The sequence below is a fragment of the Amycolatopsis roodepoortensis genome (assembly GCF_024628825.1).
GTDB classification, from domain to species: domain Bacteria; phylum Actinomycetota; class Actinomycetes; order Mycobacteriales; family Pseudonocardiaceae; genus Amycolatopsis; species Amycolatopsis roodepoortensis.
Genome location: NZ_CP102415.1, coordinates 7,570,299 through 7,624,731, shown reverse-complemented (window position 1 = coordinate 7,624,731; position 54,433 = coordinate 7,570,299). Strand labels below are relative to the sequence as shown.

Sequence of the window (54,433 nt, the reverse complement as noted above, 5' to 3'; positions counted from 1 at the left end):
GGTGTCCGTATGCTCGCTGTGCACGATGATCGGGTGCAGCCGGTGCCGCCGCATGGCCTGCTGATAGCCCCTGCGCCGGGCCGCCGCACCGGCCGCGAGCCCGCCGTCCAGATGGGCGATCCTCCGGTGTCCCAACGAGACCAGATGATCGACGGCGAGCGCGGACCCGGCCTCGCCGTCGTCGTTCACCGTGTCGACGCCCGCGGCGCGCGAAGTGCGCGACACCAGGACGACGGGACATTGCGCGGCCGCTTCCTCGATCGCCGAAGCAGGGACCACCGGCGACAGCAGGATCACCCCGGCGGGCCGGAAGGACAGCAGGCTCTTCAGCGCGGCACGCTCGCGCGCGGGACTGCGGCCGCCGGTGTTGAGGATCAGGTGGAACCCGGCCGCTTCCGCCGCCGCGTCCAGCCCCTCGACGACGTCGGCGAAGAACGCGTTGCGAAGGTCGGAGACCATCACGCCGAGGACGGTCGACGTCCGGCTCGCCAGCGACCTGGCCATCGCGTGCGGCTCGTACCCCAGTTCGTGCGCCGCGCACAGCACGCGCGTGCGCCGTTCGTCGGAGACGTTCGGCGCGTTCCGCATCACCAGCGACACGAGCGCACGGGACACTCCCGCCTTCGCGGCGACGTCCTCCATCGTCGGTCGCGCCATTTCCACCGTCCCCCTGCCCTTGACTTTACTGTGACGGACGCTACATGATTAGAGCGCTCTAATCAATAGAGCGCTCTAATCCGATCCCCGTCCCCACCGCTCCCACCGCAGGAGGCCGCCGATGACAGCGCCGACATCCCGGATCCGGATCGCCGCCGCCCCGATCTCCTGGGGCGTCTGCGAAGTCCCCGGCTGGGGCCGCGTGCTCGACGCGGAGACCGTGCTGGGCGAAATGGCGGAGCTGGGGGTGCGCGCCACCGAGCTCGGCCCGCCCGGCTATCTGCCGCGTGACCCGGCCGCGCTGCGTGAGCTGCTCGGCGGATACGAGCTGGAACTGGTCGGCGGTTTCCTCGCCGTGGTGCTGCATGAGGATCCCGAAGCCGCGTTGGCCGCGGCCGAGGAGTCCGCCGCGCTGTTCGCGGCCTGCGGTGGCGATGTGCTCGTGCTCGCCGCCGCCACCGGCCTCGACGGCTACGACGACCGGCCGAAGCTGAGCGAAACCGAATGGACGACCCTCGTCGAAACCTCAGGCGAGATCGAGAAGATCGCCGCGCGCCACGGCCTTCGCACCGTGCTGCACCCGCACGTCGGGACGCACGCGGAAACCGAGGAAGAGGTCGAGCGCTTCCTCGCCGATTCCGCGCTCCCGCTGTGCCTGGACACCGGGCATCTCCTGATCGGCGGGACCGACCCGGTCGCGCTGGCGAAGCGGCACCCCGGACGGGTCGGGCATCTGCATCTCAAGGACGTGCGCGGCGAACTCGCCGAAGACGTCCGCGCCGGCAGGCTTCCCTATGCCGAGGCCGTGGGTAAAGGTCTCTATGTCCCCCTCGGTGACGGGGACGTCGACATCGAAACGATGGTCAGGTCCGTCCACGAGGCGGGCTACGACGGGTGGTACGTGCTCGAACAGGACACCGCGCTGAGCGAGGGGAGCCCGGAGGATCTGCCGAAGCGGGACGTGGCCAGGAGCCTGGCGCATCTCGACGGAATCGTCAGCCGGCTCCCGGCTGCCAGGTAACGGAAGAAGCGAGGAGAGACGACGATGTCCCATCGCTTGAAAGCGGCTTCGGTGCTCGTGGCGGGGCTGTTGCTCCTGTCCGCGTGCACCGGGCCGAAGGCCGAGGTGAAACCGGCCGCGGGCGCGGGCCCGGAGACGGCGGAGCCCAGCGGGCCGCTGCGGGTCGCGGTCATCTCGCACGGCACGGCGGGCGACGCGTTCTGGAACGTGGTCAAGAACGGCGCCGAGGAGGCGGGCAGGCAACTCGACGTCCAGGTCGAGTACAACTCCGACGGAGACCCCGGCAACCAGGCCAAGCTGATCGACAACGCGGTCGCCCAGCGGGTCGGCGGGCTGGTGGTGTCGATGGCGAACCCGGAGGCGCTCAAGACCTCGATCGAGAACGCGGTCCGCGCCGGGATCCCGGTCATCACCATCAACTCCGGCGAGGACAAGAGCGCGGGCTACGGCGCGCTCACCCACGTCGGGCAGAACGAGACCATCGCCGGCGAGGAAGCCGGGAAGAAGTTCCGTGAGCTGGGCAAGAAGAAGCTGCTCTGCGTGGTCCACGAAGCGGGCAACGTCGGGCAGGCACAGCGGTGCGATGGCGCCAAGACCGGCTTCGCGGGCGACGTGCAGACCCTTCAGGTCGACATCAGCAACCCCACCGACGCCGAATCCCGGATCAGGGGCGCGGTGCAGACCGACTCCACCCTCGACGCCGTTCTGACGTTGAACTCCCAGGTCGCGGCGCGGGCGGTGAGCGCGATCAAGGCGGTCGGCTCGGCGGCCCAGGTCGGCACGTTCGACCTCAACACCGACGTGGTCGGCGCGATCAAGGCGGGCGACGTGGTGTTCGCGGTCGACCAGCAGCAGTACGAGCAGGGCTATCTCCCGGTGCAGTTCCTCAAGCTCTACCGGGACAACGCGAACGTCGTCGGCGGCGGGAAGCCGGTGCTCACCGGGCCCGACCTGGTCGACAAATCCACTGTGGACACCGTCGGCAAGTACGTGCAAAGGGGCACGCGATGACCACCACCATGCTCGACGAACGGATCGCGAAACCCCGCCTGCTCGACAGGCTGGTCGTCCGCCCCGAGATCGGCGCGCTCCTCGGCGCCGTCGTCGTCTTCCTGTTCTTCACCCTCGTCACCGACCAGTTCTTCAGCGGTAGCGGCGTGGCGACCTGGCTCGACGACGCCTCGACGCTCGGCATCATGGCGGTCGCGGTGTCCCTGCTGATGATCGGCGGCGAGTTCGATCTGTCGGCGGGCGTGATGACGGCGTCCACGGCGCTCGTCACCGCGACGCTGGCGACTCAGGCCGGTTGGAACGTCTGGCTCGCGCTGTTCGCGTCGCTGGTCTTCGCCCTCGCGGTGGGCGCGTTCAACGGCTGGCTGGTGATGCGCACCGGTCTGCCCAGCTTCATCGTCACCCTGGGCACCTTCCTGGCACTGCAGGGGCTCAACCTCGGCGTGACCCGTCTGGTCACCGGCACCGTCCAGGTGTCCGGGATGCGGTCGGCCGACGGCTACGAATCCGCCGGCTTCGTCTTCGCGTCCACAGTGGACATGGGCGGGACCGCGTTCCAGATCTCCATCGTCTGGTGGATCGGGTTCGCCGTGCTGGCGGCCTGGCTGCTGGTGCGGACCCGCTTCGGCAACTGGATCTTCGCCGTCGGCGGCTCCGCGCAGAGTTCGCGCGCGGTCGGGGTCCCGGTGGTGCGCACCAAGATCCTGCTGTTCATGACCACCGCGCTCGCCGCGTGGCTGGTCGGCTCGATCAACATCCTGCGGTTCGCGAGCGTCCAGGCGAACCAGGGCATCGGGCTGGAGTTCCAGTACATCATCGCGGCCGTCATCGGCGGCTGCCTGCTCACCGGCGGGTTCGGTTCGGCGATCGGCGCCGCGATCGGCGCGCTGATCTTCGGGATGGCGCGGCAGGGCATTGTGTTCGCCCGCTGGGACAGCGACTGGTTCATGCTGTTCCTCGGCGTCATGCTGCTGTCCGCGGTCCTGGTCAACAACGCCTTCCGGCGGCGCGCGGAAAGGGTGCGGCGATGAGTCGTCTTCTCGAGGTCAAGGACGTCGGCAAGACCTACGGCAGCGTGATCGCGCTGCGCGACGTCTCCACCGTGGTCGACGCGGGTGAGGTCACCTGCGTCCTCGGCGACAACGGCGCGGGCAAATCCACCCTGATCAAGATCCTCGCCGGGGTCCACCAGCACGACAAGGGCGAGTTCCTGGTCGAAGGCGAGCCGGTGAAGTTCGCTTCGCCGCGTGAGGCGCTCGATCGCGGAATCGCGACGGTGTACCAGGATCTCGCGGTCGTCCCGCTGATGAGCGTCTGGCGGAACTTCTTCCTCGGCTCCGAACCGACGGTCGGCTTCGGCCCGTTCCGCGCGCTCGACCGGAAGAAAGGCCGCGAGACGACCAAGAAGGCGTTGTCCGACATGGGTATCGACCTGCGTGACGTCGAGCAGCCGGTCGGCACGCTGTCCGGTGGCGAGCGGCAGTGCGTCGCCATCGCACGGGCCGTGTACTTCGGGGCGAAGGTCCTGATCCTCGACGAGCCGACGGCGGCGCTGGGGGTCAAGCAGGCGGGCGTCGTGCTCAAGTACGTCGCACAGGCCCGTGACCGCGGGCTCGGGGTCGTGCTGATCACGCACAACCCGCATCACGCGTACCCGGTGGCCGATCGCTTCCTGTTGCTCAAACGGGGCGCGTCGCTCGGCGCGTACGAGAAGTCCGAGATCGATCTGGCCGAGCTGACCCGGCAGATGGCGGGCGGCGCGGAACTGGAAGCCCTCGAACACGAATTGCGAGCCGCGGAGTCCCCTTCATGACCGCTCTCGAAGCACTGACCGTCGGCCGGGTCGGGGTGGACCTCTACCCTGAACAGAGCGGCGTGCCGCTGGCCGGGGTCAGCACCTTCGCCAAGTCGCTCGGCGGCACCGCGACCAACGTCGCGGTCGCCGCCGCGCGGCTCGGCCGCTCGACGTCGGTGCTGACGAAGGTCGGCCCCGACGGCTTCGGCGAGTACGTGCGGCAGGCGCTGCGGGAGTTCGGCGTCTCCCCCGAGCACGTCGGGACGTCGGCCGGATTGCAGACGCCGGTGGTGTTCTGCGCGCTGGACCCGCCCGCGGATCCACCGCTGCTGTTCTACCGGTCCCCCATCGCCCCGGACCTGACCATCACCGAGAACGACGTGCCGTGGGACGTCGTGGAATCCGTTCCGCTGCTGTGGGTCACGGGCACCGGCGTCTCCGTCGAGCCGGCGCGCGGCACCCAGCGCAAGATGCTCGAACGGCGCGGACGCCGGTCGCACACCGTGCTGGACCTCGACTTCCGGCCGATGTTCTGGCCGGACACCGAGACGGCGCAGGAAGAGATCGGCTGGATGCTCGACCACGTCACGGTCGCCGTCGGCAACCGCACCGAGGCCGAGGTCGCCGTCGGCACGGCGGACCCCGACGAGGCCGCGTCCCGGATGCTGGCCAGGGGTGTCGAGCTGGCGGTGATCAAGAAAGGCGCGGACGGGGTGCTGGTGGCCACCGCCGAAGGCCGCTGGACCGTGCCGCCCCAGCGGGTCGAGGTCGTGTGCGGGCTCGGCGCCGGGGACGGTTTCGGTGGGGCGCTGATCCACGGTCTGCTGTCCGGCTGGGATCCGGTGCGCATCGCCACCTACGCCAACGCGGCGGGCGCGCTCGTCGCTTCCCGGCTCGCCTGCGCCGACGCCATGCCCACCGCCGACGAGATCGAGGAGTTGCTGTGAGCAAGCTGCACCGTCCACTCGGGACGCTTTCGGACGAGCGGGACCCGGTCCGGCTCACCCCGGATTCGGCGGGCTGGGACTACAGCGGCCTGCGGGTCCTGTCGCTGGCCGCCGGGGAGTCCAGGGTGGTGCGCACGGGCGAGTACGAAGCGTTCGTCCTGCCCCTGTCCGGCGCGTGCACCGTCCGGGTCGACGGGCAGGTCTTCGCCCTCGCCGGGCGGGATTCCGTGTTCACCCGCGTCACGGATTTCGCCTATGTGCCACGGGACGCCGAAGTCGAGTTGTCGACAGTCGCGGGGATCGAGGTCGCCCTGCCGATGGCCCGCTGCACCCGCCGTCTCGAACCGCGCTACGGGCCGGCCGAGAACGTGCCGGTGGAGGTGCGCGGCGCGGGACAGGCGACCAGGCAGGTCACCAACTTCGGCGTGCCCGGTGTCTGGGACCACGCGGACAAGCTGAACGCCTGCGAGCTGATCACCCCGGGCGGCAACTGGTCGTCGTATCCGCCGCACAAACACGACGAGGCGTCCGACTGCGAGGTCGTCAACGAGGAGATCTACTACTTCCGTATCGCGGGCCGCGACGGCGTGACTCCTTCGCGCGAAGGGTTCGGCCTGCACCGGACGTACACCGCCGACGGTGGACTGGACGAGGACGTCGCGGTCCGGGACGGCGACGTCTTCCTGATCCCGCGCGGCTACCACGGTCCTTGCGTCGCCGCGCCCGGCTATCCGATGTACTACCTGAACGTCCTGGCCGGGCCCGCCGGCGAACGGTCGATGGCCTTCTGCGACGACCCCGCGCACGGCTGGGTCCGCGAGACGTGGAACGACCAGGAGCTCGATCCGCGCTGCCCGGTCACGAGCCACGAAGGGCGGGTCTCATGAAGCTGACCACGGCACAGGCCCTCGTGCGCTGGCTGCTGGCGCAGCGGTCGGAAACCCTGGACGGCCGGGAGGTCCCGTTGTTCCCCGGGGTGTTCGCGATCTTCGGGCACGGCAACGTCCTGGGTCTCGGCACCGCGCTGGAAGAGCACCGGGACGAGCTCCCTGTGTGGCGAGGGCAGACCGAGCAGGGCATGGCGCTCGCGGCGGTCGGCTACGCCAAGGCCACGCACCGGCGGCAGGTCGGCGTGGTGACGTCGTCGATCGGTCCCGGCGCGCTGAACATGGTCACCGCGGCCGGGGTCGCGCACGCGAACCGGTTGCCGGTACTGCTGCTCCCCGGCGACACCTTCACCAGCCGCGCCCCCGATCCGGTGTTGCAGCAGGTGGAGCATTTCGGTGATCCGACGGCCACGGTCAACGACGCCTTCCGCGCGGTGAGCCGGTACTTCGACCGGATCACCCGGCCGGAGCAGTTGCTTTCGACGCTGCCGCAGGTCGCCAGGGTGCTGACCGATCCGGCGGACGCGGGGCCGGTGACGCTGGCGCTCCCCCAGGACGTGCAGGCGGAGACCTACGATTTCCCGGACGCGTTGTTCGCGCCGGTGACCCATCGCCCGCAGCGCCCGCGGCCCGATCGCCGGGCGCTCACCGAAGCGGCGGGCCTGCTCCGGGCGGCGCGGAAACCGTTGCTGGTACTCGGCGGCGGCGTCCGGTATTCCGGCGCGGGCGCGCGGGCGCTGGCCTTCGCCGAACGGCACGGCATCCCGGTCACCGAAACCACGGCGGGGCGCACCCTGGTCCCGCACGGCCATCCGCTGCACGCCGGCCCGCTCGGGGTCACCGGCTCGACCTCGGCGAACGTGCTGGCCGCCGAGTCCGACGTCGTGCTGGCCGTCGGCACGCGCTTACAAGACTTCACCACGGCGTCCTGGACGGTGTTCTCCCCGGACGTCCGGCTGATCACGCTGAACGCCGCCCGGTTCGACGCGGTCAAGCACGGTGCGCTGGCCGTCGTGGGCGACGCCGACGCGGGGCTCGTGGATCTGTCCGCCCAGCTCGAAAACTGGCAGGTCGATCCACTGTGGACGGAGCGTACCTCGGCGGAGCGCGCCCGCTGGGACGCGCATATCGACACCCTGCGCGCCGCTTCCGGCGAGGTGCCGACATACGCCCAGGTCGTCGGCGCGGTCAACGACCTCTCCGAACCGCACGACTACGTGATGACCGCGTCCGGCGGGATGCCGGGCGAGCTGATCGGCGGCTGGCGAGGTTCGGGCTCGATCGGTATGGACGTCGAGTACGGGTTCTCGTGCATGGGTTACGAACTGGCGGGTGCCTGGGGTGCGGCGATGGCGCATACCGAGGGCCTGGTCACCACGATGCTGGGCGACGGTTCGTACCTGATGCTGAACTCCGAACTGTTCTCGGCCGCCTTCGCCGGCCATCCCTTCGTGGCGGTGGTCTGCGACAACGACGGCTACGCGGTCATCGCCCGGCTGCAGGAGGGGCAGGGCGGCAAGCCGTTCAACAACCTCCTCGGTGACTGCCGGAGCGCGCACACCGCTCCGCCTCGGGTCGACTTCGCGCGGCACGCGGAGTCGCTGGGGTGCGCGGTGTTCACAGCGTCCACTGTGGACGACGTGCGGGCGGCGTACGCGAAGGCACGGGAAGCCGCGGTGGCCGAGCACCGGCCGGCGGTGGTCGTGGTGCGCACCCTGCCGGACGCGTGGACCGAAGCCGGTGCCTGGTGGGAAGTCGGCGTTCCGGAACACCTTTCCGGACGTGCGGACTTCGAGGAGAGCAAAGCCGGACAGGTCAGGTACTTGAAGAGCTGACGAGACGCACCGCCCGCACGAACGCTCCCACCAGCGGGCCGGTGCTCTCCTTCGGCCAGGCCAGCGCGATCCGCAGTGGCTCGATGTCGACGATCGGCCGCCACACCAGATCCGGATGCGCGTAGAACCTCGCCATCGACTCGGGCGAGATGCAGACCGCGTCGGTGGTGGCGACGAGTTCGAGCATCTCCTCCACGTTGCCGTTCTCCGGTCCCCAGTTCGGCGCCGAGCCGTCGGGACGCGGGTTGACCGCCCACCAGTCGACCCACTCGGGCGGAGCGTTGCGGGTCCAGAGCAAAGGCGCGTCGCGGAGATCGTGGATGACGACTTCTTCCTTGGCCGACAAGGGATGTGACGCGTTCATGGCGACCCATCGCCGTTCGGTCGCGACGACTTCGGCGTGCAAACCGGTCAGATCGGCGGGTAGCCAGACGAACGCGATGTCCGCGAGTCCGTCACGTAACGCCTGCGCCTCACCACCCCAGTCGAACCGCTTCGGTTCGATGGTCGCGTCGGCGTGGCGTTCGGTGAACAGGGTCCGCGCCCGCCGGGCGAGCGGGCCGCCGCCGGTCGCGACGAAGCCGACCCGCAGCACGTTGCCCGCGGCCGCGGCGGCCGTGCGCACGAGACGGCCGGTGAGCTGCCACTCGGCGAGAAGGCGGCGCGCGGCGGGCAGGAGGACCTCACCGGCGGCGGTCAGCCGGATCTCCGAGTTCCCCCGGGTGAACAGGTCCGTGCCGAGCCGGGACTCCAGTTGGCGGATCTGGCGGCTCAGCGACGGCTGCGTGACGAACAGGGCTTCGGCGGCCCTGGTGAAGCTCAGCTGTTCCGCGACGGCGACGAAATAGCGCAGCACCCTCGTGTCGACGTCCATGTCCCGATCCTCCCGATGCCCAGAACGTATGGGTACGGGCATTGGACCGCCGTGAGGTCCCGGTGATTGCGTGGACGGCATCCACTTCTGGAGGGAAAAGACCGTGGAAGACCGAAGGACACCGATCGACCGGGCGACGTTCCTGCGGGCAGGCGGCACGGGCGCCGCCGCGCTGCTGGCCACGTCCCTGACCGGCGGGACCGCCTCCGCCGTGCCGGAGCGGACCCGGGAGCACCCCAACGTCGCGCTGATCCGCCGTTACTACGAGGCGTACGGGTCCGGCGATCTCAATGCCCTCAAGCAGTTCTTCACACCGGACATCCGGTGGACGATCCCGGGACACCATCCGCTCGCCGGGACCAAGACCGGTGCGGACGAGGTGATCGCCTTCTTCGGCGAGCTCGCCCGTGCTGGATTCCGCGCGGAGGTGCTGTACCTCGCCGCGGACGGCGACCGGGTGGTCGATCTGCACCGCGGCTGGAGCACCACGCCCGCCGGGCTGGACATCACCTGGGTGCTCGCCTATCGCATCCAGGGCAGGCGGATCGCCGAGGCGATCAACTTCGCGTCCGACCAGCACGCCGCCGACGCGTTCTTCTGGCGGCGATATCCGCTGGCACGGATTCCCGACCGTCTCGCCAAGGGCTGAGCGATGGACACCTCACGCAGACGAGTGCTGACCGCGGGTGCCCTGGGGCTCGCGGCGACGGCCATGGCGCCGACCGGCGCGGCCGCCGCCGCGGAACGGTCACGAGGCCGGTTCGACGGCAAAGTCGTGCTGATCACCGGCGCGACCTCGGGTATCGGTGCCGCCACGGCGCGGGCGATGGCGGACGAGGGTGCGAAGGTGTTCTTCTGTGGCCGCCGCGAAAAGCTCGGCCAGGAGGTGGCGGCCGGAATCCGGGCGCGGGGCGGCGAGGCGACCTTCCGCCGCGCGGACGTCCGGGTGGAGGCCGACGTGCGCGGTCTGGTCGACCAGTGCGTGCGCCGTTACGGCCGCTTGGACATCGCCGTCAACAACGCGGGGATCGAAAGCCCGCGCGCGGTACCGCTCGCCGAGCAGACCCTGGCCGACCTGGAGGACGTCTGGCGCACCAACACGGCCGGGGTCTTCCTCGGGATGAAGTACGAGATTCCGCGGATGCTCGCGCAGGGTGGTGGCGTCATCGTCAACACCGCCTCGATCTCCGCGGAGGTCGGGTTCGCCACCATCGCGCCCTACAACGCGAGCAAGCACGGTGTCACGTCGCTGACCAAGGTCGCGGCGCTCGAGTACGCGGACAAGAACATCCGGGTCAACGCCTTCGCTCCGGGCGCCGTGGACACCCCGATGCTCCGCCGCGCCGCGGAGGCCTTCGGCCTGACCTACGAACAGATCGCGCAGGACTATCCGATCAAGCGCATCGTGCGGCCGGAGGAGATGGCGACCGTGGTGATGTGGCTCAGCTCCCCGGATTCGAGCGCGGTGACCGGGACCGACGTCGACGCGAGCGGCGGTTACCTGACGGGCTGACTCACTTCACGAAGCTGGCGAAGTAGCCGGCCGCCATGTCCTCGTCGCCGTGTCCGGCCGCGGACGCGCGGGCGAAGCGGGCTCGACCGGCCTCGACGGCGTCCAGCCGGACACCCGCGCGGGTCGCGGCTTCCAGCACCAGCCGGGAGTCCTTCTCGGCGTTGTCGACCGAGAAGGCGGTGGTGTAGTCGTTCTCGAGGATCGCGGTGGATTTCGCCTGGAAGTAGCCGTTGTCCATCGGGCCTCCGGTGACGACGTCGACGAAATGCCGCGGGTCGACACCGAGCCCTTCGGCCAGCGAGAGTGCTTCGCCGACGCCGTGGGTCAGCGCGATCACCCAGGTGTTCAGCACCAGTTTGAGCCTGCTCGCCGCGCCGGTGCGGCCGTCTTCGCCGACCCACAGCGTGCGCTTGCCGATGGCGTCGAACAGCGGCTGGACGGTCTCGCGGGCCTCGGCGGCGCCCGCCGCCAGGACGATCAGCTGGCCCAGCTCGGCGGGCTGGCGGGTGCCCTGCACCGGCGCGTCGACGAAGACGAGGCCGTGCTCGTCCGCGTACGCGACCAGTTCGTCGACCGCGTCGCCGACGGTGCTGAGCTGGACCCAGATCGTTCTGGCGGCGGGGCCTGCCGCACGGATCGCCTCCAGTACCGCCGGGCCGTCGGTGAGGACCGTGATCACGACCGGCGCGCCCTCCACGGCCTCCGCGGCGCTCGCCGCGACCCGGACACCGTCCCCGGACAGGGCTTCGGCCTTGGCCGGGGTGCGGTTCCAGGCACGGACCTCGAACCCGGCCTTGCTCAGGTTGCGGGCGACCGGGGCACCGATGATTCCGGTGCCGAGCACCGCGACGGTCTTCGTCATGACTTGGCTTGCTCCCTGTCAGTAGTGGAATGGTCGTTAAAAATCCGGCGCGAAACCCGGAAGTCTCACAACGCCTGGACGGTGGTTTCGACGATCTGGGTGAGCGCCCGCCGGTCCGCGGTCTTTCCCAGCACCCGCATGCCGTACATCGCGGCGAGCGTGAACCGCGCCAGCGCCCGCGGGTCCCGGTCCGGGCCGATCTCGCCCGCCTCCCTCGCGGCGGCGAAGGCGGCGTGGAAGGCGTTCTCCACCCGTTCGAAGTCGTGGCGGACACGGGCGGTGACCTCGTCGTCGATCCCGCCGAGCTCGATGGCGGCGTTGACGGCGAGGCAGCCGCGATGCGCGGCCGAGGGGTCCAGCTCGTCGTCGGCGACGTCCATCAGGACCCGCCTGATCCGCGCCCGGATGGACTCCGGCCCGGCCAGCATCTCCTCGATGCGGACGGCCGTCGTCTCCTCGTACCGGCGCAGCGCCTCGCTGAACAGCTGCCGCTTGCCCGAGAACGTGTTGTACAGGCTCCCCCGGCCCAGCCCGGTGCCGTCGACCAGATCCTGGGCCGACGTGGCCGCGTATCCCTTGCGCCAGAACGTACTGACGGCGGCATCGAGCACTTCGGTGGGATCGAATCCCTTGGGGCGGGGCATGGCCGCAGCATGCCACGTTTTGTAACGATCGGTCAAATACGGGCCGGGACCTCAGTGTCCGAGCAGGCGCCGGATCTCGGTGACGGCCGCGCGGCCGGCCCGGTTCGCGCCGACCGTGCTCGCGGAAGGGCCGTAGCCGACGAGGTGCAGCCTCGGTTCGGCGACGACGCGGGTGCCGTCCATCCGGATGCCCCCGCCGGCCGCCCGCAGGCGCAGCGGCGCGAGATGGTCGATCGCGGCGCGGAACCCGGTGGCCCACAGGATGACGTCGGCGGGCTCGAAGGTGCCGTCCGCCCACTCCACGCCGTCCGGCGTGATCCGCTGGAACATCGGGTGCCGGTCGAGGATCCCCGCGTCGAGGCCGGCGCGCACCTCGGGCGTCACCGCCAGGTCGGTCACGCTGACGACGCTCTTCGGCGGCAGGCCCTCGCGGACACGCCGATCGACCTTCGCGACGGCCTCGCGGCCCCAGTTCTCGTTGAACGGCTCGTCCCGCCACACCGGCGGGCGCCGGGTCACCCAGCGCGTCGAGCGCGCGAACGGCGCGATCTCCAGCAACAGCTGGACGGCCGACGAGCCACCGCCGACCACGACGACGCGTTTCCCGCGGAAGTCCTCGACGCCGGTGTAGTCGGCGGTGTGCAGCTGACGGCCGCGGAAGGTCTCCTGCCCCGGATAGTGCGGCCAGAACGGCCGGTCCCAGGTGCCGGTCGCGCTGATCACCGCGCGCGCGGCCCAGGTTTCCGCCGCGCTCGCCACGACCAGCCGGTCGCCCTCGGCGCTGACCGACAGGACGTCGACGGGCCGGTGGACCGGGAGGTCGTAGGTGCGTTCGAAGCGGCCGAAGTAGTCGGAAACGACGTCGGCCGCGGGCAGCTTCGGATCCGGGGTGCCGAAGGCCATCCCGGGGAGGTCGTGGATGCCGTGGACCTTCTCGACGATCAGCGAAGGCCAGCGGTACTGCCACGCGCCGCCGGGCCGTTTGCCGTGGTCGAGCACGACGAAACCCGTCTCGTTGGCGAATCCCGCGCGGCGCAGGTGGTACGCCGCCGACAGACCGGCCTGCCCCGCCCCGATCACCGCCACGTCGACTTCGTGATCCGCCTTCATACCGGGTTCAACGGCTCCCGGAAGCAGCTATTTCCTTCTACGTCACTGTGTCCGCTGCGTCACAGCCCTCACGATGGCGACGATCAGGAGCACCCCGGCGAGCACCACCAGCACCGGCGCCGCCCGTTTGACGACGGATTCGCCCGCGTACTCCATCAGATCGATGGCTTCGCCCTCCGGCACCGGCTTCACCGCTTTCAACGGCGGGCGTTCTTCGGCCTTCTCAGGCTCAGGGGTACCGAGCTTGCCGGACAGGCAGTCCGCGAACGAGTCGAGGATCTTGCCGCCGACCTCGGAGATCATCCCGCGTCCGAACTGCGCCGGTTTCCCGGTGACCGCAAGCTCCGTGGCGACGGCGCCATGGGTGACGCCGTCCTTCTCGGTCAGGGTGAGCGTCACCGTCGCCGACGCCGTGCCCGCGCCGCGGGCGTCCTTCCCGGCGGCCTTGATGACCACCTTCTTCCCGTCGGCGTCCTTCTCGATGAACTGGCCGGTTCCCTTGTAGAGCAGGGAGATCGGCCCGAGCTTGACCTTCACCGTGCCTTTGAAGGCGTCCCCGTCGACTTCGGTGACGGTGGCACCCGGCATGCACGGCGCCACCCGTTCCGGATCGATGACGGCCTTCCAGACCTCGCCGACCGGGGCGGGAACGGTGAATTCGTGGTCGAGCCGCACGGGCCGACCTCCCTTCTGTGTCTCAGCTACCTGCCGCGGCGAGGACCGCCCGGCCGGTCAGCACCCGCGCGAGGTGCTGCCGGTATTCGACGTCGGAGTTGCCGTCGGCCGTGGGATTCGTGCCCTCGGCTGCGCGTTCGGCCGCGGCGCGGATCGCCTCGGCGGTGGCCGCGCAGCCGACCAGCGCCTCCTCGACCCCGGCCGCCCGCACCGGCGTCGAACCCATGTTGGTCAGCGCGACCCGCGCCTCCTCGATGGTGCCCGCCTCGGTGCGGACACAGGCCGCGACCGCGACCATCGACCACGCCTGCGCGACCCGGTTGAACTTCTCGTAGTGCGCGTGCCAGCCGGTGTGCTTCGGCACCCGGACCTCGACCAGGAGTTCGTCCGCGGCGAGCGCGGTGGTGAACATGTCCTGGAAGAAGTCCGCGGCGGCGACCGTCCGCCGCCCGCCCGGCCCGGCGACGACGAGTTCGCAGCCGAGCGCGAGAACGGGGGCGAGCAGGTCACCGGCGGGATCGGCGTGCGCGATGGCGCCGCCGAACGTGCCGCGGTGGCGGATCTGCGGATCGGCCACCGTGTCGGTGGCGGCCTTGAGCAACGCGGCGTGCTCGGCGACCAGCGTGTCCCGCTGGACGTCGTAATGCGTGGTCATCGAGCCGATGACCAGCGCGTCGCCGTCCTCGCGGACGCCGCGCAGCTCGGCGACCTTCCCGAGGTCGACCAGCGTGGTCGGGGTGGCGAGCCGCATCCGCAGCACCGGCAGCAGGCTCTGCCCGCCCGCCAGCACCTTGGCGTCCTCGCCCGCCTCGGCGAGCGCGCTGATCGCTTCGTCCACTGTGGACGGAGCGACGTACTCGAACGGGGCCGGGATCACTGGGCACCTCCGGTGGCGTCGATCGAACCGAGACCGCCACCGGCTTCGGAGCCGAGCCCGCCCGCGGCGGCCGACCCGTGCTGGATGGCGTGCCAGACCCGCATCGGGGTCAACGGCATTTCGATGTCGTTCACCCCGAAGTGCCGGACGGCGTCGACAACGGCGTTGACCACCGCCGGGGTCGAGGCGATCGTGCCCGCCTCCCCGACTCCCTTGGCGCCCAACGGGTTCGTCGTCGACGGGGTCTCGGTGCGGTCGGTGGTGAAGCTGGGCAGATCCGCCGCCGACGGGAGCAGGTAGTCGGCGAAGGTCCCGGTGGTCAGCGTGCCGCCTTCGTCGTGGACGGCCTCCTCGAACAACGCCTGGGCGATGCCCTGCGCGAGCCCGCCGTGCACCTGGCCTTCGACGATCAGCGGGTTGACGGCCACGCCGACGTCGTCGACGCAGACGTAGGAGCGCAACCGCACGCGCCCGGTCTCGGTGTCGACCTCGGCCGCGCACAGATGCGTGCCGTGCGGGAACGAGAAGTTCTCCGGATCGAACGTGTCCGACGAGTCCAGCGAGGGCTCGACGCCGTCCGGCAGGTTGTGCGCCGAGAACACGGCCCACGCGATGTCCTGGATGGACGTCGAGGAATCCGTGCCCTTGACCGAGAACTTGCCCGCCGAGAATTCGAGGTCGTCCTCGGAGCACTCCATCAGATGCGCCGCGATCGGCTTGGCCTTGGCGAGGACCTTGTCCGCCGCCTTGACCACCGCGATTCCGCCGACCACCAGCGACCGGGAGCCGTAGGTGTCCATGCCCTTGTGCGAGGACTGGGTGTCGCCGTGGATGACCTCGATGTCCTCGAACGGGACACCGAGTTTGTCGGCGACGATCTGGCTCCACGCCGTCTCGTGGCCCTGGCCGTGCGCGGAGGCGCCGGTGATGACCTCGATCTTGCCGGTGGGCAGCACGCGGATCTCCGCGTGTTCCCAGCCGCCCGCCGCGTAGTCCAGCGAGCCGAGCACCCGCGACGGCGCGAGACCGCACATCTCGGTGAACGTCGAGATGCCGATACCGAGCTGGACCGGGTCGCCCGATTCCCGCCGTTCCTTCTGCTCGCGGCGGAGGCCGTCGTAGTCGAAGAGTTCCTTGGCCTTGGCGGTGGCGGCCTCGTAGTTGCCCGAGTCGTAGGTCAGCCCGGCCACCGTCGTGAACGGGAACTCCTCGTGCTTGATCCAGTTCTTCTCGCGGATCTCCATCGGGTCCATGCCGAGTTCGACGGCGAGTTCGTCCATCATCCGCTCGATCCCGAACGTGGCCTCCGGCCGCCCGGCGCCGCGATAGGCGTCGGTGAGCGTGGTGTTGGTGAACACGTTGGTGCAGGCGAAGTGGTACGCCGGGAACTTGTAGATCGCGTTGAACATGAACGCGCCGAGGATCGGCACGCCGGGGCCGACGAGACCGAGGTACGCGCCCATGTCGGCGAGCAGTTCGACCTTGAGGCCGGTCACCGTGCCGTCGCGGTTCGCGGTGATGGTGATGTCCTGGATCTGGTCGCGGCCGTGGTGGGCGGCGACCATCGTCTCCGAACGGGATTCGTTCCACTTCACCGGTTTGCCGAGTCGCTTGGCGATGAGCGTCGACATCATCTCTTCGGGCAGCACGGCGATCTTGCCGCCGAACCCGCCGCCGACGTCGGGCGCGATCACCCGCACCTTGTGCTCGGGGAGCCCGAGCGTGGCCGCGGTCATCGTCTTGAGGATGTGCGGGACCTGGGTGGCCGACCACATGACCAGCTGATTGCCCGTCGGGTCGACCACGCACGCCCGCGGTTCCATGAACGCCGGCACCAGGCGCTGCTGGCGGAACCGCCGCTTGAGCACGACCTCGGAATTCGAGATCGCGTCCTCGACGCTGGAACCCGTTCCCGCGTCGGCGGAATCGAAGACCCAGACCGCGTTCTGGTTGGTGCCGAGATCTTCATGCACCAGCGGCGCGCCCTCGGCGAGCGCGTTCTCCAGACCGAGGACGACCGGCAGTTCGTCGTAGTCGACGTCGATCATTTCGAGGGCGTCGTGCGCTTCGGCCGAGGTGCGGGCGACGACCACCGCGACCCCCTCACCGGCGAAGTTCACCGTGTCCGAAGCGAGGATGGGCCGCCTCGGCGATTTCATGTCGGGCGTGATCGGCCACGCGCACGGCATGCCGATGGCGCCCTCGGGGTCGAGGTCCTTCCCGGTGAAGACCGCGACCACGCCGGGCGCGGATTTCGCCTCGGTGACGTCGATCGAGACGATCTTGGCGTGCGCGAACGGGCTGCGGAGCACCGCGAGATGCAGCATGCCGGGCAGGGTCAGGTTGTCGGTCCAGCGGGTCCTGCCGGTGATGAGGCGTTCGTCCTCCTTGCGGCGACGGGACTTGCCGACCTCCGGCTCGATCGTGGAGGTCATCACTCACCACCCGCGCCGACACGGGAAGCGGTGTCCGAAGCGAGCCGCTCGGCTTCGGGGCCGGCACCGGGCCGCATCTCGTGGGCGGCGTCGCGCACGGCGCGGACGATGTTCTGGTAGCCCGTGCAGCGGCACAGGTTGCCTTCGAGTCCTTCGCGGACCGCCTTCTCGTCCGGATCGGGATTGTCGGCGAGCAGGTCGATCGACTGCATGATCATGCCGGGAGTGCAGAAACCGCACTGGAGCGCGTGGTTCTCGTGGAAGGCCTTCTGCACCGGGTGCAGTTCGCCGTCGCGGGCGAGTCCCTCGATCGTGGTGACCTCGCAGCCGTCGGCCTGGACCGCGAGTACCGAACAGGATTTCACGCTGTGCCCGTCGAGGTGGACGGTGCAGGCGCCGCAGTTGCTGGTGTCGCAACCGACCACGGTGCCCACCTTCCCGAGCCGTTCGCGCAGATGGTGCACGAGGAGGGTCCGGGGCTCGACGTCGTCTGTGTAGCTGGTGCCGTCGACGGTGACGGTGATGCGCATCAGGCCTCCAAAAGCAAGAGAAACCCCGCGCTGGTCCGGGGTCGTTCGGGAGCGGCCGGTCATTCGGTTGTCACGGACCGACCCCGGAGCGACCGTGATCGGACTCACAGTCGAGCGTGCTACTCAGCGCCTGCCAGGGCAACCCCCACCAGGGGGTGACTCGCGAACGGCTCCGCAGATGCGGTTGTAATGAGGGAAAATCGGTGCAGATGCGGGGGAAGCGCGAGTGTCCATTCGGTACAGGGGGTCGTGAGTGGCGATTCGGGTTCTAACCCGAATCGCCACTCACGACCACGCCGGCGGCCAGACGGCGTTGGCCCCGGTGACCACGGTGGCGACCCGGTCGCCGGGGAGGTCGTGCACGGTCAGGGCGGCCAGTCCGGCGGCCCCGGCGGGTTCCGGCAGGACACCGAGGGTTTCCGCGCCCAGCCGCATGGCCGCGCGCAGATCGTCGTCCTCGACCAGCACGAAGTCGTCCACCAGCGACCGCAGGCGCCGGACGGATTCGGGTTCCGGGGTGCGGATCGAGATACCACCGGCGAACGAGTTCACCCGGTCGACGGTGACCGGCTCACCGGCCAGCCAGCTCGTCGCCATCGCCCGCGCCGACGTGGTCCCGACGCCGACGACGCGGACGTCCGGCGTGTGCGCCTTGAGCCAGAGCGCGACGCCGGCGATCAGCGCGCCGTCGCCGACCGGGAGCACGACCGTGTCGATCGCGCCCGCCGCCACCAGTTCCAGCCCGATCGTGCCCGCCCCTTCGGAGATCGCGGGATCACGGCCGTCGACCACGAACACGCGGTCCGGCGCTTCGGCGGCGAAGGCGGCCGCGGCGACCTTCACCTCGCCCTCGACCCTCCGCACCCGCGCCCCCAGGGTCTTGATCCGCCGCAGTTTGACCGGGGAGACGTCGGCCGGGACGAACACCTCGGCCCGCAATCCGCGTTTCCTGGCGGCGTACGCGACGGCCTGCCCGAAGTTGCCGCTGGTCCCGCACACCATCGTGGTCCCCGGCTCCAGCCCGGCGGCGAAGTAGTCCGCGCCCCGGCCTTTGAAGCTGCGCAACGGATTCAGCGTCTCGATCTTCACCAGCACGGAACGGCCGAGCCGTGCGTTCAGCTGTTCGTCGCCGTACTGCGGGGAGTTCAGGAAAACGGGATCGATCACCTTCGCCGCCTCGGCGACGTTGTCCAGCTTGAGGTCCATGACCCTCAAGCTAGGCCGGAGGCCGATCATGCCGATTGTAAATTTTCCCGCCCGCATGCAAAAATCTTGCGTGGCTCTCGACGAGATCGACCATCTGCTGCTCGACCTCGTCCAGGCCGACGCGGCGCGCCCCCTGCACGACTTGGGCGACGCCGTCGGCCTCTCCCCCAGCGCGGTGCAGCGGCGGCTGACCCGGCTGCGCGCCGCGGGTGTGATCCGCGCCGAGGTCGCCGTGCTCGATCCGGAGACGCTCGGCGCGGGGATGACGTCGGTCATCCTGGTCGCACTGACCGACGACGACGAAAAGCGCCACACGGCCTTCCGCGAGCGGATGCTGGCGGAGCCCCGCGTCCAGCACTGCTACAGCATCGTCGGGCAGTGGGACTACGTCGTCGTGCTGCTCACCCCGGATCTCAAGGCGAGCCGGTACCTGTCCAGGAAGCTGTTCGACAAGCACGTCAAACGGTTCGAGACCCTGCCCGCGTTCGAGGTGGTCAAATCGAGCCAGGCGGTGCCGGTGCCCGGTGTCAGCCGTGGATCCGGCCGCTGAGCTCGGCGAGCCGCGAGCCCGAACCGCCCCACCGCAGCGCGATGATCTCGGCCGCGATCGACACCGCGGTCTCCTCGGGGGTCCGCGCGCCGAGGTCGAGGCCGATCGGCGATGACAGCCTTTCGAGCTCCGCCTCGGTGACCCCGGCCTCGCGCAGCCGCGCGAACCGGTCGTCGTGGGTCTTGCGCGAGCCCATCGCGCCGACGTAGCCGACGTCGAGGCGCAACGCGACCTCCAGCAACGGAACGTCGAACTTCGGGTCGTGGGTGAGCACGGCGATCGCGGTCCGGCCGTCGACCCGGCCGGCGTCGGCTTCGGCCTTGAGGTAGCGGTGCGGCCAGTCGACGACGACCTCGTCGGCGTCGGGGAACCGGCTCTTCGTCGCGAACACGGGCCGCGCGTCGCAGACCGTGACCTGGTAGCCGAGGTACGCACCCATCTTCGCCATCGCGGCGGCGAAGTCGATCGCGCCGAAGACCAGCAGGCGCGCGGGCGGCTCGAAGGAGTTGACGAAGACCGTCATCCCCTCGCCGCGGCGCTGCCCGTCCGGCCCGTAGTGCAGGGTGCCCGTGCGGCCGCCGGCGAGCATGCCGCGCGCGTCGTCGACGACGGCGTCGTCCATCCGCGAGGAACCGAGCGAACCCGCGACACGATCCGGCCAGACGACGAGATGCTCGCCGACCATGCCCTCCCGCTCGTGCTCGATCACCGTGACCACGGCGACCGGCTGTCCACTGTGGACCGATTCGACGACGTCGCCGAGCTCCGGCATCGAGTCGCGGTCGATGTGCTGGACGTAGATGTCGATGATCCCGCCGCAGGTCAGCCCCACGGCGAAGGCGTCGTCGTCGGACACGCCGTAGCGCTGCAGCACGGGCGCGCGTCCGGCGACCACCTGCTGCGCGAGCTCGTAGACGGCGCCCTCGACGCAGCCACCGGAGACGCTGCCGGTGACCGTGCCGTCCGGGGCGACGAGCATCGCCGCGCCGGGGCTCCGCGGCGCCGACGAGAACGTCGCCACCACCGTGCCGACCCCCACCGTCTCGCCTGCCGCCCAGCGGCGGTGCAGTTCGTCCAGTACGTCACGCATCGGCGATCTCCACGAGAAGTCGTTCCAATGTGGCCAAACTGTGCCCGGCGAGCAGCCGATCGAGGTGCGGGAGCGCGGCCACGATGCCGGACTGCACGGGAGCGTAACCCGCCCGCCCCGCGTGCGGATTCACCCAGAATACGACGTGCGCGAGCCTCCGCAGCCTCGCGAGCTGCTCGCCGAGCAGGCCGGGGTCGCCCCGTTCCCAGCCGTCGGAGAACACGGTGACCACGGATCGCCTGGCCACACCGCGTTGTCCCCACCGGTCGAGGAACGCCCGCAAGGTCTCGCCGAGCCTGGTCCCGCCCGCGAAATCGGGGACCGCGGCGGCCGCGGCGAGCATCGCGTGCTCGGGATCGCGCAGCCGGAGCTGCCGGGAGACCCTGGTGAGCCGGGTGCCCAGGGTGAACACCTCGACCCGGCCGGGAGCGCGCCGCGCCACGACGTGCGCGAACCGCAGCAGGGAGTCGGCGTACGGCCCCATCGAGCCGGAGACGTCGATCAGGAGGACGACGCGGCGCGGTTTGCTCCCCTTCCGCCGGTACGCCAGGCGCACGGGCTCGCCGCCCCCGGCCAGCATCGCGCGGAGCGTGCGCGACGGATCGAGCGTGCCCCGCCGGGCGGCGCGACGGCGTGGGGACGGACGAACCGGGAGCGCCGGGCGCAGTTTCGCGAGCAGTTCCCGCAGGTGGGCGCGTTCGGCGACACTCAGCTCGGCGAGATCGCGGTGCCGCAGGATCTCTTCGTCGCTCGCCGCGACGCGGAGTTCGTCGGGCTCCGCGCCGGACTCGCCTTGGCCCGCCTGCGCGAGGGTGGCGATCCTGGCCCGCTTCGGGGCCGCTTCCCGGCTTCGCCGCCGCGGTCCGGTTTCCTTTTCGGTGAACCAGCCGTCGAACGCGGCGTCGTAGCGCGGGAGGTCGTCGGGATCCGCGCACAGCGTCAACCGGCCGGCCCAGTACAGCTGGTCCGGATCGGCCAGGTCGATCTCGCCGACGGCTCCGAGGTACGCCTGCACTCGGTGCGCGTCGCACGGCAAACCGGCTTCGCGCAATGCCTCCGCGAAGCCGACGAAGCCCGCCAGTGGATCGCTCACCCCTCCATTGTGCGCGCGTTTCGTCCTCTGGATGCGGTACTTGCGCGTGCAAGTACCGCATCCAGAGGACGAAACGCGCGTCAGCGGCGGGCGAAGACGGGGGTCTTCTCGCGCAGGGGACCCATGCCGCCCAAGAAGGCCGCGAGGGCGATGAGCCGCGGGAACCGGTCCGAGACGCGAAGCGGCAACGGCACGGTCCGCTCGTTCAGCGTCCCGTCGAGAGCGGGCTCGATGAGCCTCTTGTGCTCCTCCAGTTGCTGCTTCTGGGCGAGCGAGACGATCACGGATCGCCGTCGCTGCACGCGGGCGAGATCCCGGGCGGTCAGTGTCCCGCGCAGCAGCGGGGCGGCGAGGATCCGCGCGGCCGCCACGGCGTCCTGCACCGCGATGTTGACCCCCATTCCGCCGGCCGGTGACATCGCGTGCGCGGCGTCGCCGATGCAGAGCACCCGGCCGGAGTACCAGCGCGACAGCTTGGACATCCGCACCTTCAGCAGTTTGACGTCGTCCCAGCCGCGGATCTCGTTCACTTGCCGGTCGTTCCAGCCGAACAGGCCGCCGATCCGCTCCCGGAACCTGTCGATCCCTTCGGCGCGCTGCGCGGCGTCCTGCCCCTTCCGGATCAGGTACGACGTCTGGAAGTAGTCGCCGCGGTCCATGGTCATCCCGGCGAGCCCGCCCTCGAACCGGCCGAACACCTGCGCTTCCTTGCCGGTGTCCTCGAGTTTCGGCACCCGGACCCACCAGACGTCCATCGGCACCTCGTACTCCTTCGGCACGAGCCCCGCCTCGGCGCGGATCAGCGAGTCCCGGCCGTCACAGCCCACCACGAGCGGTGCGGCCAGTTCGCGTTCCTCACCGTCGGCGTCTCGATAACGCACGCCGCCGCCCTCGCGCAGACCGAGCACTTCGGCTCCCATTCGCAGGGTGAACGTCGGTTCCCCGGCCGCGGCTTCGGCGAGCAGGTTCAGGAAATCCCATTGCGGAACCATCGCGATGTATTTGTGCGGCCCCGGAATTCGGCTGAAATCGGCGGCGACGATGGTCGCGCCGCCGATCAGCAACCGCATCTTCTCCAGCCGTCGCGACGGCAATTCCGCGAAACGCGCACCGAGCCCGAGTTCGTCGAGCAGCATCAGCGTCGGCGGATGCACCGTGTCACCGCGGAAATCGCGAAAGAAGTCGTGGTGCTTTTCGAGAACGGTGACCTCGACCCCGGCCCGCGCCAACAGGAGCCCGAGCACCATCCCCGCCGGACCGCCCCCCACCACACAGCACTGTGTACGTTCCATGGTCGAGTTGTAGCGCGCGGAATGCCGCCGCCGCCATGGACCTAGGTCCTGTCGAGAGGCCGCCTCCTGGCCGACGCGTGTCGCGAAAGCCACTTTCGCGACGCCTGATGTCCCGAAAGTGGCTTTCGCGACACCGTCACCCTTTGCCTTACCTCTCGCGAAGTCCCGCGATGAGCACCCCGACCATCTTGCGCGCGTTGTAGCGCGGATCGCTTTCGGCGCCGATGCAGAGGTTCCCGACGCCGCGCATCACTTCGAGCGCCTCGAGATCGGAGCGGATCTCCCCCGCTTCCGCCGCCGCGCCGAGCAGCCGGGCGCACACCGGCAGGAGGGTGTCGAGGAAGTAGGTGTGCAGCGTCTCGAATCCGGCGTTGTCGGACTGCAGCACCGCCGCCAGCCCGTGTTTGGTGACCAGGAAATCGACGAAGAGGTCGATCCAGCGCCGCAACGCCTCATAGGGGGAGTCGCTCGACGCCAGCAGTTCCGGCCCCGCTTCGGCGCACGCGTCGACCTGATGCCGGTAGACGGCGACGATGAGGTCGGCCCTGGTCGGGAAATGCCGGTAGATCGTGCCCATCCCGACGCCGGCCTTGGCCGCGATGTCGCGGACCGGCGCCTCGACGCCCGAGGTGACGAAGACCGCGGCCGCGGCGTCGAGCAGGGTCTTCTCGTTGCGACGGGCGTCCGCGCGTTTGGACTTGGTGCCCTCTTCACTCATCACGCCACTCCTCTGCCAGCGGGCTTGCCAAACGGAACACTGCTCCGTATCGTTAGCGGAGCAGTGTTCCGCTTGCTTATTTTGCCATGGAGGACATCGTCATGCAGTACCGCACCTTGGGCAGGACCGGCGTGCAGGTCAGCACCCTCGCGCTCGGCGCGATGAACTTCGGCGCGATCGGGCGCACCACCCAGGACGAGGCCACCGCCATCGTCGACGCCGCCTTGGCCGCCGGTGTCAACCTGATCGACACCGCGGACATGTACAGTGCCGGGCAGTCGGAGGAGATGGTCGGCAAGGCCATCGCGGGCCGCCGTGAGGACATCGTGCTGGCCACGAAGGCGAGCATGCCGATGGGTGACGAGCGCAACCACCAGGGCGCTTCACGCCGCTGGCTGGTCACCGAGCTGGACAACAGCCTGCGGCGCCTCGGCGTCGACCACGTCGACCTGTACCAGATCCACCGCTGGGACCCGAAGACCAGCGACGAGGAAACCCTTTCCGCGCTGACGGATCTACGGCAGGCGGGGAAGATCCGCTACTTCGGTTCGTCGACGTTCCCCGCGTATCGCATCGTGCAGGCGCAGTGGGCCGCCCGCGAACTCCGTATGGGCCGCTACGTCACCGAGCAGCCCAGCTACTCGATCCTCCAGCGCGGGATCGAAGCGCAGGTCCTGCCGGTGACCGAGGAATACGGGATGGGCGTGCTCGCGTGGAGCCCGCTGGCGTCCGGCTGGCTGTCCGGCGCGGTCCGGGAAGGCCGGGAGATCAGCACGAACCGTTCGGCGGTCATGCCCCAGCGCTTCGACCTCGCCCGGCCCGCCAACCGGGCCCGGCTGGAAGCCGTCGAACGGCTGATCAAGGTCGCCGACCAGGCCGGGCTGACCCTGATCCAGCTCGCACTCGGCTTCGTCGTCGCGCATCCGGGGGTGACGAGCGCGATCATCGGCCCCCGCACGCTGGAGCACCTCGAGTCACAGCTCGCCGCCGCGGACACCGTGCTCTCCGCCGACGTCCTCGACGCGGTCGACGAGATCGTGGCCCCGGGCACCGACCTGGCCCCGGAGGAGAAGCACGACACCCCGCCCGCCTTGCTCGACGCGTCGCTGCGGCGCCGCTGATGCTCAGGCCAGCAGTTTGTCCAGCTTGGCCCGGACCCTGTCCAGGTCTTCGCTGTACTTGAGCACCGAACCGAGGGTCCGGGCGGCGGTCGCGGCGTCCAATTCGGACATCCCGAGCGCGAGGAGCGCCTGGGCCCAGTCAAGGGATTCCGCCACCCCGGGCGGTTTCAGCAACTCCATCGCGCGAAGCCGCTGCACCGCCGTCGCGACCTGTGTCGCGAGCGCCTCGCCCAGGTTCGGGATCTTGCGGCGCAGGATCTCGATTTCGCGGCCGAGGTCCGGATGTTCGAGCCAGTGATAGAGACAGCGGCGCTTCAGCGCGTCGTGCACCTCCCGCGTCCGGTTGGAGGTGAGCACCACGAGCGGCGGATGCTCGGCGCGCACCTCGCCGAACTCGGGGATCGTCACCGCGTTCTCGTCGAGGAGTTGCAGCAGGAAGGCTTCGAACTCGTCGTCGGCGCGGTCGATCTCGTCGACCAGCAGGACACAGGGCGCGGTCTGCAAGGCCTTCAGCAACGGCCGGGAGAGCAGGAAACGCTCGGTGTAGAGGGACTGTTCGGCGGCCTCGACGTCGAGGCCGCCGTCACCGGCGGCTTCCAGCGCCCGCAGATGCAGCAGTTGGCGGGGAAAGTCCCATTCGTACAGTGCCTGCGCCGCGTCGATCCCCTCGTGACACTGGAGCCGGATGAGCGGCATGCCGAGCGCTTCGGCCAGTCCCAGCGCGAGCGATGTCTTGCCGGTGCCCGGTTCGCCCTCGCAGAACAGTGGGCGGCCGAGCGCCACGGCGAGGAACCCGGCCGTGGCGATGCCGTCGTCGGCGAGATAGCCGACCGTTTCGAGGGCTTCGGCCAGTTTCTCGGGCGATTCGACGGTCACGTGCCGATCGTAAGCCTCGGTGAGCCGGAGATCAGCCCGGAAGATCCTCGCGGCGGTGGCCGAAGTCGCCCGCTGACGACGACTGGACGGTGTCGCGAAAGCCACTTTCGGGACATCAGACGTCGCGAAAGTGGCTTTCGCGACGTCGGTGAGCCGGAGATCAGCCCGGAAGATCCTCGCGGCGGTCCACGTCGTGCCCGGTGCCGAGGTCGCCGCATTCGACGAGCCGCAGGTCCTGGCGTCCCTTGAGCCAGTCGCGGGCGCCCTTGTCCCCGGACGCGCCCGCGACGATCTCCGGCCACCATCGGCGGCCGAGTACGACGGGATGTCCCGGAACGCCTTCGTACGCGGCACGCGCGACGGTGACTTCGCCGGCTCCGGCGGCGACCCGGCGGACCACTTCGGCGCCGACGCCGGGCAGATCCACGAGATGCACGACGACGGCTTCGGCATCGGTTCCGGTGAGCGCCCTCAGGCCGGCGCGCAAGGACGCGCCCATGCCGGACTCCCAGTCTTCGGCCACGACAGCGGCCTCGGGGGCGGGCAGGATCGCGCGGACTTCCGCGGCCGAAGCACCCAGCACCACCCGGACCGGCGCGCAACCCGCGTCGGTGAGCACGCGCAGCGACCGGACGACGAACGGCTCGCCGTCGAGGACGGCCAGCGCCTTCGGCCCGCCGAACCGGCGTCCGGCTCCGGCCGCGAGCAGCAGCCCGGCGACCTCAGCCATGCCGCGCTTTGGAGGGCGGCGCCGACGCCAGATCGGTCTCGATGGCGCGTGCCGCCGCGAGCAACGGCGGCAGCAGTTCCCGTTCGACCGACTCACGGGTGGTGCGGCTGGCGTGGGTGGAGAGGTTGACCGCGGCCACGACCCTGCCCCGCCGGTCGTGGATCGGCGCGGCGATCGAGCGGAGACCCTCTTCGAGTTCCTGGTCGACCATCGCGTAGCCCTGCTCGTGGACCCTGACCAGCTCGGCGCTCAACTCGTCCGGCCTGCTCTTGGTGCGCGCGGTGAGCTTGTCGAGCCTCGCCCCGGCGAGGTAGTCCCGCAGGTCGGCGTCATCGAGGCCGGCCAGCAGGACATGCCCCATCGACGTCGCGTGGGCGGGAAAGCGGGTGCCGACGTTGATGCTGACCGTCATGATCCGCGAAACGGCCACCCGGGCGACGTAGACGATGTCCGGGAGTTCGAGCACGGAGACCGAGCTCGACTCGTGCACCTCGGCGGAGAGCCGCTCCAGATGCGGCTGGGCGACCTCCGGCAGCGACAGGCTCGACAGATACGAGTAGCCGAGTTCGAGGACGCGCGCGGTGAGCGAGAAGTACTTGCCGTCCGTGCGCACGTACCCGAGGTCGACGAGGGTGAGCAGGAACCGGCGGGCGGCCGCCCTGGTGAGCCCGGTCGCGCGGGCGACGTCGCTCAGGGTGAGTTCCGCCGCGTCCGCGTTGAACGCCTTGATCACGGCCAGCCCGCGCTCCAGCGACTGGACATGATGCGCCCCGCGCTCGGTCACCTCGCCTTCGTCCATATGAGAACCCTAGGACGTGTCCGGTAACTCTGTTCGATGGGCTTCGTGATCCAAGTGGTTCCTGACGGTGCGGGCGGTTCAGCCTCGTACCGGGTTGTACTCGGCTGAACTGCCCGTGCCGTCAGGGACCGCTTGGGCGCGAAGACCGCGGACAGAGTTACCGGACGCGTCCTAGCCGCCTCCCGTTTCCTGGGCGGCAGGCTCACCGAGTTCGGCCAGGACCCGCTGCGCGACGGCGAACGCGGCGTTGGCTGCCGGGGCACCCGCGTACACGGCGGTGTGCAGCAGGACCTCGGAGATCTCCTGCGCGGTGAGTCCATTGTGGACGGCGGCCCGGACGTGCATCGCGAGCTCGTCGTGGGCGTGCAGCGCGGTGAGCGCGGCCAGGGTGACGCAGCTGCGGGTCTTGCGGTCGAGCCCGTCCCTCGACCAGACCGATCCCCAGGCGCCCCGGGTGATGTAGTCCTGGAACGGGCGGCTGAACTCGGTGGTGCGGGCGACCGCCCGATCGACGTGCTCGTCCCCGAGGACCTCGCGGCGCACCTTCATGCCGGTCTCGTAGGTGTCGTCGGTCATCGGGCGGCCTCCAGGTGTTCGAGGATCAACGCGGTGAACCGCTCGGGCTGTTCGAAGCTCCCGAGATGCGCGGCGCTTTCGACGACTTCGAGCCGCGCGTCGGGGATGCCGCCCGCGATCACCTCGGCGTGCTCGACCGGGGTGGCCGGATCCTCGGCCCCGGCGATCACCAGCGTCCGCGCCGCGATCTTGGGCAGGTCACCGACGAGATCCATCGTTTCGATGGCCTGGCAGGACGACGCATAACCCTCCGCGGGAACGCCGGCGATCATCTCGCGCAGGTACGCGGTCCGCTCGGGGTGGGCGGCGGCATACCCGGCGGTCAGCCAGCGGCCGACCCCGGCCTCGGCGACCGCGGCGGTGCCCTGCTCGCGGACCGTCTTCGCCCGGTCCGCCCACATGCTCGGCGGCCCGAGCTTCGCGGACGTGCAGCACAGCACGAGGCTCGCGATCCGGTCCGGCGCGTTCACCCCGAGCCACATCCCGGTCATCCCGCCGAGCGAGAGCCCGACGACGTGGGCGCGCTCGGCCCCGTGCTCGTCGAGCAGCGCGATCAGGTCGCCGCCGAGGTCCGCGAGGGTGTACGGCCCGGGCGGGACGGGTGACGCGCCATGCCCGCGGGTGTCGTACCGGATCACCCGGAAACCCTTCTCCACCAAGGGTTTCACCTGCGGTTCCCACATGCGGTGATCGCTGCCGAGCGATCCGCTGAACACCACGACGGGGCCGTCCGCGGGCCCTTCCGCGACGCTGTACACCGGCTCAGACATCGAAGAACACCGTCTCCCCCTCGCCCTGCAACCGGATGTCGAACCGGTAACCGTCGCCGTCCTTGGTGGCGACCAAGGTGCCCCGGCGGGCCTCCGGGACCGACGCCAGCACCGGATCCCCGGAGTTGTCGTTGTCCTCGAAGTAGATCCGGGTGACCACCCGGTGCAGGAGTCCGCGCGCGAACACCGAGACGTCGATATGCGGCGCCTGCGTGCTGCCGGCCGGACCGGGCAGGGAGCCGGGCATGATCGTCCGGATCTCGTAGTGGCCGCCCGGATCGGTGGGGCAGCGTCCGAAGCCCCGGAACCCGCTCGCGACCGCTCCACGCGGGTCGTCGGGGTGGTCGAACCGGCCCTCGGCGTCGGCCTGCCAGGTCTCGATCATCGCGTCCGGCACCGGTTCGCCCGCGCCGTCGAAAACGCGGCCGTGGATCCGGACCGCGGCGGGCTCGTCCGCGGGGACGACGTCCGGCCCGTCCGGCCAGGGCAGGCCGATGGACAGGTACGGGCCGACGGTCTGGGAAGGCGTCGTCTCCGGCATCAGTGCTCGTCCTCCTCGTCCTCGAAGACCGAGGCCTCGCGGCCGCGCACGACGATGTCGAACTGGAAGGCCAGCGCCCACTCGGCTTCCGTGCGGTCGAGATCGAAACGCGCGATCATCCGCTGCCGGGCCTTCTCGTCCGGGATGGAGTTGAAGATCGGGTCCTGCGAGAACAGCGGGTCTTCCGGGAAGTACATCTGGGTGACCAGCCGCTGGGTGAACGCGCTGCCGAACACCGAGAAGTGGATATGCGCCGGCCGCCAGGCGTTGTCGTGATTCTTCCACGGATACGCGCCCGGTTTGATGGTGGTGAAGGTGTAGCGGCCTTCGGAGTCGGTGAGCGTCCGGCCCGCGCCGTCGAAGTTGGGGTCCAGCGGGGACGGCCAGCGGTCCCCGGTGTGCCGGTACCGGCCGCCCGCGTTCGCCTGCCAGATCTCCACGAGCGAATCGCGGATCGGCCGCCCGTCACCGTCGAGCAGCCGCCCGGTGACGATGATCCGCTGGCCCTGCGGCTCCCCCGCGTGTCCCTTGGTGAGGTCGTTGTCGAATTCGCCGATCCGGCCCGGCCCCAGCGCGGGACCGGTGACCTCGGTCAGCAGATGCGGGAGCACGATCAACGGCTCTTTCGGGTGCCGCAGCGCCGTCGACCGGTAGCCGGGGTAGCCGAGCGGTGGATGCGTGCCGTCGGGATCGCGCCGGTAGCGCGGGAGCCTCAGTTCTGCGGGTGCGGACATGCTGTTCCTCCAGCGCGACTCAGTGGGCTTCGAGGACGACGGCCAGCCCCTGGCCGACGCCGATGCAGATGGCGGCCAGTCCCCACCGGCCGCCGGTGCGGCGCAGGTGGTGGGCGAGTGTGCCGAGGATCCGGCCGCCGGAGGCGCCCAGCGGATGCCCGATCGCGATCGCGCCGCCGTTCACGTTGACGATCTCCGGGTCGAGCTTCGACCAGTCCCGCAGGCAGGCCAGCGACTGCGCGGCGAAGGCCTCGTTCAGTTCGACGGCGGCCAGGTCCTCCCAGCCGATCCCGGCCCGCTCCAAGGCGATCTCGGCCGCACGCACCGGGCCGATCCCGAAGACGTCCGGGTCGACGCCCGCCGCGCCCCGGCCGGCGATCCGGGCCAGCGGCGCCTTGCCGAGCCGCCTGCCCGCCGCCTCGTCACCGAGCAGCAGCGCGGAGGCGCCGTCGTTCAACGGCGACGCGTTCGCGGCCGTGACCGTCCCTTGTGGACGGAACACCGGCTTCAGCTTCGCGAGCTTCTCCGGACTGGAATCCGGCCGGATTCCTTCGTCGCGGGTGAGTTCGACTCCCTCGACGGGGACGACGTGGTCGTCGTAGAACCCCTCGTCCCAGGCGCGGGCGGCGTTGACGTGACTGCGCACGGCGAACGCGTCCTGCTCGTCGCGGCCGATGCCGTAGCGCTCGGCGAGCTGCTCGGTGGACTCGCCGAGCGAGACCGTCCACTGCCCGGGCATCTTCGGGTTGACCATGCGCCAGCCCAGCGCGGTGGAGTAGAGCGTCTGGTTGCCCGCCGGGAAGGCCTTCTCCGGCTTCTGCATGACCAGCGGCGAACGGCTCATCGACTCGACCCCGCCCGCGACGGCGAGCGAGGCGTCGCCGACCTGGACCGACCGGCTGGCCTGCATGACGGCGTCGAGACCGGAGCCGCACAGGCGGTTGACCGTGGCACCGGGCACGCTCGTCGGCCAGCCCGCGAGCAGCGCCGCCATCCGCGCGACGTTCCGGTTGTCCTCGCCGGCGCCGTTGGCGTCGCCGAGCACCACCTCGTCGACGGTGGCCGGGTCGAGGTCGTTGCGCTCGGCCAGCGCCCGCAGGACGGTGGCGGCGAGGTCGTCCGGGCGGACGCCGGACAGGGCGCCGCCGTACTTGCCGAACGGGGTACGGATGGCGTCGAACAGGAAGACGTCGGTCATGCGCTCGCCCTTGTGAGGTCTCGGAGGATGCGGAGTTCTGCCTCGGTCGGCGCCGGGGTGGTTCCCAGGTCGCCTGCCACCTTCAGTTTCCACCCGGTCGCCGCGACGACCTGATCGACCTCGACCCCGGGGTGTACTTCGGTGAGCGTGAGCTCGGCGGTCTCCGGGTCGGGCCGCATCATGCCGAGGTCGGTGACCACCAGCGTCGGCCCGGCGCCGGGGAGGCCGAGGCGCTCGCGATCGCCCTTGCCGGCGCCGTGGCCGAACGAGGTCACGAAGTCGACCTTCTCGACGAACGTGCGAGGGCTCTGCCGGAGCACCACGAACACCTCGCGGCAGGAAGCGGCGATCTCCGGGGCGCCGCCCGCGCCGGGGAGACGCACCTTGGGGTTGGCGTAGTCCGGGCCGATGACGGTGGTGTTGATGTTGCCGAACTTGTCCAGCTGGGCGGCGCCGAGGAAGCCGACGTCGATCCGGCCGGGCTGGAGCCAGTAGTTGAAGACCTCGGGAACGCTGACCACGGCGTCCGCGGTGTCGGCGAGTTCGCCGTCGCCGATGGACAACGGGAGCCTGCTCGGCTTCGCGCCGAGGCAGCCGGATTCGTAGATGAGCGTCAGGTTCGGCGCGTGCCCGCGGCGGGCCAGGTTCGCGGCCGTGCTCGGCAGGCCGATGCCCACGAAACAGGACATCCCGTCCCCGAGCGCGCGAGCGGCGGCGACGCTCATCATCTCGTCGGAGGTGTACTCGGTCATGCCTTCACTCCCGTCAGCTCGCCGAGCCAGCGGGTGAAGCTCTCCCGGTCCCGGCCGATCGCGTCCCATGCCTGGTAGGCGTCGTTGTCCCGTTCGTAGTAGCCCGCCGCGTACGACGGCCGCGCGCCGCCGGGCACCTCGGCCACGGCGGTGACGGCCCACGACGGCAGCACGATCGCGCCCGGCCGGGGCTCCAGCTCGTCCACGATCTCCTCGACGGTGACCAAGGATCGCTTCGCCGCGAGCACCGCCTCCTTCTGCACGCCGGTGATGCCCCAGATCTGGACGTTGCCGGACCGGTCGGCGCGCTGGGCGTGGACGATCGTGACGTCCGGGTTGAGGGCGGGCACGGCGGCCAGCCGCTCGCCGGTGAACGGGCAGGTGATGGGTTTGATCGTGTCGGTCTGCGCGGCGAGATCGGTGCCGGTGTACCCGCGCAGGACGGCGAACGGCAGCCCCGAGGCGCCGGCGACGTACCGGTTCGCCATACCCGCGTGACTGTGTTCCTCTATCTCCAGCGGTACCGGCCAGGAATGCTGGACGGCGTCACGGAACCGGTGCAGCGAGCCGACCCCGGGGTTGCCGCCCCACGAGAAGATCAGCTTGCTCGCGCAGCCCGCGCCGATGAGCTGGTCGTAGACGATGTCCGGGGTCATGCGGACCAGCGTCAGGCCGGTGCGGCGCTGGCGGATGATCTCGTGTCCGGCGGCCACGGGGATGAGGTGCGTGAAGCCCTCGAGCGCGACGGTGTCCCCGTCGTGCACCAGCCGTGCCACGGCCTCTTTCAACGACAGCAGCTCAGCCATCCCCACTCCCGGCTTGGTTCGAAGCACTTGTTCGTATCGCGCACACATGTTCTACATATGAACTTAGCACAGCCGAGCGGCCCGTGACACTGCTTCGACCCGGTGAATCCGGATCAGCTCGCGCGGCCGCGCAGCCAGCCGCGGTATCGGCGAAGCGCGACGGCCTGCAGCACCGTTTCCACCACCAGGGCCAGTTTCGGGTCGATGCCGGGCTTCGTCGGCCGCCCCGCACCGAGACGGCGCAGCTGCCGCCGGACCCGGGCCATACCCGCGGCGGACGCGACGGCCTTGTCGCCGATCCGGACCGGCTCGAGTGTCACCTTGGCGTCCTCGTCGTGCCGCCACTTGGCGGGCAGCCCGGGATCGACGGCCAGCGCGCTGCCCATGCCGACGAGTTCGACCCCGCTCGCCAGTACCTCTTCCGCGACCGGCCTGCGGACCACGCCGCCGGTCAGCATCAGCGGCACCGCGCTCGTCCGCACGAGTTGTTCGGCAAGGGTCAGGAAGTAGGCCTCCCGCGCACGGGTGCGATCGTCGCCGGACTGCCCGGTCATCGCCGGGCTCTCGTAGCTGCCACCCGAGAGTTCGACCAGGTCGACGCCGAGCGGCGCGAGCATCGCGATGACCGACGCGGCGTCGTCGGCGTCGAAGCCACCACGCTGGAAGTCGGCGGAGTTGAGCTTGACGGCGACGGCGAATCCGGGCGCCACGACGGCACGGACCGCGCGGACGACGTCGAGCAGGAGCCTCGCCCGGTTCTCCAGGCTGCCGCCCCACCGGTCGTCACGACGATTGGCCAGCGGGGAAAGGAACTGGGAGAGCAGATAGCCGTGCGCCGCGTGGATTTCGACACCGTCGAAGCCGGCCTCTTCGGCGCGGCGGGCGGTCTCGGCGAACCGCGCCACGGTCTCCTCGATCTGCCGCGGGGACATCTCGACCGGGACGGCGAATCGCTTGCTGTTCTTGCCGATGTCCACCCGGACGGCCGACGGCCCCCAGGCGACGCCGGGCATGTCCGCCCCGACCTGACGCCCGGGGTGGTTGATCTGCATCCACACCCGCGCGCCCCCGCTTTTCGCGGCCGACGCCCACTCGCGGAACGGTTCCAGCGGGGAGCGCGCGTCGAGGACGACACCGGCCGGGCCGGTGAGCGCCTCCGCGTGGACCATGACGTTGCCGGTGATGAGCAGCCCGGCCCCGCCTTCGCTCCATCGGCGATACAGCTCGAACAGCGGCTTGCCGGGCACCTGCCCACGGCTCGCCATGTTCTCCTCCATCGCGGCCTTCACCAGGCGGTTCGGCAGTGTCGAGCCGTTGGGCAGAGTGAAGGGTTCGAACACCGGCGAGGAGATCTTCTCGACTGCGGATGACATCGTTGCTCCCGAACGCGTATGTTTACATTGCTCACATAAGCTTAGGAAGGGAATGTAAGCAGTGTCAACATCGACGAAGAGTGGCTACCATCACGGCGACCTGAGGGCGTCGTTGCTGACCACGGCGATGCGCATGCTCGAAGCCGGCGAGCAGTTCTCCCTGCGCGCCGTCGCCCGCGAAGCCGGCGTCTCGGCGACAGCGCCGTACCGGCACTTCGCCGACAGGGACGCCCTGGAGTCGGCCCTGGCCGCGCAAGGCTTGCGCGACCTGAAGGAAGACCTCTCGAAGGGACGCGAACTCCCGGCGTCGGCGGCGGACCTGGCGGAACTCGCGGTCGCCTACGTCGATTTCGCCCTGCGCCGCCCGGCGCTGTTCCGGCTGATGTTCGGGAACGCCTGCGACACCGGAAGCGAGGAGCGCGTCCGAGCGGCGGCCGACATCCACGAACTCCTGCGGCTGGCGATGGCGCGCGTGTTCTCCGAGCCGTCGGACGCGCTCGCCTCGGCGGGCTGGGCGCTGGCGCACGGGCTGGCGTACTTGTTCCTCGACGGCAAGCTCCAGATGGAGTCGGACGACGAGGTCGCCGAGCACGTGCGCGCCGCCTTCACCGCGATCCTGGCGGCACGGCCGCGCTGACCGGTGTTGACAGTGCTCACATCAATCCTTACAGTGGTCGATGTAAGCACCGTAAACATTGGAGATCCGATGGCTCAGGACACGGTCACCGTCGAGCTGGGCGGACGCTCGGTCGACGTCCCGAAAGGCGGGCTGTACGACCGCTACCGGATGGACACCGACCTCGACACCGTCGCCGCCGATCCGCGCGTGAGCGGCGTCGGCTTCTTCCGGCGGCTCCCCAAGGCGCGGGTCGACTCACCGATCGGGCCGACGCTGACACCCAACTTCTACTACCGGATCGCGACGGCCCGGCTGACGCTGACGGCGCCTTCCCTGGCGATCCGGCGCCGCCTCCCAGCGGAGCTTTCGCCGCTGGAGGTCGCGCCCGGCCTCGGCCTGGTGTCGGTGATGGTGTTCCGGTACGACGTCTGCGACATCGACTTCTACACCGAGGCCGCCGTGGGCATCGCGGTCCGGCCCGCCCGGCACGGCCGGCTCGGGTTCTTCGACCTCGTGACCGGGCTCAAGAACGAGCACCTTCACTCGTACGTGCTGTCACTGCCGGTCAGCAGCGAAATCGCCCAGGTCCGCGGCCACGACGGCTACGGATTCCCGAAATGGGTGACGCGTCTGGACGTCGACATCGACGCCGAGCGCACCGAAGCGCACGTGGCGAACGACCGCGGCGAGACCGACCTCGCCCTTTCGGCGGCGACACCGCGCCAGACCGCGCACCGGTCCGGCGAGCAGGTCTCGAGCCTCACGTCGTACACCACCATCGGGGACGCGTGGCATGCGACACTGAGCCAGACGAACGTCCTTTCGGCGGGCGGCGCGACGTTCCCGCGCGGCGTCGCCCTCCGGCTGGGCGAGGGCAGGCTCTCCGACGACGTCCGCTCGCTCGAACCCCGCCGTCCGATCCGTTTCGACGTGATGACCGAGGGACAACTCGCCCTCCACATGCCGGTCCCCACCTCCGTCCGGGAACAGGAGGCCCGCAAATGACCAAACGCGTTCTGCACGTCGTCACCAACGTCGGTCACTACGACGATCCGTCGCACCCCACGGGTTTGTGGCTCTCCGAGCTCACCCACGCCTACCACGTCTTCGCCGGACGAGGCTTCGAGCAGACGATCGTCAGCCCCCAGGGCGGACGATCGCCGCTCGAACCCCGCTCGCTGAAATTCCCCAGCTACGACAAGACCGCCAAGGCCTGGCATGCCGATCCGGAGCGGATGGCGCTGCTGGAGAACACCGCGGCGCCCGGCGAGATCGACTCGGCGGACTTCGACGCGATCTACTTCACCGGTGGCCACGCGGTCATGTACGACTTCCCGGACAGCGAAGAGCTGCAGCGGATCACCCGGGAGATCTTCGAACGCGGCGGCATCGTCTCCTCCGTCTGCCACGGCTACTGCGGCCTGCTGAACACGAAGCTGTCCGACGGCTCGTACCTCGTCGCGGGACGCAAGGTCACCGGTTTCGCCTGGCGTGAGGAAGTCCTCGCGAAGGTGGACAAGCTCGTGCCCTACAACGCCGAAGAAGAGATGAAGAAGCGCGGCGCGCTCTACGAAAAGGCGAAGCTGCCCTTCGTCTCCTACGCGGTGGTCGACGGCAACCTCGTCACCGGGCAGAACCCGGGATCGGCGAAGGAGACCGCGAAGAAGGTGGCCGAACTCCTGTGATCAGCCGATCCCGCTGCCGGGCGGGAACCATTCGACGGCCCTGAAGTCACCGCTCTCGACCCGTTCGAAGGTCGCGGTACTCAGGCACGGCGGCACGATCTGCTTGTTCTCCGGATCCGGCCCCCAGCTGTAGCCGAGCCGGTCGCGCCTGCCGTCGTCGTACACCGTCATCCCGACCCGCCGGTCCTTCAGGCCGGGGACGTCCGTGTCCTCGACGATGCCGGTGACCACGGCGACCGGGCCGCCGACGACCAGGCAGTCGATCCTGCCCCGGAAGTAGGCGGAGAACCCTTCGCCCGCGTGGCTCACCCGGAAGGTCCCCCTGCTCTCCGGGAAGAGACCGCGCGCGTCGAAGGCGAACCGGACGTCCTGGCCGTCCTTGCGCAGCAGCTTCGCGCTTCCCACCAGGCTCGGCTCGGACGGCTTGCCCTCCTCCGCAGCGGACACCGGACCGGCCGCGACGAGCGTCGTGGCGAGGACCATCGCGGCGCCGACTGCGGCGAGTTCTCGTGATCGTTTCATGTTCCACCCCTGGAATCCCCTGCTCGCGGACCCTTTCCGCACTCATCACCATCCCGGCGCACCCGGCGGTGACGACTCCCCCGCGCAGGGGAAGCGCCTCCCTCATAGCGGGGATTTCCATATTTGGGATACCAACCGTCGCGCACTAGGCTGAGGACGTGACCTCGAAGATCGCGGTGACCCGGTGGATCCCCGACGAAGCGCTGAAAGTGCTCGCGGAAGCCGGGGAGGTGAAACTGTCGCGCGCCGACCGGCCGCTGACGCGGGACGAGCTGCTCGAGTTCGTCCGCGGCGCGTCCGGGATCGTCGGCATGCTGCACGACCGGCTCGACGGCGAGGTCGCCGACGCGGCGGGCCCCGGGCTGAAGGTCGTGGCGAACGTGGCCGTCGGCTACGACAACGTCGACGTCGCGGCGCTGTCCGAGCGCGGGGTCACCGTCACCAACACCCCCGGCGTGCTCACCGACGCCACCGCGGATCTGGCGTTCGGGCTGATCCTCGCGGTCACCCGGCGGCTCGGCGAGGGCGAACGGCTGATCCGCTCGCGCACCCCGTGGTCGTTCCATCTGGGTTTCCTGCTCGGTTCCTCGTTGCAGGACAAGACGCTCGGGATCGTCGGGCTCGGCCAGATCGGGCAGGCGGTCGCGCGGCGGGCGCTCGGTTTCGGCATGCGGATCGTCTACTCAGGACGGTCGCGGGCCGCCGAGGACGTCGAGAAGACGCTAGGCGCGAAGTACGTGACCTTCGACGAGCTGCTGCGAAGCTCCGACGTCGTGTCGCTGCACTGCCCGCTCACGCCGGAGACCCGGCACCTCATCGACGCGGACGCGCTGCAGTCGATGAAACCGGGCGCGTACCTGATCAACACCACCCGCGGCCCCGTCGTCCACGAGGCCGCGCTGGCCGACGCGCTCGAAGCGGGCGAGATCGCCGGGGCGGGTCTCGACGTGTTCGAGGCCGAGCCCGACGTCGAACCGCGCCTGCTGAACCGCGAAAACGTCGTGTTGACGCCACATCTGGGATCGGCGACGGTCGAGACCCGTACCGCCATGGCCGTGCTCGCGGCCGAGAACGTCGCGTCGGTGCTCACCGGCGGAAACCCGCTGACGGAGGTTCGTCCATGACTCGCGTGGTCATCGCGCCCGACAAGTTCAAGGGAAGCCTGACCGCGGTCGAGGCCGCGGAGGCGATCGCCGACGGCGTCCGCGACGCGCTGCCCGGAGCCGAGGTCTCCTCCTGCCCGGTCGCCGACGGCGGCGAGGGAACACTCGACGTCCTCGTCGCGGCGGGTGGCCGTCTCGTGGAACTCCCGGTCCGCGGACCGCTCGACGACACCGTCGACGCGAGCTACGTGCTGCTCGACGGAACGGCCTACGTCGAATCGGCCCGCGCGTGCGGTATCGAATTCGTGGAGCCGAGCCCGGAAGTGGCGCTGGCCGCGCACACCTGGGGCGTCGGCGAACTCCTCGCGCACGCGCTCGACAACGGCGCGCGGCGCCTGGTGCTGACCGTCGGCGGGACGGCGAGCACCGACGGCGGCGCCGGGATGCTGGCGGCACTGGGCGCCGGGGTCTTCGACGCGTTCAACGCGCCGGTGGGGCTCGGCGGCGGCACACTGGGCCGCGTCGCGCTGGCCGAACTCGGCCCGGTGCGCGAACGGCTCGGCTCCGTCGAGGTCGCCGTCGCCACCGACGTGACGAACCCCTTGCTCGGTCCCCGTGGCGCGGCGGCGATCTTCGGCCCGCAGAAGGGCGCGGGCCCGCGCGAGGTCGAGCAGCTCGACGCGTCCCTGTCCCGCTGGGCGCAGGCGCTGCGGAACGCCGGGACCCCCGACGTCTCCGATCTTCCCGGAGCGGGCGCGGGCGGCGGGGTCGCCGCGGGCGCCATCGCCGGACTCGGCGCGAGCGTCGAATCCGGTTTCCAGCTCATCGCCGGGCTCACCGGGGTCGCCGGCGCCATCGAACGCGCCGACCTCGTCATCACCGGCGAGGGCTCATTGGACGAGCAGAGCCTCGACGGCAAGGCCCCGGCGGGTATCGCGGCCCGCGCGCGGGAGTACGCGGTGCCGCTGATGGTGCTGGCCGGGCGGATCCAGCTGGACCAGAGCCAGCTCGCCGGCCTCGGTGTCGTGGGCAGCGCCGCCCTGATCGACCACGCGCCTTCGCTCGACCACGCACGTGCGCACGCGGCGGAGCTCCTGCGCGAACGGGCCGGCGAGCTGGTCCGCGCCTGGGCCCGGGCTTGAGCCCGTCGGGTCCGTGAAGGCCTCCCTGAGGGACTCTGGATCCCTCAAGGAGGCCTTCGCGGACCGGGACAACCGCGACCGGCGCGCGAAGAAGTCTTAGAACCCGCGGGGCTCAGCTACCAGGCTGGGGCTGAGCCTGCGGGAGTACGGCGAAGGCGACTTCGCCGGTTTCGTCCTGCTGGACGTCGAGCACCTTGTCGTCGAGCAACTCGGCCGCTTCCGGCTCCAAGAAGACCTTCGGGCCGCCGTCGGCGCCGAGGACCTTGTCGCCGCTTTCCGGTTCGGGGGCGACGGAAACCGCGAGCTGGGGGCTGTCCCCCTGCTGCGAATGCATCGCGAACCGCAGGCCGCCCCCGTCCTGGCCGTTCTCCTGCCCGGTCAGTGCGGTGATCGCCTCGGCGGCGGCTTCGGTGACTGTCAGCATCTCTGCCCTTCCTTCGTCGCGGTCTTGCACTTGACCGACCACGCTAGGGGCTGTCGGCATGGCCCGCCGTCTGAGTGAAGATCACTTCTCGCCGACGTCCGGCTCCTCCTCGGCCAGCCGCATGGCGTGCGACTCTCCTTCGCGGATCTCCGCGGGCGTGGTCCCGAAGCGGTCTGCCCCGCTCCAGTGCTCGGGTGGTTCGACACCTTCCTCGAGCGGGTCGACGCGGAGTTCGTCCTCGTCGAGTGCCTCGCTGGGATCCAACGTTTCCGGCTCCGCGGTCTCACGGTCGCTCATCGGCCGCTCCCTCCTGGTCGGACGTTGGCCGGGACATGCTGTACTCGACCCGGTCCCTGTGGCTTACCCGGCGTCTCCGCAGGCCAAACGGCGACGCTGTCGCGGGGATCACACTTTCTCAGGTGGTTCATTACCTTCACAAGTTTGTGAAACAAGGAGTAGCGTCGTCGGTATGACCACCACCAGGTGGGCGCCAGGGCACCGGATCATCCGGCGCGCGCCGGAGCGGCATCACGAACTCGGCAACCATGCCGCTTGGTACGTCGTCGCCGGCGTCGCCGCCACCGGCCTGCAGGCGGTGCTGTTCCTTGTCCTGCAGCCGGCCCTCGGCCCTCAGGTGGCCAATCTGGTCGCGCTCGCGGTCACGACCGTCGGGAACACCGAGTTCCACCGCCGGGTCACCTTCGCCACCCGCAAGAGCAACGCGGGCAAGCGGCATTTCCAGGATCTGGTGACCTTCGCCTTCTACGCCGCGTACGGCTCGATCGTGCTCGCGTGGCTCGACGCGGTGATCACCGAGCCGACCGCGCTGGAACAGACGGGCGCCCTGCTCGCAGCCAGCGTCGTGGGCGGCATCGCGCGCTTCGCGGTCCTTCGCTGGTGGGTCTTCGCGCGGCGGAACGCCTAGCCTCCTTCACGTAAGTCGTGTTGGCAGCCTCAGCGCCCCAGTGTCGCGAAAGCCACTTTCGGGACATCAGACGTCGCGAAAGTGGCTTTCGCGACACGCTTCGACCGCACGACGATCTGCGGGACGCCGTCGCCCGAGCCCGCAGTCCCCGAGGGCTACTGAGGAGGCGAGGCGGAGGTGACGCGGTCGGTCTGGGTGGTCGTGAGTGGCGTTTCGGGTTAGAACCCGAAACGCCACTCACGACCCACAGGAAACCGCACATACAATCATCAAGCGGACACCAGGCCGCCAAGATCGTCCCTTGTGGACATTCGAGGAAAGGCGCGGACTCGCAGGGCAGCGCCTAGTCTCCTTCAGGTGGCAGAGATCAACGGCCCGCACGAAGGCGGCTCCGAACCCGATTACCGCTTCACGCTCGCCAACGAACGGACCTTCCTCGCCTGGCTCCGGACGGCACTCGGCCTGCTGGCCGGCGGCGTCGCGGTCCATCAGCTGGTTCCCGATCCGAGCGCGCTGAGCACCGTCCTGGCGGGGCTGTGCGTCCTGCTGGCCGCCGTCCTCGCGGCGAGCGCGTATCCCCGCTGGCGGCAGGTGCAGAGCGCGATGCGCGCGGGACGGCCGTTGCCGAAGAGCGGGATGCTGATCCTGCTGACCGCCGGGATCCTCGCGATCACCCTGACGGCGGCGGCGCTGGTGGTCTTTTCGTGAGCCCGCGCGATCACGGAGCGCAAGCGGAGCGGACGGGGCTGGCGTGGCGGCGGACCGCGCTCGCGGCTACTGCCTGCACACTCCTTCTTCTGCACACGGCGGCCCGGCGAGGCTGGGGGACGGCGGTCGTCCCGGTCGTGTTCGCGGGCGCCATGGTGATCACCTTCGTCGTCGCCGGCGCGATCCGTGAACGAGCACTGCGCCGTGCGGGAATCCCGAAACCTCTCAACCCATCCCTTGCTGTCACGGCATCGGCACTCGTCGTAGCGACTGCGATCGCCCTGATCGCGGTACGCTAAGTCCCGCGCACGTCCTGCGACGGCGAAGCCCGTTTTCCCGGCGCAGAGTCTCGGTTGTATTAAGCCGACTCCGGCGAATGGGCTATCTCTAGTTGAAATCTTTACTGCCGCCCGACCGGCGCCTACGATTACGCTGCGTCGCAACGGCGGCAGATGGGTCTGATCTTACGGAGCATCTGCCGCCCTCAATCGTTACGGAGTGTTGACCCCTCGACAGCGACGGTCGCCGGGTCGGCCGGGGAGGACGACCATGCAAGCACCTTCCAGCGCGTCCAGAACCGTCACCCCCGACGCGGTCCCCGGGTACACGACTCCGGAGAACCTGCCGCGGCCGGGCGGACGGCTGACGAAGGAAGACCTCGATCCGCTCGTCAAGGACGCGGGCGACGGGAATCCCGCCGCGATCCAGTCCCTCCTGCGGATGATCGGGCCCGTCGTGGTCCGCTACTGCCGCGCCAGAATGGGTGGCCGCGACCTGTCCTACCTGTCGGCGGACGACGTCGCGCAGGAAGTGTGCATGGCGGTGCTGAAGGCGCTGCCCGGCTATCAGGATCGCGGCGGTTCGTTCCTCTATCTCGTGCACGCCATCGCCGCCAACAAGGTCGCCGACGCCTACCGCGCGGTCTCCCGTGACCGGTCGGAACCGGTCCCGGAACTGCCGGAACGGCCCATCGGCGACAACGAACCCGAAACGCACGCCCTGCACCTCGACCTCGGTGCCCGGCTCAGCCGCCTGCTCTCCACCCTGCCGCGGGTGCAGCAGGAGATCCTCGCCCTCCGCATCGCCGTCGGCCTTTCCGCCGCCGAAACGGCCGAGGCGCTCGGGATCTCCGCCGGCAACGTGCGCGTGACGCAGCACCGCGCACTGGCCCGCCTGCGGACGATGGTCAAGCAGGACGAGTTCTGATCTTTTCTCCCCCTGCCGCGGGTCATCGACCGGCGGCTCAGGCGCCCGGACCCCGCGCCGCCCACTTCTTCCGCTCGGAGCGGTTCACCGCAACAGTCCGGCGAAGCCGACCGCCCGGAGCACCTTCGAAACCACCGAGGGATCCGGTTCTGCCTGAAGTGTCTCCTCACGCAACCGCTCGCTGAGCGAGTCGGCGCGCGCGCTGGCCCGCCGTGCCTGGGCGCGTGACTCCATCGCCCGGCGTTGCGCGACGAAGGCGACGCGCAACGCCACCAGGGCCACCACCAGCGCGACCGAGCTGATCACCAGAGCCACGACGATCATCCGCGGTCACCGGCCGTCGACGGCGATTCAGCGGCGGGCACTTTCTCCATGGTGCGAGTCACGAGCTCCCGATACCCGCTCCGTCACCGGCCAAACCGGTGCGGAACGTGGGGCTCGGCACAGCTGCTTCACGCCCGGCCCGCGGAAGGAAGCCGGTAGGCGCGCTTCGCGGTGCCGTCGAAGAACTCCAGCCGTTCACTGTCGCTCAGCGACCCCGTCAGCGAAAAGGCGGTGTCCACGACGACTTCGTACGCGGCCGCGAGCTCGCAGACCGGCCAGTCGGAGCCGAACATGAGCCGCGAAGCCCCGAAGGACTCCAGGACGTGCTCGGCCCAGCGCGCCAGCTGACCGACCTTCCAGCGCGCCCAGTCGGCCTCGGTCACCAGCCCCGAAAGCTTGCAGTACACGTTGTCCAGCTCCCCCAGCGCCGCGACACCGTCCGCCCACGGCTGCCATTCGCCCGAGGCGATCGGCGGCTTCGCGGCATGGTCGAGTACGAAAACCTGGTCCGGCAACGCTTTCGCGGCGGCGAGCGCGGCGGGCAGCTGCGGTGGCTTCACCAGCAGGTCGTACGCCAGCCCGGCCTCGCCGAGGGCGGCGAGACCGCGCAGGACGTCGGGCCGCGTCAGCCAGGACGGGTCCGCCTCGTCCTCCAGCTGGTGCCGGATCCCCACCAGCGGCCCGGAAAACGAAGCCACGCGCTCGGCGACGCCGGGCGCGGTGAGGTCCGTCCAGCCGACGACGCCGGCGACGAGCGGTTCGGCCCGAGCCACCGCGAGGAACTCGCGCGTCTCCTCTTCCGACGAGACCGTCTGCACCAGCACGGTCCCCTTCACCCCCGCCGCCTTCGTCACCGCGCGGAGATCGTCCACTGTGTACGGACGGCGGATCGGATCCAGCGCCGTACCGGTCATCCACGGGTAGTCACGCCGCGACGGGTCCCAAAGGTGGTGGTGCGCGTCGATCACGGCCGTCCCTCCTGTCGCAGCACGATGTCCTCACGCAACAGTCCCGCACGGATCAGATCCGTCCACAACTCGCGCGGCACCGGACGCCGGAACCGTTCGGCGTTGAGCCGGACCTGGCCTGGATCGTGCGCGCCGACCACGACGGACACCACCGACGGATGCGCGGCGGGCAGCGCCAAAGCGGCTTGCGGGAGTTCGACCCCGTGCCGCGCGCAGACGTCGGCGATCCGCTGGGCGCGCTCGACCAGTTCGGCGGGAGCCTCGGCATAGTCGTACATCGTGCCCGGCGACGCGGTGGCGAGGATTCCGGCGTTGAACGCCCCGCCTGCCACCACGTCCACACCACGTTCCGCGCACAACGGGAGAAGGTCGTCGAGCGCGGGCTGGTCGAGCAGGGTGTACCGGCCCGCTAGCAGGATCACGTCGAGATCGAAACGGCGGACGAACTCCGTGAGCATCGGCGCCTGGTTCATCCCGGCCCCGATGGCGTCGACGACACCCTGGTCCCGCAGTTCGAGCAGTGCGGGGAACGCGCCGTCGACGGTGTCCTCGAAATGCTCGTCCGGGTCGTGCACGTAGACGACGTCGACGCGGTCGAGCCCCAGCCGCTCCAGACTGTCCTCGAGCGACCGGAGGATCCCGTCGCGGCTGAAGTCCCACCGCCGTTTGTACGCGGCGGGAACGACGAAACCCTGCGAGTCGGTGCGCGAAGCGCCGCCGGGATCGGGTTCCAGCACGCGGCCGACCTTCGTCGAGACCACGAAATCCGCGCGGGGATACGCCGAAAGCGCCGCGCCCAGCCGCCGTTCCGACAGCCCGAGACCGTAGTGCGGCGCGGTGTCGAAGTAGCGGATGCCTTCGTCCCACGCCTGCCGGACGGTCGCTTCGGCCGTCTCGTCGGTGATGGCGTGGTACAGGTTGCCCAGCTGCGCGCAGCCGAGCCCCAGCGGGGACAAGGAGATCTTCACGGAAGCTCCCAGACGAGGCCGAGCCCCGAATCGCCGCCCGAGTAGTCGTCTTCGACGTCGAGCAGTTCCGACATCCGTGCCTGCCACGGGATGTTGGCCGGATGATCGCGCAGGGCCGCGCGCATCTTCGCGTAGTCCTCGACCTCCACGACGTGGAAAAGGTCGAGCCCGTCCCGCCAGATCCGCCACGAACGCACGCCCGCACCGCGCAGGGCCTCGTCCAGATCCGGCGGGATGACGGCGTGGACCGACTCGTATTCGGCCTCCTTGCCCGGCTTCAACCGGGTGTGGAGTGCCACTCTTTGTAGTGCGACACCGTGGGTCACCGCGCCTCCTCGACTCGAAACATGGCACTCTGTCAACTAACACTCAAACATCCGAGGTCTTCGGGGAGGGCGGTGGAACATGCCGGTCACCGATGTCGCGATCGACAAGATCAAGGACATGATCATCTCCGGTGAGCTTGCTCCGGGCGACAGGCTGCCGAAGGAGGCCGAACTGGCCCAGCGGCTCGGTCTGTCCCGCAGTTCGCTGCGCGAAGCGGTGAAGGCGCTGTGCCTGATCCGCGTGCTCGACGTCCGCCAGGGCGACGGGACGTACGTCACCAGCCTCGAACCGAATCTCCTCCTCGACGCGATGACGTTCGTGGTGGACTTCCACCGCGACGACACCGTGCTGGACTTCCTCGCCGTGCGCCGGATCCTCGAACCGGCGGCGACGGCGATGGCCGCGGTGCACATGAGCGACGAGGACATCGAGGAACTAGGCCGCCTGCTCGACGAACTGGCCGACTCGCCGACGGTGGAGGCGCTGGTCGCGAACGACCTGCAGTTCCACCGCAAGATCGCCGACGGCTCCGGCAATCCGGTGCTGTGCTCGCTGCTGGACAGCCTGTCCGGCCCCACCGCGCGCGCCCGGATCTGGCGCGGGCTCACCCAGGAGGGCGCGGTCGCGAAGACCCGCGAGCAGCACACGGCGATCTACGAGGCCATCGCGGCCCGCGAGCCCGAACTCGCGCGTTCGTGGGCGACCGTGCACGTGGCCGGGGTGGAGCAGTGGCTCCGCAACGCGCTCGGCACCGCCGACGACCCCACTTCGGCCGCCGAAGCTTCCTGACACCGCACTCTCCTCCGAATGTCCCGTGAAGGCCCCCTTCCCTCGTCCATCCATGCCCCCGCCACCGCCCTCAACGGACGCGCTGGCGCGCGGCAGACCTGAACTCGACCGAGGGAAGGGGGCCTTCACGCGCTCGATCACTACGTTTGGGCTTTTCCGCCGGCGTAGCGGGAGATGATCAACGCGACCAGGATGATCACGCCGTAGATCGCCTTCAGCCATTCCGGCGGCACCTGCGCCACCTGCAGCAGGTTCGTGACCGTCTGCAGGAGCAGCACGCCGGTGAGCGCCCCGACCAGCGTGCCCTTCCCACCGTCCAGTGAGACACCGCCGATCACCGCAGCGGCGAACACCTGAAGGATCAATCCGTCGCCCTGATCGGCGCCGAGCGCGCCGACGTAGCCGGTGTACGCGAGCCCGCCGAGCGCGGCCAGCACCCCGGCCACCACGAAGACACCCCACGAGATCCGGTCGACGCGGATACCGGCGGCCCGCGCGGCCTCGCGGTTCCCGCCGATGGCGTACAGCGACCGGCCGATCCGGTGATACCGCAGCCCCAGCCCGAACACGGTGAACAGCGCCGCGGCCAGCCACACCGACATCGGCAGCCCGATGAACGTCGTCGTGGCCAGCGCGGTGAACACGTCCAGCTGATCGAAGAGCGTCTTCCCCTGCGTGGACCCGATCTGCGTGCCGCGCAACACCGTCAGCATCGCCAGCGTGACGATGAAGGCGTTCAGCTTCAGCTTGACGATCAGGAAACCGTTCACGAAACCGACCGCGGCACCGGCCACCAGCACGGCGAGGATGCCCGCGACCCCGGGGATCTCCGTGCCGAAGCCGGAGGACGCCACCGGGATGACCAGCATCGCGCCGAGCGCGGGCGCCATGCCCATGGTGGATTCCAGCGACAGGTCGAACTTCCCGGTCAGCAGCACGAGTGATTCGCCCAGCACCACCATCGACAGCGCGGCCGAGGCGGACAGGATCCCGACGATACTGCCGAAGGTCAGGAACGTGTCACTGATCAGTCCTCCGATGATCAGCACCACGATGAGCGCGGGGATGAGGGCGAGTTCGCGCAGCCAGCGGAACTTCCGGCGCTTCGGCGGCGCCGCGAACGTCGAAGTCTTCGGATCGGTCATCAGCTCGGTCACCGTTCGACTCCTTCGATATCGGCCACCAGGTCGCCGTCGGACCAGCCCGCCCGGTGTTCGGCGACCACGGCGCCGGCGCGCAGCACCAGCACCCGGTCGCTCAGACGAAGATCGTCCAGCTCGTCGCTGACGATCAGCACGGCCTTGCCCTCCGCGCGCACCCGGTCGACGACCGCGAGCAGCGCTTCCTTCGATTTCACGTCCACGCCCGCGGTCGGGTTGATCAGCACCACCAGGCGCGGATCCCCGGCCAGCGCGCGGGCGAGGACGACTTTCTGCTGGTTGCCACCGGAAAGGTCGGACACCGGCTGGTCCGCGTCGGCCGCGACGATGTCGTAGTCCTTCAACGCCTGGGCGGCACGGCCGTAGCGCACACCCGGTGCCGCCAGGCCACCCTTCCCCATGCGGTCCAGAATGGACAATGTGGCGTTGTCCGCGATGGAGTGCTCCAGCACCAGCCCCTCGTGGTGCCGGTCCCTCGGCACACAGCCGATCCCGGCGCGGATGGCGGCCGGGATGTCGCCCGGTTTCAGCGGCTTCCCGTCCACCCGGATCGTGCCGGACGACGGCGAACGCAGTCCGTACACGGTTTCGGCGACCTGGTGCTTGCCGCTGGCGTTGCTGCCCGCGAGCCCGATCACCTCGCCGCGGTGGATCCGGAACGTCACATCCTCGAAGCCGTCACCGGAAAGCCCGTCGACGGTCAGCACCTCTGCGGCGTCCTCGTCCAACGCCTCGCGTGTGGCGGCGTCACGGACGGAAAGACCGCCCTGCTCGCCGGTCATCGCGTCGATCAGCTCGGCACGGCCGACCTCCGAAACGGGCGCGGTCAGGATGTGCTTCGCGTCGCGCAGGACGGTGACCGCCTGGCAGACCTCGTACACCTCGTGGAGGTGGTGCGAGATGAACAGGAACGTCACCCCGTTCGCCTGCATCTGGCGCATCCGCGCGAAGAGCCGTTCGATCGCCTGGCTGTCCAACTGCGCCGTCGGCTCGTCCAGCACGATGAACCGGGCACCGTAGGAGAGCGCCCTGGCGATCTCGACGAACTGCCGGTCCTCCACCGAAAGCTCGCCCGCCGGGGTGTCGACGTCGACGCGCACGTCCCAGGAGTCGAGCAGGTCCCGTGCCTGACGGCGCAACCGCTGCCAGCCGATCGCGAAACCCTTGCCCGACTGGCGATTGAGGAACAGGTTCTCCGCGACGGTCAGCTGCGGCACGACCATCGCGTGCTGGTAGACGCAGGCGACCGCGCGTTTCCAGTCGTCCTGCCTGGACAAGGGCGGCGCGGGGACACCGCCGAACTCGACGTGCCCGGTGTCCGTTTTGGACAGTCCGGTGAGGATGGAGACGAGGGTCGACTTCCCCGCGCCGTTGCGGCCGACGAGCGCGTGCGACTCGCCGGGGTGCACGGTGAGACTGACGTCGGACAACGCCACGGTCGGGCCGTAGCGTTTACCGACGCCCTGTGCGCTGACCACCGGCACGGCGGCGGATCCGGCGGGCAGCGCGCTCACAGGTTGTTCCCCCAGAGGGCCTTGTCGTCCACGTTGTCCTTGGTGACGACGGGCGCGGGGAGCTGGTCTTCCAGGATGCCGGGGCGGACCTCCACGACGGTGCTGCCGTGATCGGTCGGGCCCGCCTTGAAGGTCTCCCCCGCCATGGCCTTCTTGATCCAGTACATGCCGTACTTGGCGTAGTCGTCGGCGGGCTGGGAGACGGTCGCGTCGAGCTCACCCGCGCGGATCGCGGCCAGCTCCTGCGGGATGCCGTCGTTGCTGACCAGCACGACATGTTTCGGGTCGCCGACCGGGAAGTAGAGGTTCTTGCGCTTGAGCGCCTGCTGCGTCGGCGCCAGGTACACGCCGCCCGCCTGCATGTACACGGCCTTGATGTCCGGGTTCGCGGTCAGCAGACTGTCCAAACCGGACGAAGCCTTGTCCGCCTTCCATTCGGCGGCGACCTCCAGCACCTGGACCTCCGGGTACTTGGTCTTCATGCACTGCCGGAACGCCTCGGATCGGTCGCGCCCGTTGACCGAGGCGAGGTCGCCCATGACCTGCACGACCTTGCCCGACTTCACCTTCGCGCCGATCGCCTCGCAGGCCTTGGTGCCGTACGCCTTGTTGTCCGCGCGCACCACCATCGCGACCTTGCCGCTCTCCGGCGCGACGTCGACCGCGACCACCGGGACACCCTTGTTCTCCGCCGCCTTGAGTCCCGCGACGACGGCGGCGGAGTCCAGCGGCGTCACGACAAGGCCCTTCACGCCCTGGTTGAGCAGGGTGTTGATGTCGGTGATCTGCTTCGCCGGGTCGCTGTCCGCGTTGACCGTCGGCAGCGCCTCGACGCCCTGTTCCTTCGCCTTCAGCGGTACGTAGTTGTTGTAGGCCTGCCAGAACGGCGAGGTCAGCAACGGGATCGTCGCGCCGACCTTGCCACCCCCGCCCGCACCCGGTTGGGGCACGTTGTCCTTAGTGGACCCACACGCCGACAGGGTCAGCCCCAGCGCGGTGGCCGCGGCGGCCACCTTGATCACCCTCGTACGCACCGCATCCTCCTTGATGACAGCGAAAACTACTGCTGGACCGGGCCGCGCGGACGCAGCCCGTACATACCTCCGTCGACAGCGAGCGCCGTGCCGGTGGTCGAAGCCGACAGCGGGCTGGCGAGGTACACGACCGCGTTGGCGACCTCGTCCGCGGTGACCAGCCTGCCCATGGGCTGACGGGCGGCGAGCGCGGCGCGTTCGGCCTCCGGATCGCCCGCCGCGTCGAGCAGCCTGCCGACCCACGGGGTGTCCGCGGTGCCGGGGCAGACGCAGTTGACCCGGATCCGGTCGGCGAGGTGGTCGGTCGCCATCGCCAGGGTCAGCGAGAGCACCGCGCCCTTGCTGGCCGAGTACAGCGCGCGGTTGGGCAGGCCCGCCCACGCGGCGATCGAGCAGGTGTTGACGATCGCGGCCGACGGCGAGTTCTTCAGATGCGGCAACGCCGCCCGCGCCAGCCGCACCATGCCGACGACGTTGATGTCGAGCACGCGGTGCCATTCGTCGTCGCCGTTGGCGGTGACGTCGCCCTGCGCGCCGATGCCCGCGTTGTTGACCAGGACGTCGAGCCTGCCGAACCGGTCCACGACCGCGTCGATCGCCGACCGGACCTCCTTGTCGGAGCCGACGTCGCAACGGAATCCGGCGAGGCCTTCGGGAAGGTCGCCGGGATTCAGGTCGAGGACCGCGACCTTCGCCCCGCGGGAGGCGAGCAGGTCCGCGGTGGCCCGGCCGATTCCCGACGCGCCTCCAGTGACCGCCGCGACGAGGCCTTCGAACTCACTCACTTGCTTGTCTCCGTCCATTCCGGACCGTCGGGGAAGGTGAACCGGCGCAGTGTCGCGTCGTGCATCCGGGCCGAGAAACCCGGCGCGGACGGGGCGACGTAGCGGCCGTCGACGACGGCGGCCGGATCGGTGAAGTGCTCGTGGAGATGGTCGACCCATTCGATGGACCGGTCGGTGTCGGAACCGGACACCGCCACGAAGTCGAACATCGACAGGTGCCGGACGAGTTCGCACAGCCCGACGCCGCCGGCGTGCGGGCACACCGGGATCCCGAACTTGGCCGCCAGCAACAGGATCGCCAGGTTCTCGTTGAACCCGCCGACCCTGGCGGCGTCCAGCTGCAGTACCGAGATCGCGCCCGCCTGCAGCAACTGCTTGAACACCACGCGGTTCTGGACGTGCTCGCCGGTGGCCACGCGGATCGGGGCGAGCGCCTTGGCGATCGCGGCGTGCCCGAGCACGTCGTCCGGCGAGGTGGGTTCCTCGATCCAGTACGGGTCGTACGGCGCCAGCGCGGTCATCCAGGTGATCGCGGTCGAGACGTCCCAGCGCTGGTTCGCATCGACGGCGACCCGGATGTCCGGGCCGACAGTCTCGCGGGCGAGTTTCATCCGGCGGACGTCGTCCTCCAGATTCCCGCCGACCTTCAGCTTGATCATCTCGAAGCCGTCCGCCACCGCCTGTTCGGCGAGCCGGATCAGTTTCGCGTCCGAGTAGCCGAGCCAGCCGGGAGAAGTGCTGTACGCGCGGTAGCCGTCACGCTCGATCCGGGCGATCCGCCCGGCGCGGCCCGGCTCGGCGGCACGGAGGATGTCGAGCGCCTCCTGCTCGGTCAGCGCGTCGGTCAGGTAGCGGAAGTCGACGAGGGAGACCAGCTCCTCCGGCGACATCCCGGCGGCGAAGCGCCAGACCGGGAGTCCGGCGATCCGTGCGGCGAGATCCCACGCGGCGTTGACGACCGCGCCGATCGCCATATGCGCGACACCCTTTTCGGGGCCGAGCCACCGCAGTTGCGAGTCGCCGACCAACGCCCGCGACAGGTCGCCGAGCGCGGCCGCGTCGGTCGGCACGTCCCTGCCGACGACGTGCGATTCCAGCGCGCGGATCGCCGCGGCCTGGACGTCGTTGCCGCGGCCGATGGTGAAGGCGAGCCCGTAACCGTCCGGACCGCCATCGGTGTGCAGCACGACGTACGCGGCCGAGTAGTCCGGGTCCGGGTTCATGGCGTCCGAACCGTCGAGCTCCCGCGAGGTGGGGAACCGGACGTCGAGCACCTCCATACCCACGATCTTCGCCATCACGCCTGCCTGACGTTCTGGCGCTGACGGCCGAGGCCGTCGATTTCGAGCTCGATGACGTCACCTTCGCGCAGATACGGCTTGGGATCGGGCTGCCCGAGGGCGACGCCCTGCGGAGTGCCGGTGTTGATGAGGTCTCCGGGGCGCAGCACCATGTACTGGCTCACGTAGTGCACGATCTCGGCGACCGAAAAGATCATGTCCTTGGTCGAGGAGTCCTGCTTCTTCTCGCCGTTGACCCACAACCGCAGGCCGAGGTCCTGCGGGTCGGGCACCTCGTCGGCGGTGACCAGCCACGGGCCGAGCGGGTTGAAGTTCTCGCACGACTTGCCCTTGTCCCAGGTGCCGCCGCGTTCGAGCTGGAACTCGCGCTCGGACACGTCGTTCGAGACGGTGTAGCCGGCGACGTACTGCAAGGCTTCTTCGGCGCTTTCGAGGTAGCGCGCGGTCTTGCCGATGACGACGCCGAGCTCGACCTCCCAGTCGGTCTTCGTCGAACCGCGCGGCACGAGCACGTCGTCCTGCGGTCCGACCACGACGTCGGGGGCCTTCATGAACACGACGGGCTCGGCCGGGACCTCGGCGCCGGACTCCTCGGCGTGCTGCCGGTAGTTGAGGCCGATGCAGACGACCTTGCCGGGCCGCGCGATCGGCGCGCCCACCCTGGCCCGCGCGGCTTCGGGACCGGCTTCGGGCAGCTCACCGGCGGCCAGCGCGGCGGCGACCCTGGCGACGCCGTCGCTCGCGAAGAAGCCGCCATCGATGTCGGCGGTCAGCGCCGAGAGGTCGCGCAGCGTGCCGTCCCCGGCACGTACGAACGGACGCTCACTTCCCGGCTCCCCGAGTCGCAACAGCTGCACGGATCTTCCCTTCAAGCCGAACCGCCAACAATCAACGGCTCCCACAGCAACGAACAGACATCCGATGTATACCCGACGACCTTCGCCGAGATCTAGGGGCCGTTCGGATTTCCGCCGAAAATTGATCGGATCAGTCTTGCGAAGTCCGGGTGGCGAGACTCACAGCGGGAATAGTTACCTACTCTAAGCAAGTTGTTCCTCGCGGAACCATGACTGGGGAAGGAACGAGCATGACCATCGCGCCCGAGCGAGTGGAAGAACCCGTCGCGCGGCCCGTCACGACCGGCCGCGCCCGGTTCGTCCTGATCCTCGGCGGCCTGTCCGCCTTCGGGCCCCTGTCCATCGACATGTACCTGCCCGCGCTGCCGCAGATGGCGGGCGAACTGCGCGCGGCGGACGCGACCGTCCAGCTCACGCTGAGCGCGTTCATCATCGGGCTCGCCATCGGCCAGCTGATCCTCGGACCGCTGTCCGACGCGATCGGCCGCCGCAAACCACTCGTGGCTGGCCTCGCGCTCTACATGATCGGCTCGATCCTGTGCGCCGTCGCCCCGACCGCCGAACTGCTCATCGCCGCACGCGGCGTCCAAGCCTTCGGTGCCGCGGCCGGCATCGTGATCGCCAGGGCGACCGTGCGCGACCTCTACTCCGGCACCGCGATGACGAAGTTCTTCTCGCTGCTCATGCTGGTCAACGGGCTCGCCCCGATCCTGGCGCCGATCATCGGCGGCCAGATCCTGAACTGGACCTCGTGGCGCGGCGTGTTCGTCTGCCTGACCGTGTTCGGCGCGATCCTGCTCGCCGTCGTCTTCTTCCTGCTGCCGGAACCCCTGCCCGAGGCACGCCGCACCCCCGCGCGGTTCAGCTCGGTGCTGCGGAAGTACGCGAGCCTGCTCCGCGACCGCGGCTTCCTCGGCTACGCGCTGGCCTCCGGGCTGATGTTCGGGAGCCTGTTCGCCTACATCTCCGGCTCGTCCTTCGCGCTGCAAGGCGTCTACGGGCTCAGCCCGCAGGCGTACAGCCTGGTCTTCGGGCTCAACGGCATCGGCATCGTGGCCGTCGGCCAGCTGAACGGGCGCATCGTCGGCCGCTTCCCGGAGCGGACGCTGCTGACCGTCGGTCTCGTCATCGCGGCGATCGCCGGATTCGGCGTCCTGGCCGCGACGGTGCTGGACCTCGGCCTGATCGGGCTGCTGATCCCGCTGTTCGTCCTGGTGTCCAGTATCGGCATGGTCGCGCCGAACGCGAGCTCGCTCGCGCTCGCCGAACAGGCGCGGTCCGCCGGTTCGGCCTCGGCGCTGCTCGGCGTGCTGCAGTTCGTCGTCGGCGGGCTGGCGACGCCGCTGGTCGGGCTGGGCGGTCCGGGCACCGCGGTCCCGATGGGGATCGTGATGGCGGCCTTCGGCGTGCTCGCGCTGCTGGCCTTCGGGACCATGACGCGGTCCGCCACAGGGGCCATGGCGGTCGCGCGGGCGTAGGGGCTCGTGAGTGGTCAGGACGGTTAGAACCGTCCTAACCACTCACGAGTCCGTTGAGGTCAGCGGTCCTCAGCTGCTCCGCGGTCACCGTCGCGCGTCCCTCGACCAGGGCCTTCAAGGCGTCCCCGTCATCCCACTGGTTGACGTTCATCGCGGCGGCCACCTGCCCGTCCCGCAGCCAGAACGCCGTGAAGTCGCGCGACGCGAGGTCGCCCCGCACCACGAGCTCGTCACGTTCGGGATCGGCGAGCCCCCGGTATTCGCAGCCGAGGTCGTACTGGTCCGAGAAGAAATACGGGCTCCGCAGATACGGCTCGTTCTCGCCCAGCAGGTTCCCGGCGACGTGCTCGCCCTGCCATTTCGCGTTCGACCAGTGCTCGACGCGGACACGCTTTCCGTAGCGGGGATGGAAATGCGCGGCGATGTCGCCGATGGCGTAGACGTCGGGCGCCGCGGTCCGCAGGCCGGCGTCGGCGCAGACACCGCCGTCGTCGGACAGTTCCAGCCCGGCGGCGTGCGCGAGGTCGACCCGGGGCGCGGCGCCGACGGCCACGAGTACGACGTCCGCGGGAAGCTCGTCACCACTCTTCAGGCGGACGCCCGTCACCCCGTCCGGGCCGCCGGTGAAGCCGGCGACGCCTTCACCCAGCCGCCAGTTCACGCCGTGCTCGGTGTGCAGGCCCTTGAAAACCCCGG

60 protein-coding genes and 1 pseudogene (2 of these 61 only partly in view) are annotated in these 54,433 nt (G+C 69.9%); 22 read left to right on the top strand and 39 right to left on the bottom strand.

What is annotated here, in order from left to right; genetic code table 11:
- Window positions 1-657: the 5' portion of a LacI family DNA-binding transcriptional regulator gene (locus NQK81_RS36735; RefSeq protein WP_126733466.1), read on the bottom strand. The gene continues 348 nt to the left of window position 1, outside the view; only the first 657 of its 1,005 coding nucleotides appear in the window; its start codon is at window positions 655-657; its stop codon lies off the left edge, out of view.
- Between the two features lie 121 nt (window positions 658-778).
- On the opposite strand from NQK81_RS36735, the gene NQK81_RS36730 reads away from it, so the two are divergent.
- Genes NQK81_RS36730 through iolD form a run of 7 tightly spaced genes read left to right on the top strand, consistent with a single transcriptional unit; the run spans window position 779 to window position 8,153 of the window.
- Window positions 779-1,678, top strand: coding sequence for a sugar phosphate isomerase/epimerase family protein (locus NQK81_RS36730; RefSeq protein ID WP_257485145.1), 900 nt, complete (start codon window positions 779-781; stop codon window positions 1,676-1,678).
- A gap of 24 nt (window positions 1,679-1,702) precedes the next feature.
- Window positions 1,703-2,689: a sugar ABC transporter substrate-binding protein gene (locus tag NQK81_RS36725; protein ID WP_126733468.1), complete on the top strand. Its 987-nt coding sequence runs from the start codon at window positions 1,703-1,705 to the stop codon at window positions 2,687-2,689.
- The gene (locus NQK81_RS36720) at window positions 2,686-3,720 is read left to right on the top strand and encodes an ABC transporter permease (protein ID WP_257485144.1); all 1,035 of its coding nucleotides are present in this window, start codon (window positions 2,686-2,688) and stop codon (window positions 3,718-3,720) included. The genes NQK81_RS36725 and NQK81_RS36720 overlap by 4 nt, the downstream gene beginning before the upstream one ends.
- Window positions 3,717-4,502, top strand: a complete 786-nt coding sequence (locus NQK81_RS36715; protein ID WP_257485143.1) for an ATP-binding cassette domain-containing protein — start codon at window positions 3,717-3,719, stop codon at window positions 4,500-4,502. The genes NQK81_RS36720 and NQK81_RS36715 overlap by 4 nt, the downstream gene beginning before the upstream one ends.
- Complete coding sequence (gene iolC / locus NQK81_RS36710) at window positions 4,499-5,431, top strand: 5-dehydro-2-deoxygluconokinase (protein ID WP_257485142.1); 933 nt, start codon at window positions 4,499-4,501, stop codon at window positions 5,429-5,431. Before NQK81_RS36715 ends, iolC begins: the two co-directional genes overlap by 4 nt.
- Window positions 5,428-6,318 (top strand): 5-deoxy-glucuronate isomerase, encoded by an 891-nt coding sequence (iolB, locus tag NQK81_RS36705; RefSeq protein WP_257485141.1) that lies wholly within the window; start codon window positions 5,428-5,430, stop codon window positions 6,316-6,318. Before iolC ends, iolB begins: the two co-directional genes overlap by 4 nt.
- A complete protein-coding gene (iolD, locus tag NQK81_RS36700) occupies window positions 6,315-8,153 on the top strand; it encodes a 3D-(3,5/4)-trihydroxycyclohexane-1,2-dione acylhydrolase (decyclizing) (protein ID WP_257485140.1) in 1,839 nt (612 codons plus the stop codon). Before iolB ends, iolD begins: the two co-directional genes overlap by 4 nt.
- Here the strand turns inward: iolD and NQK81_RS36695 are convergent.
- Complete coding sequence (locus NQK81_RS36695) at window positions 8,134-9,027, bottom strand: LysR family transcriptional regulator (RefSeq protein WP_257485139.1); 894 nt, start codon at window positions 9,025-9,027, stop codon at window positions 8,134-8,136. The two genes, iolD and NQK81_RS36695, sit on opposite strands and share 20 nt — an antisense overlap.
- Window positions 9,028-9,130: 103 nt before the next feature.
- On the opposite strand from NQK81_RS36695, the gene NQK81_RS36690 reads away from it, so the two are divergent.
- Both NQK81_RS36690 and NQK81_RS36685 read left to right on the top strand, forming a co-directional pair.
- On the top strand, window positions 9,131-9,676 hold the full coding sequence (locus NQK81_RS36690) for a nuclear transport factor 2 family protein (protein WP_257485138.1): 546 nt from the start codon (window positions 9,131-9,133) through the stop codon (window positions 9,674-9,676).
- Between the two features lie 3 nt (window positions 9,677-9,679).
- On the top strand, window positions 9,680-10,540 hold the full coding sequence (locus NQK81_RS36685; protein ID WP_257485137.1) for an SDR family NAD(P)-dependent oxidoreductase: 861 nt from the start codon (window positions 9,680-9,682) through the stop codon (window positions 10,538-10,540).
- 1 nt (window position 10,541) lies between these two features.
- Here the strand turns inward: NQK81_RS36685 and NQK81_RS36680 are convergent, their stop codons facing one another.
- The 8 genes from NQK81_RS36680 to NQK81_RS36645 form a co-directional block, all read right to left on the bottom strand.
- The gene (locus NQK81_RS36680; protein ID WP_257485136.1) at window positions 10,542-11,402 is read right to left on the bottom strand and encodes an NAD(P)-dependent oxidoreductase; all 861 of its coding nucleotides are present in this window, start codon (window positions 11,400-11,402) and stop codon (window positions 10,542-10,544) included.
- A gap of 65 nt (window positions 11,403-11,467) precedes the next feature.
- The gene (locus NQK81_RS36675) at window positions 11,468-12,046 is read right to left on the bottom strand and encodes a TetR/AcrR family transcriptional regulator (RefSeq protein WP_257485135.1); all 579 of its coding nucleotides are present in this window, start codon (window positions 12,044-12,046) and stop codon (window positions 11,468-11,470) included.
- 51 nt (window positions 12,047-12,097) lie between these two features.
- Entirely contained in the window at window positions 12,098-13,156 is a 1,059-nt protein-coding gene (locus NQK81_RS36670) for an NAD(P)-binding domain-containing protein (protein WP_257485134.1), read from the bottom strand.
- 42 nt (window positions 13,157-13,198) lie between these two features.
- On the bottom strand, window positions 13,199-13,831 hold the full coding sequence (locus NQK81_RS36665) for an SRPBCC family protein (protein ID WP_257485133.1): 633 nt from the start codon (window positions 13,829-13,831) through the stop codon (window positions 13,199-13,201).
- 22 nt (window positions 13,832-13,853) lie between these two features.
- Window positions 13,854-14,708 carry an FAD binding domain-containing protein gene (locus tag NQK81_RS36660; protein ID WP_126733480.1) on the bottom strand — a complete coding sequence of 285 codons (855 nt, stop codon included), beginning with the start codon at window positions 14,706-14,708 and terminating at the stop codon, window positions 13,854-13,856.
- On the bottom strand, window positions 14,705-17,143 hold the full coding sequence (locus NQK81_RS36655) for a xanthine dehydrogenase family protein molybdopterin-binding subunit (protein WP_257485132.1): 2,439 nt from the start codon (window positions 17,141-17,143) through the stop codon (window positions 14,705-14,707). Before NQK81_RS36655 ends, NQK81_RS36660 begins: the two co-directional genes overlap by 4 nt.
- Complete coding sequence (locus tag NQK81_RS36650; protein WP_016336316.1) at window positions 17,143-17,673, bottom strand: (2Fe-2S)-binding protein; 531 nt, start codon at window positions 17,671-17,673, stop codon at window positions 17,143-17,145. The genes NQK81_RS36655 and NQK81_RS36650 overlap by 1 nt, the downstream gene beginning before the upstream one ends.
- A 285-nt stretch (window positions 17,674-17,958) precedes the next feature.
- Complete coding sequence (locus NQK81_RS36645; protein WP_257485131.1) at window positions 17,959-18,879, bottom strand: threonine ammonia-lyase; 921 nt, start codon at window positions 18,877-18,879, stop codon at window positions 17,959-17,961.
- Window positions 18,880-18,949: 70 nt separating this feature from the next.
- Between NQK81_RS36645 and NQK81_RS36640 the strand changes: the two genes are divergently transcribed.
- Window positions 18,950-19,429: an Lrp/AsnC family transcriptional regulator gene (locus NQK81_RS36640; RefSeq protein WP_257485130.1), complete on the top strand. Its 480-nt coding sequence runs from the start codon at window positions 18,950-18,952 to the stop codon at window positions 19,427-19,429.
- Here NQK81_RS36640 and NQK81_RS36635 read toward each other — a convergent pair.
- The 4 genes from NQK81_RS36635 to NQK81_RS36620 all read right to left on the bottom strand — a co-directional run bounded on the left by NQK81_RS36635 (window position 19,407) and on the right by NQK81_RS36620 (window position 23,622).
- A complete protein-coding gene (locus NQK81_RS36635) occupies window positions 19,407-20,519 on the bottom strand; it encodes an XdhC family protein (protein WP_257485129.1) in 1,113 nt (370 codons plus the stop codon). The two genes, NQK81_RS36640 and NQK81_RS36635, sit on opposite strands and share 23 nt — an antisense overlap.
- Complete coding sequence (locus tag NQK81_RS36630) at window positions 20,512-21,612, bottom strand: vWA domain-containing protein (RefSeq protein ID WP_257485128.1); 1,101 nt, start codon at window positions 21,610-21,612, stop codon at window positions 20,512-20,514. Before NQK81_RS36630 ends, NQK81_RS36635 begins: the two co-directional genes overlap by 8 nt.
- Before the next feature lie 80 nt (window positions 21,613-21,692).
- Entirely contained in the window at window positions 21,693-22,904 is a 1,212-nt protein-coding gene (locus NQK81_RS36625; RefSeq protein WP_257485127.1) for an FAD-dependent oxidoreductase, read from the bottom strand.
- 148 nt (window positions 22,905-23,052) lie between these two features.
- Entirely contained in the window at window positions 23,053-23,622 is a 570-nt protein-coding gene (locus NQK81_RS36620; protein ID WP_257485126.1) for a TetR/AcrR family transcriptional regulator, read from the bottom strand.
- Window positions 23,623-23,723: 101 nt separating this feature from the next.
- Here NQK81_RS36620 and NQK81_RS36615 point away from each other — a divergent pair, with 101 nt between their 5' ends.
- Entirely contained in the window at window positions 23,724-24,743 is a 1,020-nt protein-coding gene (locus NQK81_RS36615) for an aldo/keto reductase (RefSeq protein WP_257489919.1), read from the top strand.
- Between the two features lie 3 nt (window positions 24,744-24,746).
- On the opposite strand, the gene NQK81_RS36610 is transcribed toward NQK81_RS36615, so the two are convergent.
- The 11 genes from NQK81_RS36610 to NQK81_RS36560 form a co-directional block, all read right to left on the bottom strand.
- Window positions 24,747-25,619: an AAA family ATPase gene (locus NQK81_RS36610; RefSeq protein ID WP_257485125.1), complete on the bottom strand. Its 873-nt coding sequence runs from the start codon at window positions 25,617-25,619 to the stop codon at window positions 24,747-24,749.
- Between the two features lie 160 nt (window positions 25,620-25,779).
- Entirely contained in the window at window positions 25,780-26,349 is a 570-nt protein-coding gene (locus NQK81_RS36605) for a nucleotidyltransferase family protein (protein WP_257485124.1), read from the bottom strand.
- Complete coding sequence (locus NQK81_RS36600; protein WP_126733490.1) at window positions 26,342-27,148, bottom strand: IclR family transcriptional regulator domain-containing protein; 807 nt, start codon at window positions 27,146-27,148, stop codon at window positions 26,342-26,344. The genes NQK81_RS36605 and NQK81_RS36600 overlap by 8 nt, the downstream gene beginning before the upstream one ends.
- Window positions 27,149-27,319: 171 nt before the next feature.
- Window positions 27,320-27,724, bottom strand: coding sequence for a 4-carboxymuconolactone decarboxylase (pcaC, locus tag NQK81_RS36595; protein ID WP_257485123.1), 405 nt, complete (start codon window positions 27,722-27,724; stop codon window positions 27,320-27,322).
- The gene (gene pcaD / locus NQK81_RS36590) at window positions 27,721-28,494 is read right to left on the bottom strand and encodes a 3-oxoadipate enol-lactonase (protein WP_257485122.1); all 774 of its coding nucleotides are present in this window, start codon (window positions 28,492-28,494) and stop codon (window positions 27,721-27,723) included. Before pcaD ends, pcaC begins: the two co-directional genes overlap by 4 nt.
- Entirely contained in the window at window positions 28,487-29,035 is a 549-nt protein-coding gene (gene pcaG / locus NQK81_RS36585) for a protocatechuate 3,4-dioxygenase subunit alpha (protein ID WP_257485121.1), read from the bottom strand. Before pcaG ends, pcaD begins: the two co-directional genes overlap by 8 nt.
- A complete protein-coding gene (pcaH, locus tag NQK81_RS36580; protein WP_126733494.1) occupies window positions 29,035-29,769 on the bottom strand; it encodes a protocatechuate 3,4-dioxygenase subunit beta in 735 nt (244 codons plus the stop codon). The genes pcaG and pcaH overlap by 1 nt, the downstream gene beginning before the upstream one ends.
- A gap of 19 nt (window positions 29,770-29,788) precedes the next feature.
- On the bottom strand, window positions 29,789-30,967 hold the full coding sequence (locus NQK81_RS36575; protein ID WP_257485120.1) for a thiolase family protein: 1,179 nt from the start codon (window positions 30,965-30,967) through the stop codon (window positions 29,789-29,791).
- Window positions 30,964-31,719 (bottom strand): CoA-transferase subunit beta, encoded by a 756-nt coding sequence (locus tag NQK81_RS36570; protein WP_257485119.1) that lies wholly within the window; start codon window positions 31,717-31,719, stop codon window positions 30,964-30,966. Before NQK81_RS36570 ends, NQK81_RS36575 begins: the two co-directional genes overlap by 4 nt.
- Window positions 31,716-32,525: a CoA transferase subunit A gene (locus NQK81_RS36565; protein WP_192742710.1), complete on the bottom strand. Its 810-nt coding sequence runs from the start codon at window positions 32,523-32,525 to the stop codon at window positions 31,716-31,718. The genes NQK81_RS36570 and NQK81_RS36565 overlap by 4 nt, the downstream gene beginning before the upstream one ends.
- Before the next feature lie 113 nt (window positions 32,526-32,638).
- Window positions 32,639-33,898, bottom strand: a complete 1,260-nt coding sequence (locus NQK81_RS36560) for an NADH:flavin oxidoreductase/NADH oxidase family protein (RefSeq protein WP_257485118.1) — start codon at window positions 33,896-33,898, stop codon at window positions 32,639-32,641.
- 61 nt (window positions 33,899-33,959) lie between these two features.
- Between NQK81_RS36560 and NQK81_RS36555 the strand changes: the two genes are divergently transcribed.
- The 3 genes from NQK81_RS36555 (at window position 33,960) to NQK81_RS36545 (ending at window position 36,202) form a co-directional block, all read left to right on the top strand.
- Window positions 33,960-34,535, top strand: coding sequence for a TetR/AcrR family transcriptional regulator (locus tag NQK81_RS36555; protein WP_257485117.1), 576 nt, complete (start codon window positions 33,960-33,962; stop codon window positions 34,533-34,535).
- A 69-nt stretch (window positions 34,536-34,604) separates the two neighbouring features.
- The gene (locus tag NQK81_RS36550; protein WP_257485116.1) at window positions 34,605-35,522 is read left to right on the top strand and encodes an acetoacetate decarboxylase family protein; all 918 of its coding nucleotides are present in this window, start codon (window positions 34,605-34,607) and stop codon (window positions 35,520-35,522) included.
- Window positions 35,519-36,202: a type 1 glutamine amidotransferase domain-containing protein gene (locus NQK81_RS36545; RefSeq protein ID WP_257485115.1), complete on the top strand. Its 684-nt coding sequence runs from the start codon at window positions 35,519-35,521 to the stop codon at window positions 36,200-36,202. The genes NQK81_RS36550 and NQK81_RS36545 overlap by 4 nt, the downstream gene beginning before the upstream one ends.
- On the opposite strand, the gene NQK81_RS36540 is transcribed toward NQK81_RS36545, so the two are convergent.
- Entirely contained in the window at window positions 36,203-36,724 is a 522-nt protein-coding gene (locus NQK81_RS36540) for a hypothetical protein (RefSeq protein ID WP_257485114.1), read from the bottom strand.
- A 158-nt stretch (window positions 36,725-36,882) separates the two neighbouring features.
- On the opposite strand from NQK81_RS36540, the gene NQK81_RS36535 reads away from it, so the two are divergent.
- Window positions 36,883-37,848 carry a 2-hydroxyacid dehydrogenase gene (locus NQK81_RS36535; protein ID WP_257485113.1) on the top strand — a complete coding sequence of 322 codons (966 nt, stop codon included), beginning with the start codon at window positions 36,883-36,885 and terminating at the stop codon, window positions 37,846-37,848.
- A complete protein-coding gene (locus NQK81_RS36530; protein ID WP_257485112.1) occupies window positions 37,845-38,969 on the top strand; it encodes a glycerate kinase in 1,125 nt (374 codons plus the stop codon). The genes NQK81_RS36535 and NQK81_RS36530 overlap by 4 nt, the downstream gene beginning before the upstream one ends.
- Before the next feature lie 112 nt (window positions 38,970-39,081).
- Here the strand turns inward: NQK81_RS36530 and NQK81_RS36525 are convergent, their stop codons facing one another.
- Both NQK81_RS36525 and NQK81_RS36520 read right to left on the bottom strand, forming a co-directional pair.
- Window positions 39,082-39,393, bottom strand: coding sequence for a hypothetical protein (locus NQK81_RS36525; protein WP_016336340.1), 312 nt, complete (start codon window positions 39,391-39,393; stop codon window positions 39,082-39,084).
- Between the two features lie 96 nt (window positions 39,394-39,489).
- Window positions 39,490-39,690, bottom strand: a pseudogene (locus tag NQK81_RS36520) (hypothetical protein); the annotation flags it as partial.
- A gap of 172 nt (window positions 39,691-39,862) precedes the next feature.
- Here NQK81_RS36520 and NQK81_RS36515 point away from each other — a divergent pair.
- From NQK81_RS36515 to shbA, 4 genes are all read left to right on the top strand, one after another.
- Window positions 39,863-40,318 (top strand): GtrA family protein, encoded by a 456-nt coding sequence (locus NQK81_RS36515; protein ID WP_257485111.1) that lies wholly within the window; start codon window positions 39,863-39,865, stop codon window positions 40,316-40,318.
- A 357-nt stretch (window positions 40,319-40,675) separates the two neighbouring features.
- Window positions 40,676-41,026: a YidH family protein gene (locus NQK81_RS36510; RefSeq protein WP_257485110.1), complete on the top strand. Its 351-nt coding sequence runs from the start codon at window positions 40,676-40,678 to the stop codon at window positions 41,024-41,026.
- Window positions 41,023-41,325 carry a DUF202 domain-containing protein gene (locus NQK81_RS36505; protein ID WP_257485109.1) on the top strand — a complete coding sequence of 101 codons (303 nt, stop codon included), beginning with the start codon at window positions 41,023-41,025 and terminating at the stop codon, window positions 41,323-41,325. Before NQK81_RS36510 ends, NQK81_RS36505 begins: the two co-directional genes overlap by 4 nt.
- Window positions 41,326-41,575: 250 nt before the next feature.
- Window positions 41,576-42,232 carry an RNA polymerase sigma factor ShbA gene (shbA, locus tag NQK81_RS36500; protein WP_192742721.1) on the top strand — a complete coding sequence of 219 codons (657 nt, stop codon included), beginning with the start codon at window positions 41,576-41,578 and terminating at the stop codon, window positions 42,230-42,232.
- 84 nt (window positions 42,233-42,316) lie between these two features.
- On the opposite strand, the gene NQK81_RS36495 is transcribed toward shbA, so the two are convergent.
- From NQK81_RS36495 to NQK81_RS36480, 4 genes are all read right to left on the bottom strand, one after another.
- A complete protein-coding gene (locus tag NQK81_RS36495) occupies window positions 42,317-42,556 on the bottom strand; it encodes a hypothetical protein (protein WP_257485108.1) in 240 nt (79 codons plus the stop codon).
- Between the two features lie 128 nt (window positions 42,557-42,684).
- Window positions 42,685-43,524 (bottom strand): amidohydrolase family protein, encoded by an 840-nt coding sequence (locus NQK81_RS36490; protein ID WP_257485107.1) that lies wholly within the window; start codon window positions 43,522-43,524, stop codon window positions 42,685-42,687.
- Window positions 43,521-44,492: an aldo/keto reductase gene (locus NQK81_RS36485; RefSeq protein ID WP_257485106.1), complete on the bottom strand. Its 972-nt coding sequence runs from the start codon at window positions 44,490-44,492 to the stop codon at window positions 43,521-43,523. Before NQK81_RS36485 ends, NQK81_RS36490 begins: the two co-directional genes overlap by 4 nt.
- Window positions 44,489-44,791: an L-rhamnose mutarotase gene (locus tag NQK81_RS36480; protein WP_257485105.1), complete on the bottom strand. Its 303-nt coding sequence runs from the start codon at window positions 44,789-44,791 to the stop codon at window positions 44,489-44,491. The genes NQK81_RS36485 and NQK81_RS36480 overlap by 4 nt, the downstream gene beginning before the upstream one ends.
- Window positions 44,792-44,897: 106 nt before the next feature.
- Here NQK81_RS36480 and NQK81_RS36475 point away from each other — a divergent pair, with 106 nt between their 5' ends.
- Window positions 44,898-45,608, top strand: coding sequence for a FadR/GntR family transcriptional regulator (locus NQK81_RS36475; protein WP_126733511.1), 711 nt, complete (start codon window positions 44,898-44,900; stop codon window positions 45,606-45,608).
- 140 nt (window positions 45,609-45,748) lie between these two features.
- Here NQK81_RS36475 and NQK81_RS36470 read toward each other — a convergent pair whose 3' ends face one another.
- Genes NQK81_RS36470 through NQK81_RS36445 form a run of 6 tightly spaced genes read right to left on the bottom strand, consistent with a single transcriptional unit; the run spans window position 45,749 to window position 52,259 of the window.
- Entirely contained in the window at window positions 45,749-46,765 is a 1,017-nt protein-coding gene (locus tag NQK81_RS36470) for an ABC transporter permease (protein WP_257485104.1), read from the bottom strand.
- The gene (locus NQK81_RS36465) at window positions 46,762-48,282 is read right to left on the bottom strand and encodes a sugar ABC transporter ATP-binding protein (RefSeq protein WP_257485103.1); all 1,521 of its coding nucleotides are present in this window, start codon (window positions 48,280-48,282) and stop codon (window positions 46,762-46,764) included. Before NQK81_RS36465 ends, NQK81_RS36470 begins: the two co-directional genes overlap by 4 nt.
- Complete coding sequence (locus NQK81_RS36460) at window positions 48,279-49,304, bottom strand: sugar ABC transporter substrate-binding protein (RefSeq protein WP_371878924.1); 1,026 nt, start codon at window positions 49,302-49,304, stop codon at window positions 48,279-48,281. Before NQK81_RS36460 ends, NQK81_RS36465 begins: the two co-directional genes overlap by 4 nt.
- Window positions 49,305-49,342: 38 nt before the next feature.
- Complete coding sequence (locus NQK81_RS36455) at window positions 49,343-50,101, bottom strand: SDR family NAD(P)-dependent oxidoreductase (RefSeq protein WP_257485101.1); 759 nt, start codon at window positions 50,099-50,101, stop codon at window positions 49,343-49,345.
- Window positions 50,098-51,399 (bottom strand): enolase C-terminal domain-like protein, encoded by a 1,302-nt coding sequence (locus NQK81_RS36450; RefSeq protein WP_257485100.1) that lies wholly within the window; start codon window positions 51,397-51,399, stop codon window positions 50,098-50,100. The genes NQK81_RS36455 and NQK81_RS36450 overlap by 4 nt, the downstream gene beginning before the upstream one ends.
- Window positions 51,399-52,259: a fumarylacetoacetate hydrolase family protein gene (locus tag NQK81_RS36445; protein ID WP_257485099.1), complete on the bottom strand. Its 861-nt coding sequence runs from the start codon at window positions 52,257-52,259 to the stop codon at window positions 51,399-51,401. The genes NQK81_RS36450 and NQK81_RS36445 overlap by 1 nt, the downstream gene beginning before the upstream one ends.
- 230 nt (window positions 52,260-52,489) lie before the next feature.
- Between NQK81_RS36445 and NQK81_RS36440 the strand changes: the two genes are divergently transcribed.
- Window positions 52,490-53,737: a Bcr/CflA family multidrug efflux MFS transporter gene (locus tag NQK81_RS36440; protein ID WP_257485098.1), complete on the top strand. Its 1,248-nt coding sequence runs from the start codon at window positions 52,490-52,492 to the stop codon at window positions 53,735-53,737.
- A gap of 34 nt (window positions 53,738-53,771) precedes the next feature.
- Here NQK81_RS36440 and NQK81_RS36435 read toward each other — a convergent pair whose 3' ends face one another.
- On the bottom strand, window positions 53,772-54,433 hold the 3' portion of the coding sequence (locus NQK81_RS36435; RefSeq protein ID WP_257485097.1) for an NAD(P)/FAD-dependent oxidoreductase. It continues 568 nt past the right edge of the window; the window shows 662 of its 1,230 coding nt (coding positions 569-1,230); the start codon falls outside the window, past its right edge; its stop codon occupies window positions 53,772-53,774.

Bases quoted from the DNA above. Each gene is read 5' to 3' on its own strand.
- NQK81_RS36645 (WP_257485131.1), bottom strand. From the start codon at position 18,879: ATGGACCTCAAGCTGGACAACGTCGCCGAGGCGGCGAAGGTGATCGAT.
- NQK81_RS36635 (WP_257485129.1), bottom strand. From the start codon at position 20,519: ATGCGTGACGTACTGGACGAACTGCACCGCCGCTGGGCGGCAGGCGAG.
- NQK81_RS36525 (WP_016336340.1), bottom strand. From the start codon at position 39,393: ATGCTGACAGTCACCGAAGCCGCCGCCGAGGCGATCACCGCACTGACC.
- NQK81_RS36560 (WP_257485118.1), bottom strand. From the start codon at position 33,898: ATGTCATCCGCAGTCGAGAAGATCTCCTCGCCGGTGTTCGAACCCTTC.
- NQK81_RS36675 (WP_257485135.1), bottom strand. From the start codon at position 12,046: ATGCCCCGCCCCAAGGGATTCGATCCCACCGAAGTGCTCGATGCCGCC.
- NQK81_RS36530 (WP_257485112.1), top strand. From the start codon at position 37,845: ATGACTCGCGTGGTCATCGCGCCCGACAAGTTCAAGGGAAGCCTGACC.
- NQK81_RS36615 (WP_257489919.1), top strand. From the start codon at position 23,724: ATGCAGTACCGCACCTTGGGCAGGACCGGCGTGCAGGTCAGCACCCTC.
- iolD (WP_257485140.1), top strand. From the start codon at position 6,315: ATGAAGCTGACCACGGCACAGGCCCTCGTGCGCTGGCTGCTGGCGCAG.
- NQK81_RS36625 (WP_257485127.1), bottom strand. From the start codon at position 22,904: ATGGAACGTACACAGTGCTGTGTGGTGGGGGGCGGTCCGGCGGGGATG.
- iolC (WP_257485142.1), top strand. From the start codon at position 4,499: ATGACCGCTCTCGAAGCACTGACCGTCGGCCGGGTCGGGGTGGACCTC.
- NQK81_RS36695 (WP_257485139.1), bottom strand. From the start codon at position 9,027: ATGGACGTCGACACGAGGGTGCTGCGCTATTTCGTCGCCGTCGCGGAA.
- NQK81_RS36450 (WP_257485100.1), bottom strand. From the start codon at position 51,399: ATGGCGAAGATCGTGGGTATGGAGGTGCTCGACGTCCGGTTCCCCACC.
- NQK81_RS36570 (WP_257485119.1), bottom strand. From the start codon at position 31,719: ATGACCGAGTACACCTCCGACGAGATGATGAGCGTCGCCGCCGCTCGC.
- pcaD (WP_257485122.1), bottom strand. From the start codon at position 28,494: ATGTCTGAGCCGGTGTACAGCGTCGCGGAAGGGCCCGCGGACGGCCCC.
- NQK81_RS36730 (WP_257485145.1), top strand. From the start codon at position 779: ATGACAGCGCCGACATCCCGGATCCGGATCGCCGCCGCCCCGATCTCC.
- NQK81_RS36550 (WP_257485116.1), top strand. From the start codon at position 34,605: ATGGCTCAGGACACGGTCACCGTCGAGCTGGGCGGACGCTCGGTCGAC.
- NQK81_RS36680 (WP_257485136.1), bottom strand. From the start codon at position 11,402: ATGACGAAGACCGTCGCGGTGCTCGGCACCGGAATCATCGGTGCCCCG.
- pcaG (WP_257485121.1), bottom strand. From the start codon at position 29,035: ATGCCGGAGACGACGCCTTCCCAGACCGTCGGCCCGTACCTGTCCATC.
- NQK81_RS36670 (WP_257485134.1), bottom strand. From the start codon at position 13,156: ATGAAGGCGGATCACGAAGTCGACGTGGCGGTGATCGGGGCGGGGCAG.
- NQK81_RS36540 (WP_257485114.1), bottom strand. From the start codon at position 36,724: ATGAAACGATCACGAGAACTCGCCGCAGTCGGCGCCGCGATGGTCCTC.
- pcaH (WP_126733494.1), bottom strand. From the start codon at position 29,769: ATGTCCGCACCCGCAGAACTGAGGCTCCCGCGCTACCGGCGCGATCCC.
- NQK81_RS36600 (WP_126733490.1), bottom strand. From the start codon at position 27,148: ATGGACGAAGGCGAGGTGACCGAGCGCGGGGCGCATCATGTCCAGTCG.
- NQK81_RS36715 (WP_257485143.1), top strand. From the start codon at position 3,717: ATGAGTCGTCTTCTCGAGGTCAAGGACGTCGGCAAGACCTACGGCAGC.
- pcaC (WP_257485123.1), bottom strand. From the start codon at position 27,724: ATGACCGACGACACCTACGAGACCGGCATGAAGGTGCGCCGCGAGGTC.
- NQK81_RS36575 (WP_257485120.1), bottom strand. From the start codon at position 30,967: ATGACCGACGTCTTCCTGTTCGACGCCATCCGTACCCCGTTCGGCAAG.
- NQK81_RS36620 (WP_257485126.1), bottom strand. From the start codon at position 23,622: ATGAGTGAAGAGGGCACCAAGTCCAAACGCGCGGACGCCCGTCGCAAC.
- NQK81_RS36475 (WP_126733511.1), top strand. From the start codon at position 44,898: ATGCCGGTCACCGATGTCGCGATCGACAAGATCAAGGACATGATCATC.
- NQK81_RS36545 (WP_257485115.1), top strand. From the start codon at position 35,519: ATGACCAAACGCGTTCTGCACGTCGTCACCAACGTCGGTCACTACGAC.
- NQK81_RS36495 (WP_257485108.1), bottom strand. From the start codon at position 42,556: ATGATCGTCGTGGCTCTGGTGATCAGCTCGGTCGCGCTGGTGGTGGCC.
- NQK81_RS36565 (WP_192742710.1), bottom strand. From the start codon at position 32,525: ATGGCTGAGCTGCTGTCGTTGAAAGAGGCCGTGGCACGGCTGGTGCAC.
- shbA (WP_192742721.1), top strand. From the start codon at position 41,576: ATGCAAGCACCTTCCAGCGCGTCCAGAACCGTCACCCCCGACGCGGTC.
- NQK81_RS36720 (WP_257485144.1), top strand. From the start codon at position 2,686: ATGACCACCACCATGCTCGACGAACGGATCGCGAAACCCCGCCTGCTC.
- NQK81_RS36605 (WP_257485124.1), bottom strand. From the start codon at position 26,349: ATGGCTGAGGTCGCCGGGCTGCTGCTCGCGGCCGGAGCCGGACGCCGG.
- NQK81_RS36515 (WP_257485111.1), top strand. From the start codon at position 39,863: ATGACCACCACCAGGTGGGCGCCAGGGCACCGGATCATCCGGCGCGCG.
- NQK81_RS36725 (WP_126733468.1), top strand. From the start codon at position 1,703: ATGTCCCATCGCTTGAAAGCGGCTTCGGTGCTCGTGGCGGGGCTGTTG.
- NQK81_RS36440 (WP_257485098.1), top strand. From the start codon at position 52,490: ATGACCATCGCGCCCGAGCGAGTGGAAGAACCCGTCGCGCGGCCCGTC.
- NQK81_RS36685 (WP_257485137.1), top strand. From the start codon at position 9,680: ATGGACACCTCACGCAGACGAGTGCTGACCGCGGGTGCCCTGGGGCTC.
- NQK81_RS36650 (WP_016336316.1), bottom strand. From the start codon at position 17,673: ATGCGCATCACCGTCACCGTCGACGGCACCAGCTACACAGACGACGTC.
- NQK81_RS36655 (WP_257485132.1), bottom strand. From the start codon at position 17,143: ATGACCTCCACGATCGAGCCGGAGGTCGGCAAGTCCCGTCGCCGCAAG.